The sequence below is a fragment of the Sphingomonas zeicaulis genome (genome assembly GCF_050433225.1).
In the GTDB taxonomy this organism is placed as follows: Bacteria; Pseudomonadota; Alphaproteobacteria; order Sphingomonadales; family Sphingomonadaceae; genus Sphingomonas_D; species Sphingomonas_D zeicaulis.
Genome location: NZ_JBNPXQ010000010.1, coordinates 115,344 through 167,995, shown reverse-complemented (window position 1 = coordinate 167,995; position 52,652 = coordinate 115,344). Strand labels below are relative to the sequence as shown.

Genomic DNA, 52,652 nt, shown 5'->3' with positions numbered 1-52,652 from the left:
GCAGGAGCCAGTGTGGCGCCCCGCTGCGGTGAAAGGGCATATATGGAGACGGTTCCCACCGGTCAACGCCTTTTTGCAATTTTGTTGCACAGACCCACAAAAGCTCAGCAATTTCGGCGTTTTAGGCCGCTTTGGGAATCGCAGGCCCGGCCAACCCGATGCGAATCGCGATGGCCTGACCAGAGCAGTGAACACCATCGTTGCAGCCCAAAACGCCGCCATTACTGGCCGCCCGCCGATTCACCGCACGACGAGCGCCATGATTCGCCTTGCCCACGCCGGTCGCTGCCCCCGTAGCCGCGCATCGGTTGACCTGGGCTGCCCTGGGGCAGCTTGTCGCCGTCCACAATATTCCTTATTATTGTTACAGGAGGCCGCTCATGAATAAGCCGATTACCCTCAACGTGCGCATCAGCGGACCGCTCGGCGATTTCGTGGCAGCCAATGTCGGTGAGACGGGCAGCTACGAGAATGTCAGCGAATATGTCCGCGATCTGATCCGTCGCGACAAGGCGCGGTTCGAGGAGGAGCAGTTCGGACGATTGAAGGCCGAATTGACGCGCGCCTTCGCTGCGCCCGAGAAGAGCTTCAGTGAACTGGATGCTGATTCCGTCATCGCGCGCGCGCGCCGGTCTTGAGCGGGCATCGCTTTCGCGTCTCGACGATCGCGAGCGGTCGCATCGACGAGATCTACGCCTACACGCGAAGCCGATGGGGCGAGGATCAGGCCGAAGCCTATATCCGCGGCCTATTCGATTGTTTCGACAGGATCGCGGCACGCGACATCATCTGGCGCGCGATCCCGGCCGAATTCGAGATCGATGGCCATTATGCCCGGTACCAGCACCATTATATCTACTGGCGCCTGCTGTCTGACGGGGCCGTCGGCATCGTGACGATCCTCCACGAACGCATGCATCAGCTCGACCGGTTTCGCGAGGATCGTGGCGCATAGAAAAAAAGGGCCTGCCGATAAGGCAGGCCCCAGGGAGGATCAGAAGCGAACCGCCACGCCGGCGCTGAACTTGCGCCCGCTGTAGGAACTGTAGAGCGGGTTCTCGCGCGCGGAGTCCATGTAGAAGCCGAGTTCCTGATTGGTCAGGTTCTGCGCTTCCACCGTCACCCGGATCTGCGGGGTGACCTGGTAGGAGGCGGTGGCATCGACGAAGAAAGCGGAGATATTGCCCTGCACGTCGCTGCCCGCGCGACCCGAAGGGACACGGAGCAGGAACTTGTCGCGGTAGGAGCCGCTGGCGCGGATGCTGAACTTGTCATCCTCATAATAGATCGTGCCGTTAAAGGCGTTCTTGGAGAGGTTGACGAGGTCGTTGCGCACCGTCGTCGTGCAGGTGGTGTTGGTGCAATAGGTGATCTTCGAATCCACATACGTGTAGTTCGCGAGCACGCCGAGATTCGACAGGAAGCCGGGCAGGAAATCAAGACCGAGCTGGCCGTTGAGTTCGATGCCCTTCAGCGGACCGCCCGGCGTGTTGGTCTTGTTGGATACGGTGAAGATCGTGTTCGCGTCATTGTCGGATCCCGCCAGCAGCGATAGCGGCAGCCCGGTTTCGCCGAAGGGGATGTTGCGCTGGAGCGTCTGGATGAAGGTGTCGATATCCTTATAGAAGGCGCCGACCGAGACGATGCCGCTGCGGCCGATATAATATTCGAGCGAGACGTCCGCCGTCTTGGCGCGGATCGGCTCAAGCAGGAAATTGCCGCTCGATACGGTGCGGGTGTTGAGCGCGATCGACACCGATCCCGGCAACAGGTCCGACAGTTCGGGGCGCGTCATCACCTTGGCGGCGGCGGCGCGCAGGATGAGATTGTCGGTGATGTCCGCCACCACCGTCGCCGAGGGCAGCCAATCCTCATAGCTGCGCGACAGCGTCAGCGGTGCACCGGCCAGCGCGCCCTGCCCGACCTGGTCGGTATGAACGTAGCGCACGCCGACATTGCCACGCAGCCGCACCGGCAGCGCAGCTGTATCGAACTCGATCATGCCATAGGCCGACTTGATCGTTTCCTTGAGGCTACCGTCGGTGGTCGTCTGAAACGCGTAGATCCCGCTCTCGCTCGAGAAGCCGAGCACCGAATCAAATTTGTCATAGTCCGGCGCTGCCCAGCCCGAGATCGTCGAACCGGGCAGCGAGCTGCCGAAGCCGGTGAGCGGCGAGGTGAGATCCGCCATCGACGTGCCCGCGGGGAGTAGCGGCGCAAGATTCTGCGTCACGCGGCTGCGGCTGAGCGTCTCATATTCGGACTGGCGATACTGCGCGCCGGCGCGCAGCTTGACGCCATCGAAGACATCCCAGCTCGCATTGAGTTCGGCAGTGGTGTTGTTGGTCTCATCGCGCCCGCGGGTCAGCGCCAGCGTGCCGCGCGTCGTGTTGTCGGCCAGCGGCGGCGCGAAGGTGTAGCTCGCCGGGTTGGTGACGTCGAAACCCCAGTTGATGTCGGGGATGCGCCCGCCATCGCGGAAATCGAAGGAGAACCCGTTCACATTGTTGTTGAAGATGCCGATCTGGGTGCGCATCGGCCGGTTGATGATCGTGCGCGACATGCCGACATAGCCATCGAGCTTCACACCGCCGAAATCGTGCGAGGCGCTGAGGTTGATCTGGCTAAAGGTGGTGGTGAATTTGGTCAGCGTGAGATCGTTGGTGATGTCGACGCCGTTGAACAGGCCATAGGTCAAGGTGCCATCGTCCGCGCGGACGGCATCGAGCACCGAGGTTTCGGCGCTGCCGTGCTGGCCGGCGTTGCGCGAGAAGGAGATGGCGGTGATCGTCTGGTCGCTGCGCGTCACGTCATAGCGCGAGAACAGACCGTCGAGCGCGACGCGGGTGCGATCGGACGGCTGCGCTTCCAGGGTCAGGGTGGCACCGAGACGCGAATAATCCTGGTCCGAACGGATCAGGCGCGGGCTGCGCGGGATGAAGGTGCCGGCATTATCGACCAGCGCATAATTGGCCGCATTGGTCGGCGTGTTCGGCAGCCGCGGATTGCCCGTCGAGCAATTGGCGGCATTGGAGCCGTTGGTCGCGCTGTTGCCGGGGCTTTGCGGTGTATAGCCGATCGGCGAGCAGAAGCGGTTGAGGCTGCCCTGGATGACGTCGATCGCCGAATAGCCTTCCTCGCGCGTATAGCGCCGGGTGTAGGCGATCGAGCCCGAAATGCCGAGCGTGCCATCGAGGAACTTCTTGGAGATCAGCCCGGTGAAGCGCGGGCTGACGCGCTCGCGCAGATCGTCATAGGTGCCCTGCGCGCTGGCCGACAAGGTGAAGTCTTCCTTCAGGTCGAGCGGCCGCGGCGTCTGCAGGTCGACGGTCGCGCCGAGCGAACCTTCCTCGACATCCGCCGAACTGGTCTTGCGCACCGACAGCGAGCTGAACAGCTCGGACGCGAAGGCACTGAAATCGAACGAGCGCGAGGAGACATAGCCGGAGCGGATATCCGACGATCCGGTCGAGCTCGCGCCTTCCATGCCGTTGAGGCGAACGCGGGTGAATTGCGCACCGAGCCCGCGCACCGAGATGGTGCGGCCCTCGCCGCCATCGCCGCGGGTGATGGCGACGCCGGGCAGGCGCTGCATCGATTCCGCGAGGTTCGAGTCGGGAAATTTGCCGATGTCCTCGGCCGTGATGGCATCGACGACCCCGACTTCTTGCCGCTTGATCGCCAGCGCGTTGGTGAGCGACTGGCGGAAACCCATGACCACGATGTCTTCGGCGGTCGACGGCGGGGCCTCTGGCGGCGCAGTCTCCGCCTCGCCTTGCGCGTCCTGCGGCGCGGCGTCGGCCTGTGCGAAGGCGGGCGTCGCCGCCATCAAAAAGCCCATGCTCAGCGCCAGCGCAGACACCATGCCGCGACGATTCGAAAGCAGTCGAAACGGATCTTCCATCGATACCTCCCCCAAATGCAGCTTTTCGCTTTCTAAGGTGGACAAACCTGTAAGACAGAATAACCTGTAAGACAAGATTGAAAGCTGCATCGGATGCAGCCTTTTTAGGGGAGAGGGACTTTGGAACGATCGCGGCGAGAGATTCTGAGGCACGTGCCGACCGCCGGGCTGCTGTGCGCGCTGCCGGCCTTCCCCAGCATCGCGGCGCCGCCCTCACAGAGATTCTTGATCACCCGCTATGGCGCGAAGGCAGACGGTGCCACCATCAACACGCAAGCGATTCAGAAGGCGATCGATGCCTGCGCCGAGGCGGGGGGTGGCACGGTGGTGGTGCCGGCCGGCACGTTCATCAGCGGATCGATCTTCCTCAAGCAGGGCACGCATCTCGAACTTGCTAAGGGCGCGGTGCTCAAGGGCTCCGACCGGCTGGAAGATTATCCGCTGGTGATGCGCCGCTTCTGCGAGGCCTATCCAGAACCGCTACGCATGGCGCTGGTCAACGCCAAGGGCATCAAGGGGCTGCGCATCACTGGTGCCGGCACGCTCGACGGCCATGGCGAGCCCTTCTGGCGCATGTTCTTCTCCGCCCCCAAAGAGAGGCTCGAGGGTCAGGAAGTCAAATATCCCTTCCCCCAGATCGCTTTCCTGCAGGATTGCGACGACCTGCTGGTGAGCGGCGTGGCGTTCAAGGATGCCGCCTTCTGGAACCTCCACCTCTATCGCTGCACGCGCACCGTGATCGAAAAATGCGGCTTCGACGTACCGCACACGATCCGCGCGCCAAGCAGCGACGCCATCGATCTCGACAGCTGCCAGGATATTACCGTGCGGCACTGTCGCTTCTCGGTGGACGATGACTGCATCGCGCTGAAGGGCACGCAGGGGCCGGGGGCGGCCGCCTATGCCGAGGCGCCGCCCACCGAGCGCATCCACATCCATGACTGCCAGTTCGAATATGGGCTCGGCTGCATCACCTTCGGCAGCAACGGCACGGTCATGCGCGATATCAAGGTGGAGCGGATCACCAATGTCGGCGATATCCCGACGATCCGGTTCAAGATCCGGCCGGATACGCCGGGGCAGGTCTATGAGCGGCTGCATGTCCGCGGCGTCCGCCTCGCGCCCGCGCCGACGCCCTATTCCTTCTGGCATCGCGGCGAGGTGTTCTACGGGCTGCCCAACCCCAAGACCTTCGGCGCCGACGATCCCGCGATCGGGCTGATCGTCAACGCCCGGCTGGTCCACGGCACCAAGGTACCGGCGCAGCCACCCGGCGGCGTGATCCGCAACATCCTGATCGAGGATGTGCGGGGCACGACGCGGGGCTTCGGCAATATTTCGTCCAATGCCACCACCGTGATTTCAGACTTCACACTGCGCGACATCGACGTGACTTTGCAGGATGCCAAGCGCAGCCAGTTGATCGCGCGCGGCGTGGAACGGCTGACGCTGGAGAATGTGAACGTGAACGGCGCGCCGGCGGCGGTGGTCAGCAGCTAGGCCACCGCTCCCAACGCGCCCTTCCCCAGGATCATGTCGCTCGCTTTCTCCGCGATCGCGATGGTGGGCTCGTTGGTGTTGCCCGAAACGATGCGCAGCATGATGCTGGCATCAACAACGCGCAACCCGGCCACCCCATGGACGCGCAGCTGCGGGTCGACCACTGCGGCGGCACCCGCCCCGTCGCGCAGGTGCCGACCGGATGGTACGAGGTGGTGCCTGCGGGCCTGGCATGCGCCAGAGTGTCGGCGTCGCTGGCCGCCTGCGCGCCCGGCGCCAGTTCATGATCGCCGAAAAACCAGCGCTGGCTGTTCGGCGATCCGTCGCCCCCGCACGGCCCGGCGACGATCATCTGCGCATGCGTTTCGACCCGCAGATTCACGCGCATCGCCGGATCGAGGTAGGCGACCGCCGCGGATCAGCGCCTGCCGTTGCGCACCGTCCGGCCGGCCGCAGCGCTGGCGGTGGAAACCGATGCCGAAACCACGCGCTTCACCTCCGAGCGCTTGACCCGTCCGTTGGCCGCTGCGCAGGCGTCCATCCTCGAACAGGGCCGCGCGGAAAGTCTGTTCCGCCCGATCGACCCGCTGCTCTTCTTTTTCTCGCTGGTCGGCGCGTGCGATCATCTGTTCGTCGCGCGCCATTCGCTGCGCTATGCGTTCGGCATCGACGATATCGATGATGCACTGCGCCGTGCCTATGCAGAGCACATCAGCGACATTGATGCGCGTGCTGCCGTAGCCGGAAGACTGATCCCCCGCCGCCTCGCCGGGCTCAAGCTGCCCAAGTCGATCGCCTTCATCGGCGCGCTGCCCAAGACCCCCTCCGGCAAGCTGACGCGCCGCGCGCTGCGTGAACTATTCGGCGGACCAGGATCGCGCGGTGAATTGACGAGGCGGCTCAGTTCGGATCGATCGAGGTCGGTGCGGCGATGCCGCGATCCAGTTCGGGAGGATGGCCAGCTTCGACGCCTGCGAAGAGCGACGCGCGGCGGAGCACCGTCTTCAACACGAAGCTGGAGTTTATACGCGACAGCATCGGAATGCGGGAGAGCGCGCTGAGCATGCTCTGGTAGTGATCCAGATCGGTGACGACGACGCGCAGCAGATAATCATGGTCTCCGGTCACCTCGAAACAGTCAGTAACCTCCTGCATTGCGCAGATGCTGTCCTCGAAGCTCAGCAGCGCCGCGCCAGACTGCCGATCGAGGCTGATCGAGATCAGCGCCTCGATTTGCCCTGCCAGCCTCCGCTCGTCCAGCAGCGCGGCATAGCCCAGGATATAACCTTCGTCTTCCAGCCGTCGCACGCGCCGCATCGTCGGTGTCAGCGACAGGCCGATCGCGTCGGCAAGATCGCGCCAACTGATACGGCCATCTCGTGAGAGCGTCCGAAGGATCCGCAGATCAAAGGAGTCGAGCTTTGCGGTCATAAGTGGAGATTCCCTCCCGCCGGACCAGCAATTCATAGCCTGGATGCGCGCGGTATCAAGGCGCCCGGCAGGGGGTCGAATCCATCAGCCGTGCCGCCCCGCTGTGCCGTGGTTCATTCTGCTGCAAATCACTCAATCCGTAGCGCAATATGACCATATTTTAGCATTCAAACATATTATTTTAGTGTTGCGTTAAATGTCAGTTCGGTTTCTCATTGGTTACAGGACGCGGCACGAGGCCGCATCCCTCGTGGGGGCAGGAAGGCGACGATGTCGGCAGGGGCAAGGGCCTCGCCGATGATCGGGCATGGTGCGGGGCGCCAGGTTCGTCCCGTTACAACAAGGGGGCGCTGACCAATTATGATCGATGTTTCGTTTCCGTTTCGCCGAGCAGGCATCCTGCTCGGAGTATCGTTGCTTAGCACGGCTACCGCGCTGCATGCGCAGACGACCGAGGCGCCACAATCCGAGGCCGTCGAGCAGGGCGGCGGTGATATCATCGTCACCGCGCTGAAGCGTGCGACGAGCATCCAGGAAACGCCGATTTCGATCTCCGCGGTGAGTTCGGAGTCGCTCGTGCGGCAGAACATCACCGACTCCAATTCGCTCGGTCGCGTCGCTCCCAGCCTCGTCATCAACGAGAGCTCAAACGGCGGCAGCCGCGTCATCATCCGCAACCTCTACGCGACCGGCGAACCGCTGGTCGGCCTCTATTATGACGAGGTTCCGCTGAGCGGCACCGGCGGCGTCTCCAACGACGCGGGCGGCACGCTGCCGGGCCTGCGCCTGTTCGACGTCGAGCGCGCCGAGGTGCTGCGCGGTCCGCAGGGCACGCTCTATGGCGCGAGCTCGATGGGCGGCACCATCCGCATCATCTTCGCCAAGCCCAAGCTGGATCGCTACGAAGGCGCGGTCGACGCGCAAGTGACGTTCATCGACGGCGCCGGCGGATCGCTGGGCTATCAGATGAACGGCATGGTCAACGTGCCGATCATCGAGGACAAGATCGGCGCGCGCGTGGTCGGCTTCTATGAGAAGGGCGCCGGCTTCATCGACAACAGCGTACTCGGCTTCAAGGACATCAACGGTACCGAGAGCTATGGCGGCCGATTGACGGTGCGGATCAAGCCGGTCGAGGATGTCACGCTCGACCTGCTCGGCGTGTACCAGAACCGTACCGGCGCCCGCTCGGACTGGAACTACTCCGAATATCTGCTGACCAACAAGCGTTACGATCAGTCGCTGCTGATCCGGCAGCCGCAGGAAGACGAACTGAAGCTCGCAGCCGCGACGCTGAACTGGGATGTCGGTTTCGCCACGCTGACCGCGACGGCATCCTATTCGGAACGCAACCTCAAATACAGCTTCGACTATACGAACTATTTCTCGCGCTATCAGAGCATCAACCAGACCGGCGGGCTGGTGCCGACCTATACCGGCGCGGGCACCGCCATTCCGGGCTACAGCCGCTATCTGGCGGATTGCCAGGCTGGCTACCTCGTCAACACGACCTGTAACGGCGCAGGCTACCAGAATCTGGTCAACAGCTATGGTATCCAGTCCACCTACCAGCCGCAGTCGAACAAGACCAACACCGAAGAAGTCCGGCTCGCCGACGATCGCTATGCGTTCAAGTGGACGGTGGGTTTCTACCACAGCTACCGCAAGAACTATACGCGCTCGATCCTCGAGCGGTCTGATCCGGTCACCGGCCTGCAGAACTATCCCAACGGCTTCGCGACCGGCAACACCTACATCGTCGGCACCAACTTCACCGGCCTCGACCGCACGATCGACGACCGGCTGGAACAGATCGCCGGCTTCGCCGAGGCGACGTGGGACATCACCGATGCGCTGAGCGTCACCGCGGGCGGCCGCTACTTCAAATATATGAAGGACACGACCTCGGCAGTGCTGGTGCCGAGCTACATCGCAGGCAACTCCCGCCAGGCCGAACTGACCACCAGCGGCGACGAGAATGGCACGCTGCTGAAGTTCGGTGCGAACTATAAGTTCAACCGTGACTTCATGCTCTATGCCACGGCGGCGCAGGGCTATCGCCCGGGCGGCGTGAACCAGACGCTCGGTCTGCCGAGCTATGCCGCGGTCTATTCTTCGGACTCCGTGTGGGCCTATGAAATCGGCGCCAAGACCTCCTGGTTTGACCGCAAGGTGGTCGTCAACATCGACGCGTTCCAGATGGACTGGGACGACATGCAGATCTCTGCGAGCTTCAACAACGCTTTCGGCTTCATCACCAACAGTTCCAGCCCCGCGCGCATCCGTGGCGTCGAACTCGATACCTCCTTCTTCCCGCTCGACGGGCTCTCGCTGCGGGTATCCGGCAGCTATATCGATGCCAAGCTGCGCGGCGACCAGTCGCTGCCGAGCGGCATCACCCAGTGCCCGATCCCGTTCATTCCCGGCACGACCGGATGTGCGACGATCGCTGCGGGCCGCGATGGCGATCGCATCCCCTATTCGCCGAAATGGACGATCCAGGGGTCTGCGGACTACCTCATCCCGCTCGAGGATGACCTGCAGATCATCACCCATGCCGACATCGCGTATCGCAGCAAGTCGCTGACCACCTATGATCTGGCACGCTACGCGGCGGCCTATCCCAATGGCCCGGCTGGCCTGCCGGGCGGCGAGGCGCTCTACACCCTGCCCGGCTTTGCCACGGTGGGCCTGCGCCTGGGCCTTGAGAAGGACGAGGGCCGCTGGGGCATCTACCTGTTCGCGAATAATGTGTTCAACAAGGTGGGCCTCACCGGGCTCACCAACGGCCAGGCGAGCGCGACGCAGCTTTCCTATCGCTACAACGGCACGCTAATCCGCCCGAATTTCGCGCAGGTGACGCAGCCGCGCGTCATTGGCGTGCAGGCGACTGTCAAGTTCCGCTGATCTCCAGATGATGCCGCCGGTGCCCATATGGGCACCGGCGGTCATCGCACGGCGGGCGCGGCGCGCCGGGCATCAAGACCAGACGAATTCAACCTTTCAAGGCAGAGGATTCTCGATGCGCGTCCGTCATTCGATCACGTCCGCGGCGCTTGCCGCGACCATGTTGTCGGCGCTGCCGGCCCGGGCGCAGTCCCAGAACCAGGCACCGACGCCAGCCACGCTCGGACCGGCGGGCGCGCCCGTCCCCTCTGGCCTGACGCCGCTGACCCAGCCGCAGGACGCCGAATATACGAAGCTGATCGCGCAGCATCTCGTCGACAAGCGCTTCACCACCGAGTTGGTCGATCATATGCCGGCGTCGGATACGGTGCCGTCGCCGCTCAAATTCTTCGGCCGCATTCCCGGCACCCCCGGCGAGCTCACCTATGCCGCCGACATCCACCGCTATTATCGCGAGCTCGCCCGCACCTCGAAACGGGTGAAGCTGATGACGCTCGGCACCACCGAGGAAGGGCGCGAGCAGGTCGTCCTCGCCATTGCCGACGAGGCGACGATCGCCAATCTCGATCAGTACAAGGCGCAACTCGCCGCGCTCGGCGATCCGCGCCGCACCGATGCCGCGAAGGCCGCCGAGATCATCAAGATCGCCAAGCCAATCTACTGGCTGACCTCCGGTCTCCACTCGTCCGAGACCGGCGGGCCCGAGACGCTGATCGAACTGGCCTTCCGCCTCGCTGTCGAGGAAACGCCGTTCATCAAGAATGTCCGCGAGAATGTGATCACCTTCATCACCCCGGTGGTCGAAGTCGACGGTCGCGAACGGCTGGTGGATACCTATTATTATGGCAAGAAGACCGGCAAGCCCAAGCCGCCCTTCATGTATTGGGGCCATTATGTCGCGCATGACAACAATCGCGACGGCATGGGACAGGCGCTGAAGCTCACCCAAAACGTGACCAAGGGCGTGCTCGACTGGCACCCGACCGTGCTGCACGACCTCCATGAATCGGTCGCCTATCTCTATGCGTCGACCGGCGGCGGCCCCTATAACCCACAGCTCGATCCGATCCAGCCGGGCGAATGGTGGCTGTTGGCCGAGACCGAAGTCACCGAACTGACCAAGCGCGGCGTGCCGGGCGTATGGACCGGCGGCTTTTATGACGGCTGGGTCCCCAATTATCTGTTCTGGGTGGCGCAGACCCACAACGGCTTCGGCCGCTTCTACGAGGTGCAGAGCTACGGCCCCGAGATCACCAAGGGCCTGAAGATGCCGGCGGCGACGACCAGCAAGGAATGGTATCGCCCCAACCCGCCGCTGCCCTCGGTCGACTGGGGGCCGCGCAACAACGTCAACATCCAGCAGTCGGCGATCCTGTTCGCGCTGAACAAGGTGGCGGACGATCGCGCGACCTATCTCGAAAACTACTGGATCAAGAACCGCAATGCGGTGGAGATCGGCCGGACCGGTGCGGTCAACGCCTATGTCGTCCCCGCCGCGCAGCACGCGCCGGACAACGCGATCGACATGCTCAACACGCTCGTCCGCCAGGGCGTCGAAATCAGCACGGCGACGCAGGCCTTCACTGCGGGCGGCGTGCAGGTGGCGGCCGGCGACTATGTGATCCGCGCCGACCAGCCCTACCGCACATTGCTCGACATGTATTTCAGCGTGCAGAACTATCCGGCGTCCAACCCGCGTCCCTATGACGATACCGGCTGGACGATGCACTATATGCGCAACGTCGAGATGAAGACGATCAAGGATCCGGCCGTCTTCTCGCAGGCGCTTGCGCCGATTGCGGGCGAGATCCCGCTCGCCGGCGGCGTGACCGGCACCGGCCCGGTGATCGTGTTCGATCATACCGGCGACAATGCGCTGGTGTCGCTGCGCTTCAAGCTGAAGGGCGTACGCATGCTGGCGGCGGACGCGCCGTTCGAGGCTAATGGCCGGCGTTATGCCGCGGGCAGCTTCATTCTGCCGAACGCCAATCGCGGTGCGGTCGATCAGCTCGCACGCAGCCTGGGTGTGAAGGGCGAGGCGCTGGCCGCCGCGCCCGCGGTCGCCAGCCATGTGCTGACCGCGCCGCGCATCGCCTATGTCCATTCCTGGCTGCGCACGCAGGACGAGGGCTGGTGGCGCCTGGCGCTCGACAAATATGGCATCCCCTACGATTATTTCGCCGACACCACGCTGAAGCAGCGGCCAAACCTGCGCGCCAAATATGATGTGCTGATCTATCCGACCGTGGCGGTCGCCGCGCGCGAGCAGTTCGTCGGCCTGCCGGTGAACGGCGCCGATCCGATACCCTACAAGAAGACCGCGCTGACCCCGAACCTGGGCAATCTCGATTCGGCCGACGATATTCGCGGCGGCCTCGGCGGCGAGGGTCTGGAGGCGTTGCGCAGCTTCGTCCAAGGCGGCGGCACGCTGCTTGCCGACGGTTCGACCGTCGAGATGCTCTCGGCGTTCGGCCTGACGCCGGGTGTTACCGTCACGACCCCGCCCGAACTCTACAACAAGGGTTCGGTCATGCGCGGCGTGATCGTCGATCAGAAGAGCCCGATCGTCTATGGCTACGCCCAGAAGGAAATGCCGGTCTACTTCTCGCAGGCGCCGGTTCTGAACATTTCGCGCGGCGAGAGCCGGGGCGGCGGCGCCATCGATCCGAATTCGGCGGGTGCGCGGCTGGCGCAGAACCTGACACCGAACGTCGCGTCCGCCCCGCTCTCGCCTTGGGCTCCGGGCGTGAGCGAGCCCGTCGCCGTTGCTCCGGTGGACCATGGCCCGACCCAGCAGCCCGCGTCGCGCGCCTTTGGTGCCGAGCCGACCCAGTTGCCGCGCGTCGTGATGTCCTTCCCCACCAAGTCGAGCGACATGCTGCTCAGCGGGCTGCTCTCGGGCGGCGATGCGCTCAGCGACAAGCCGCTGGTGGTCGACCTGCCGAGCGGCAAGGGCCATATGGTGCTGTTCGCGCTCAGGCCCTTCTGGCGATCGCAGACGCAGGGCAATTACATGCTCGGCTTCAACACCATCCTCAACTGGGACCATCTCGACGCCGGCGCACCGGCACCGAAGCCCTGATCGACCGCGGGCGACGCGGCGCGATAGCCCGCGTCGGCTGACGTCAGATCGACGAAAAGCGCGGCGCGGGCGCCGGCTGGATCACACCCTCGCGTTCCACGAAGGCACCGCGGGCGCGGTTGTGGGGATGGTCGGGGGCCTCGGCCATCGAGAGGACCGGGGCGAGGCAGGCATCCTCGCTGTCCATCAGCGCGCACCATTCATCGCGGGTGCGCGTGCGGAACAGCGCCGCAAGCCGCGCCTTGAGCGGTCCCCATGCGACAGGATCTTTCTGCGCGTCGAACGCCAGTTCGTGGGCGATGCCGGCGGCGCGGCGGAAGGCAGCGTAGAATTGCGGCTCGATCGCGCCGAGCGCCACATATTTTCCGTCCCCCGTTTCATGGCTGTGATTGAAATGCGCGGCGCTGTCGAGCAGGTTGGTGCCGCGCTCGTCGCGCCAGCCCATCGCCGTGCGGAAGCCCCAGATCATGTGTTGAGCACGATGTCTCTCCTTGTTCGGGGTCTCAGGCGCCGATGCGATAGTGGTGCAGCAGCTTGCCGTCGGCTGCCAGAGCCCGCAGCAAGGGCGACGGCGTTTCGCCCATCGGCTTCCAGCCGGTCGGCGATATGCGCGAGCCCGACCAGATCGAGCATCACCTGATCGATGTCCCATGGCGTCCGTCCCTGGAGGACCAGCGCCTGCGCCGCCGCCATGCGCGGTGCCATCATCCATTTGGCGAGGAAGCCGTCGCAGATGCGGCTCAGCCCGGCGACCTTGCCGATCCTGCGGCCGAGCGCCATTGCGGTAGCGACCGCCGCCGGCGGTCGCGGCGCCGCACTGGGCAGTGGAGCAGGGCGGCTGCGACTGGAGGTCGCGCGCCTGATGCCGGCGGCGCCGTGCCGCAGTTCGTGGCGCCGGCGGACGGCTATGTCTCCGGCGCGCCATGGCAGGCACTGGCACCGCTGCGCTATCTCAATGAGCGCGCCGGATCGATCTATGCCGGTTCCAACGAGAACCAGCGCAACACCCTCGCCAAGGCGGTGCTGGGGTTGTGATCAGCCGCCTCGGCGGCAACGCTATCGTGCGCCCGGCCTGGCTGCCTCATAGCCGCGTTCGATCAGGCGGCGGACGATCGAGCGCGGCGCCAGCGCGTCGGTGATGGTGGCAAGCGCCGCTTCCAGATCATGCGCGCGGCCGCACATGAAGATGTCGATCGCGGCATAGCCATGTTCGGGCCAGCTATGGATCGAGATGTGAGATTCTGCGAGCAACGCCACGCCGGTCACGCCCTGGCCGGGGCCGAAGCGATGGAGGTGGGTGCCAAGCAGGGTCGCCCCAGCGGCAACCGCGGCATCGGCCAGCGCCGCCTTGATCCGCGCGGCATCATCCAGCCCGGTGCAACCGTGGAGGTCCGCCAGCAGGTGGCGGCCGTCATAGGGCGGACAGGGCATCGGCTCGGTCATAACAAAGTCTCATGGGCGTGGCCGAGATGCGTCATTGCCCCCTCTGCCGCGCGGGTGCCGTGGTAATGCGCTTCCTCGAACAACGATAGGCCGCTGAGGTCCGAATGGGCGAGGAAATAGGGTGCCCGCGCGGCGGCACGCGCCGCGGGCGCGGTGCCCCAGGCAAAGCCCGGCACCGGCCGCGTCATCGCATGCCCCCAGCGCCACAGATCGATGCGGCGGATAGCGCCGGCGAGATCGGGGTTCATCAGCAGCAACTCGTCTTCCACGATCCGCTTCCAGTCCTCCTCCGGCCGATCAAGCAGCAGCCGGCGCGCGGCGGCGGGCGCCATTGTCGAAAGCGGCAGATAGACGGTGAGCACCGTCGCGGTCCGTCGCATATCGAGCGTCTGGTGGGTGGCAACGACATAGCCCAACGTCTCGCCGGTGGCCGAGACATTGTCCCACGCCAGCTTCGCGCCCGGGCCGCCGGGCATGCGATCGACGGTGACGTTCGCGATCAGCCAGGGGGCATAGGAAAAGCCGGCGGTCGACGGCGCCGCTTCCGGTGCGATGCGGTGCGCGATGAAGTGCGGCATGGCGAGGATCAGGGCGCGGGCACGGGTGCGGATCGTGCGGTTGGTGGCGACGTCAAAGCTGTCGATCACCACCCCCTCGCCCTCGCGCGCGGCGGCGAAGACGATGCGGCCCCGCGCGATGCGCGGCGCAAAGCGATCCGCCATCGCGCGCGCGAGGCGGGCGTTGCCCTCTGGCCACGTCAACAGATTGTCGCCCTGCCCGTCCGCCGCCCAGCCACGCCGTCCGGCGAAATAATGGATGCCCGCCCACGCGGAGACCTCCGCCGGTTCGCAGCCATAATCGTCGCGACAGCAATAGCGCAGATGGGCCCTGAGTACCGGTGAATGCCAGCCCTGCCGATCCAGCCAGTCGGTGAAGCGAATGCGGTCGAGCGCAAGCAGCTCGGGGTCGCGCGAACTATAGGCGATCGGGAGCGCGAAGGCGGGTTTGCCATCCGTGCCGATCCGCTGCGCAAAGCCATCCATCGCCGCCTGGAACGCGGCCAGATCAGCGCGATCACGCGCGGTAAGGCCTTGGCGGGGGATCAGCCCCTCCTGCCAGTGGCCCTGCCACAACAGCCTTTCCTGCGAGTCCGCGCAAAGCTGGTACGGATCGTAGAGCGGCGCGCCATCCTTCTCGCCGACGATTATGCCGAGGCGCCCGAGCAGGTGGCGCAGCGCCCGCGCCTCCCGATTGGCGACCGGCAGATAATGCGCACCGAGCGGATGGGCGGAAACGGCATTGGCACCGCCCCGGGCATTGCCGCCGATCTCATCCTCGAGTTCGAGCAGGCGGAAATCCATGAAGCCGGCCTCCGCAAGCGTCCAGCCCGCGGTGAGACCGGCGATGCCGCCGCCGGCGACGACGATGCCGACGCGCTCCTCTGACGCGGGCGCCGGAAAGTCGCCGTCGCGCAGGCGATGGCCGCGGTTGAGATCGGCGCCTGAGAGACCGCCCGGCAGGGCCGACCGGTGCCGGTGCCAGCCGAACGCGCCAATCCCTGCGGCAAGCGCACCGCTACCGATCATCAGCGCGCGACGGGTGAGCGCCCTCATCCGCGCCGATCACCCTTCATACACACCCCATTCGCTGGCGAATTCGCGGACCAGCACCTGATTGTCGAGCCGGTTCACCAGGGTTGGACGGCGCGCCATATCCGGCGGGAAGTCGAACAGGCGACGCTCGGTGGCAGGGGAAAGGAAGCGGTTGGCCGGAAGGATGCGCGCCTCGCCGGAGATCGGGCGGTGCGCGGCAAGGATGAAGCCCCATTCACCGAAGCTCGGCACATAGGCATGATAGGGGCGCGTCGTGAGGCCGGCGGCCTCGATCGTGGTCGCCACCGTCCAGAAGGCGCGCGGTGCAACCAGCGGCGAGGTGCTCTGCACGACGGCGACGCCCTCCGGCGCCAGCACGCGCTGGAGTTCGCGATAGAAGCTTTCGGTGTAGAGCTTGCCTACCGAGAAATCGACGGGATCGGGGAAGTCGACGATCACCACGTCCCACTGCTGCCGCGCGGCACGGATCCAGCGAAACGCATCGGCATTGATCACCGTCATCCGCGGATCGGCCAGCGACCCATCGTTCAGGCTGGTCAGCATCGCGCTTTCGCTGAACAGCCGGGTCATCGCCGGATCGAGATCGACCAGCGTCACCCGGCGGACATCGGCATGCCGGAGCACCTCACGTGCGGCGAGCCCGTCGCCGCCCCCGAGGATCAGCACGCGCTCCGGCGCTGCCACCCGCCCGATCGCAGGATGGACCAGCGCTTCGTGATACCGATATTCGTCGCGCGAGGAGAATTGCAGGTTGCCGTTTAGGAACAACCGCAGATCATCTCCCTGGCGAGTGAGGACGATGCGCTGAAAGGGCGTGGAATCCGCGTAGATCACCGGCTCTGCATAACCTGCGACCTCCGCCAGACGCTGGAGGCGTTCTGCGACGATGAAGCCGCTGGCCAGCAACAGCGCGGTGAGGATCGCCGCGACCTTCTCGGCGGCGAGGCCGCGCTTGTCGGGCAGCATGAACAGCACCGCCAGCGCGACACCGACGTTGAGGAGCCCGAACAGGAAGCCGGTGCGGATCATGCCGAGCATCGGCATCAGCACGAGCGGAAACAGCAAGGATGCGGCAAGCGCGCCGACATAGTCGAAGGTCAGCACATTGGAGACGGTCTCGCTGAAAGCGAAGCGGCCGCGCAGGATGCGCATCAGCAGCGGGATTTCCAGCCCGACGAAAAAACCGATGCCCAGCACCAGCGCGTAGAGTGCGAAGCGGAACTGATCGATCACCGGAAACAGCAGGAACAGCGTCGCCGCCGAACAGCCACCGATCAGCGCAACGAGGATCTCGACGCGCACGAACAGGCGCAATTCATCACGCTTCACATAGCGTGAACACCAACTGCCGATGCCCATCGCGAACAGATAGGCGCCGATGACGGTGGAGAATTGGGTGACGCTGTCACCCAGCAGATAGGATGCGATAGTGCCGGCGAGCAACTCGTAGACGAGGCCGCAGGTGGCCACCACGAACACCGAGGCCAGCAGCGCGCCGGCCATCGTATTGCCTTTCGGCGGATCTTCGGTCGTCACCCCCGTCGGTTATCCGTGGATCGCCGCCGCAACGATGATGGCAAGCCCGATCGCGACCGCGCCGGCGAACTGCGCGACCGCACGGTTCTGCTTGTGGTTGATCTCTTCCCAAAGTTTGCCTGGCGTCAGCAGATCCAGGATCACGAAGCCGACGACGAAGACGAGGATGCCGACGCCGGCATAGATCAATGTGTTGAGCACCGGGGCCAATGTCGTAACCATCGCTCAGTCTCCTATTTATGGGATGGGCCATAGACCCCGACCACCGGCGCTGCACGGCCGCCATCGGCGAAGGGCGAATAGCCGAAGATCGAGGCCAGCAGGAACAGCCCGACGATCGCCGCCGTCCACAGCCCGTAGAGAATGCTGCTCATTCGTCATCTCCCGACAAGATGCTGAAGCCTGACCCCTGATCGCTTTCGCCCTGCCGCGCGCCCTCGAAGCGCAGGTGGTGCCATGCCAGCCAGAACAGCGGCAGCACCAGCAGGATGAGGGCGAGGAAGAAGTTGGACCAGAAGCGTCCGCCGGGCTTGACGGTGACGGTGACATAGACCCGGTCGCTGCCGGCATAGGTCCAGCGCGTGGCATTGGCATCGACGACCAGATCATAGTCGCCAGCGGGCACACTGGCGATCTTGGTGGTCGCCCCGCGGCTGCCCTCGGTCCAGGCTCCATCGGAATCGCGCCCCGAATAGCGTTCGGCGACGCCATAGGCCTCGAACGCGCGCTGGGTCTTGCGGTCGACCAGACGATAGTCGAGGTCGACCCATGCATTTTCGAGGCGGGGTGCGGCGGCGCTGATCGTCACCGCCTGATAGGGCCGCCGCAGCGTGACCGGGCCGACCGTCCGGCTCATCGGCCCGCCGGCGGTCTGCAGATCGAGATCGAAGCTGCGCACGTCGCTCGATCCGCCGAACAGGATCAGGACCAGCAACAGCGCGACGAAGCCGGCGAACGCGGTGGCAAGGCCGAACTTCACTGCGCGGCCATAAGGAGAGATCTGGTGCGGCAGGGGCGGCGGACCGCCGGGGCGCCAGGGGCGTGGCGCGGTCAGCCCGAAGGCGCTGGCGGTCTTGCGCGGATCGAGCAGCTCGCCGACCGTCCAGTTGCGCTCCTGCTCATTGCCCTCGAACGAGAGCATCCAGCCGGGGCGGACATAGTCGGCGGTGTCCACCGTCTCACCGACCTTCACGCGCCAGTAGAATTCGCCCAGCACATAATCGACCTGCGCGCGACCGCCGCCGAAGAAAGGCGCATAGACATGGCCCTCGACCGCGCGGCTGCCGGCACCGTTGCCCGGATCCACCGTCAACATCCGTCCCAACGTCCAGCCGCGGCCGTCGGTCATCAGCCAGCGATAGCCGTGATAGGGGTTGAACAGCAGATATTCGTCCCACGGATAGCTGCCGCCCTCGGAGCGCCGGAGATAACCGATCGCTTCCCATTCGATGCCCTGCAGCGTGCCGCGCGTGCCCAGCGGGATGGCAAGACGCCGACTGGCCTCGTTGTAGCACTCGATAACCCGCACGTCGGGATTGGTCACGTCAAGTACGGAGCTGCAATATTGGCAGACCAACGTCGTGCTATAGCCTGCGGCGCGCAGCTCGATCGTGCCGCCGCAATTGGGGCAGGCCAACGGTTTGACCGGGGGCGCCGGTGCATCCGCCGCGATCGGAGGGGCAGCGCCGACCATTCAGGCGGCGAACCGCGGCATCGTCCAGCCGCCGATCTCGCGCAATCCTGTGACGCGCAATTCGCCGAGCGTGACATAGCGGCCGAGATAGAGGCCACGCTCGCGACCATCGGTCTGGAAGCTGGCGACTGCGCCGGTGGTCGTACGCAGGTCGACGCTGGTGATCGTCCAGCCGTCCGGCGTGGCGAAGGGCAGTTCGCCTTCGGCGGCGATGCACCGCGCCTGCTTGATGTCCGCCACGCGATAGCGTTCGCCGTCGAACGTCTCGGTCTCGCCGATCTCCGGCTGGCCGCCTTCCGCCATCCGCCGGATCATCATCGACTGGAAGTCGGACAGGCGACGCTTGCGGGTCAGCATGAACTGCCCCATCGCCTCGGCGAGCCAGCCATGGCTGCCATCGGCGAACAGCGCCAGCCATTCATTCCACGATCCGTCGCTCCACCCCCAGCGGATGCGGCCGATGATGTCGAAGGCGGCATCGTCAAAGCGGCCGGCGGTGCCGATGCGGATCGGGCTGACATCGAACGGCAGGACCGCCACCTCGCCCAGCGCGCGAAGTTCGTCACCGATACGCGTCACCGCGCTGCGGCAATAGTCGCACACGCGCACCGGCAGCGCGGGCGAGCGGAAGATAATCTCCGCGCCGCAATTCGGGCAAGGCACCGCGAGCATCGCGGGATCAGCGGATCCGGCCGAGCAGTTCCGCCTTCTTGGCGTCGAACTCCGCCTGGGTGATCGCGCCGATCGTCAGCAGCTTGTGCAGCTTCTCGACCAACGCGAACGGATCCTCCGACGGAGCGCCGCCGCTACCGCTCTGCGTGTTGCCGAGCGCGCCGGCCATCGCCTGGCCGATCGCAATGCCCGCCCCGGCACCTGCGCCGACACCCGCCATGCCGCCCGGCTGCGCCGCCGCCGTCTCGATAGCCTCAGCGGCCTGGAATTTCGCATAGCGATCGAGATCGCCCAGCACGCGCATCGAGCTCGACTTGTCGAGATGCTTCTGAACCTCTTCGGGCAGCGACAGGCTCTCGACGAAGAAGGTGGAGACAGCGAGACCCCATTGCTTGAACACCGGCTCCACCGCCGCCTTCAGCGCTTCCGACATCGCCGTCTGGTTCGCCGCAAGATCGAGGAAGGCGGTCTTGCCGCCGCCCAGCCCGGTCGCGAGCGCGGTGGCGATGGCGGCGCGAAGCTGAGGCTCAAGATCCGCCACCGTCAGCCGATCAAGCGTGCCGACCAGCCGCGAATAGAAGGGCGCGACATCGAGCACGCGGAAGGAGTAGCTGCCGAAGGCGCGGATGCGCAGCGGGCCGAATTCGGCGTCACGCACCGTCACCGGCTGCGCGGTGCCCCATTTCAGGCCGATCTGTTCCTTGTGGCTGAAGAAGACCACGTCGGACTTGAACGGCGATTTGAACCCCTTGTCCCAGTTCTGCAGCGCGGTGAGCAGCGGCAGCGTCGAGGTTTCCAGCGTGTACATGCCGGCGCCGAACATGTCGGCGATAGTGCCTTCGTTGAAGAAGGCCGCGGTCTGCCCCTCGCGGACTGTGAGTTGCGCGCCGTTCTGGATTTCGCGATCGCGCATCGGGAAGCGCCAGGCGAGCATGCCGGGTTCCTCCGTCCAATCGATGATATCCACCAATTGCTTCGAGAAGAAATCACGCAAACCCATCGGATACCGCCTCTCCCGCTGACGCGACACCCTAGCGGCAGATGTGTGCGTTGAAAACGGGGCCGGGACTACAGCCGGATCATCATGCGGGATTGGCTGAACCGGAAAGGGCCCGGCCGGCAGGAAGGATATTTCGCGCCCGCGTCTCTTTGATAGAAAAGGCGGACAAAGGCAGGCCGGGGGCATGCAGAGCGAATCGAGCAGGACGAGGACTGAGAGACTGCGCCGCGCCGCCATGGCGGAGTGGGTGGCGACCCATGTCCTGCCGTGCGAGTGGAAGGTGCGCGCCTGGCTGTCCCGCAGAACCTCGCCCGAAGATGTCGATGAGATCATCCAGGACGCCTATTGCCGCATCGCGAAGCTCGACGATGTCAGCCATATCGACCGGCCCGACGCCTATTTCTTCTCGATCGCGCGCAACCTGCTGGTTCGGCGGCTCCGGCGACAGCAGATCATTCACTTCGAGGTGATCGCCGAGGTCGATTCCTATCTCGACGATCAACCCTCGCGGCGGCAATCGACTTGGCGCTGTTTGAATGATGTTGCCCGCCAGGGTCAAGCCGCGCTGGTGAGGACGGCATCAGCGGCGTCCTGAAACGACGGGCGGCTCTCCGTCTCCGAAAAGCCGCCCGAAGTCATGCGTAAGTGACGTCAGAAACGCGCGCGGACGCGGGCGCCGATCGTGCGCGGACGCGCGGTGAAGATGCGCACGCCATCCTGCGACGGAATCACGCCCAGATATGGCGCCTCGTTGGTGAGATTGTCGCCGTAGATGGTGAACTCCACCCCGCCCTCGGTCCGCAGGCCGAACCGGGCGCCGATCAGCGTATAGTCCGGCAGATAGGTATCGAATTCGGTATCGCGGGTGAAGCTGCTGTAGCTGTCGCCATGATAGGTGATGTTGCCCGCGACGAAGCCGGTCAGCGTGCCGCCGAGCGACGTCTCGTAATTGGCGGTCGCCGCCGCCGACCAGCGCGGCGACAGCGGCACGCGATCGCCGTCGCTGCCGAAGGTGCCCGCAGCCACCACTTCGGGCGGCAGGTCTTCGGCAAGCTTGGCATCGACATAGGTGACGTTGCCGTTGAAGCTGAAGCCCTGCGGCAATGTGAGCGTGGTGTTGAACTCCACACCCTTAGTCACCGTCTTGCCGGCGTTGATCGTATAGCCGAACGCGCCCGCCGCGCTCGCCAGCAATTGCTGATTGGTCCAGTCGACGCGATAGCCGGAAAGATCGAAGAACAGCGCGCGATCGAACGCATAGCCCTTGATGCCGACCTCATAGCTCCACAGGCTGTCCGGATCATAGGTGCCCGGAAAGACCACACCGGCCTGCTCGGCGAGCGAGGTGGCGGTATTGACGCCGCCGATGCGGAAACCCGAAGCGGCGCGGCCATAGAGGCTGATGTCCGGCGTCGCTTCCCACAGCAGCGCGAAATTGTAGCTCGGTTCCTTGTTCACGCCCTCACGATCGCCGGTGACGCTGGGCGTCGTGACGATGCCGAACACGAAGTCCGGAAACACGGTCTGCAGGTTGGTGACGAGATCGCGCACCTCGGCGCGGAAATAGCGTCCCCCGACCGTGGCGGTCAGGCCCGGCACCACTTCCCAATCGGCCTGGGCGTAGAGCGCATATTGATCGATCGTGCGCTCGGTGAGCGTACCGAACTCATAGATGGATTTGCCGCGGCCGGGCTCCGCCAGCCCCTTGGCCTTGCACTCATCATAGGTGAAGCAGGCCGGGATGAAGTTCGGCGCCTGGATCGCGTTGGTCTGATAGTCGCTCTTGGTATGCTCGTAATAGGCGCCCGCGACGATCTGGAACGGCCCGTCGAACGCCGAGGAGAAGCGGAGCTCGCTGTTGATATCCTCGAAGTCGATCGTCGCGACGAAATTCAGCGGCGCATTGACGCCGAAGCTGATATTGGTCGGCGTCGAATCCTTGGTGTTGCGCACGTCCTGCTTGCTGTAGCTGCCACTGGCGATGATCGAGCCGAAGCCCAGATCATATTCCGCGGTCAGCGCGAACAGGCTGTAGCGATCCTTGTAGGTTTCCACAGTCGGCGAGGTGTTGAGATAGGGGCCCGCCGCCATCTGGAACGCCTGGCTGCCGTCCACGTCGATCGCCTGATGCGTGGCGAGCGCGCGCACCGACAGTTCGGGCGCCGGCTGCCACAGCATTTCGCCGCGCACGCCGCGCACGAACTGGTCGTTGCCGTTCTTGAACATCACGCCGTCGCGCGGGCGCTGGTCGATGAAGCCGCCGCCGCTTTCCAGCCAGCCGGTCACCCGCACGCCCAGCGTGTCGGTCACGATCGGCGCATTGATCGTGCCACTGGCCTCGGCAAACGGATTGCCGCCCTTGACCGCGGAGAGACCGAGTTCGGCCGAACCGCCCCACTGGTCGAGTTCGGGCTTGCGTGTCAGCACGCGCAACGTGCCGCTCATCGAGGCGGTGCCGAACAAGGTACCCTGCGGCCCCTTCAGCACTTCGACATGGTCGATGTCGTGCAGGCGGATACCCGGCTTGCCGTCACCCAGGATGTTGCCGCCGGTGCCCCCGAGCACGGCGGATTCGTTGAGGTAGAGCGCCGAGGTCGCGCCGACATCCGAATCGATGCCGCGCAGCACCACCTTGGTCTGGGCGGCGCCATAGCTCTGGATGTTCACCGACGGATCGAGCGCGCGAATGTCGGAAAGGCTGGTAACGTGGCTGCGCTCGAGCGTCTCACCCGAAAAGGCGGTGATCGCGAGCGCCGTATCCTTGACCGACGCGTCGCCGCGGCGGGTTCCGGTGACGATGATGTCGCCCCCGTCGGCCGCTTCCGCGGTCGTATCGGGTGCGGTGTCCTGCGCGGCCGCCGGGCTGGCGACCAGAAGCGCTGACAGGGCCGCCGACGCCATCAACGTAAAGACGCGCTGTCGGCCGCGGGCGCGGCTGAGAATCTGACCCATGTGGATTAACCCCTTGCTCGATGCATCTCCTTGGTTCTCCTGCTGGCCCGTCGTCGGCGACCTGTGCGATCAACCGACTCTCACCGTGCCGCCGCCGTACGTGCGGGGCTGGCTCCGATGTGACGGTGTGACTGTCATACAAAGTTCCGCGCTTGGCAAGCCTCAATGATGCGATTGACGGTTGTCAAAGTAATCGAGGTACGATTGTGTTACTGTATGACAACAATCAGGGCATCGCGACGCCGAAAGAGCGCTCTGCGAGCCCCGCAGCGATGACCGGAGCTTGCCCAGGATGTTCACCACACGCCCCGAGATCAGCGGCACCTTCGGTGTCGTCGCCTCGACTCACTGGATCGTCTCGCAGGTTGCGATGGGCGTCCTCGAACGCGGCGGCAACGCCTTCGACGCCGCAGTCGCCGGCGGCTTCACCTTGTGCGTGGTCGAGCCGCATCTGTGCGGCCCCGCCGGCGAGGTGCCGATCCTGTTTCATGATGCCGGCAACGGCAATGTGCAGGTGCTGTGCGGCCAGGGTGTCGCGCCCGCCGCTGCGACGACCGACGCGTTTCGCCGCGAAGGCCTCGACATGGTGCCGGGGTCCGGGCTGATCGCCGCGGTGGTGCCCGGCGCATTCGATGCGTGGATGCTGCTGCTACGCGACCATGGCACGATGGAGCTGGCCGAGGTGATGGCGCCAGCGATCGGCTATGCGCTGAATGGCCATCCGCTGCTCGCCGGCGCATCGCGCGCGATCGCCGATGTCGCCTATGCGCTGCTGACCGAATGGCCGAGCGGCGCGGACATCTGGCTGCCCGGGGGCGCCCCGCCCCAGCCCGGCGCCCTGTTCCGCAATCCCGTGCTCGCCGCGACCTGGCAAAGGCTGATCGCCGAGGCGGGCACCAGCGGCACGCGCGACGCGCGCATCGACCGCGCGCGGCAAGCGTGGAACCAGGGCTTCGTCGCCGAGGCGATCGACGCTTTCGCCCGCACCCCGCTGATGGACGCGAGCGGCCACCGCCACGCCGGCCTGCTGACCGGTGAGGATATGGCGCGCTGGTCCGCCGGCTATGAGCAACCGGTGACCACCGACTTCGCCGGCTGGACCTTGTGCAAGACCGACAGTTGGGGTCAGGGTCCGGTGCTGCTTCAGGCGCTTGCCATTCTCGACGCGGCGGGGATCGCCATGGTCGATCTCGGCGGCGCCGATTTCGTCCATCTCGTGCTGGAAGCGCTCAAGCTCGCCTTCGCTGATCGCGAGGCCTATTATGGCGACCCCGCCTTTGTCGACGTGCCGATGGCGGCGTTGCTCTCCGCCGACTATGCCACCGAACGCGCGGCGCTGATCGGCGGGCAGGCCAGCCACGCGATCCGTCCCGGCATCGTCTCCGGCTTCGAGGATCAGGTGCGCCGCGGCATGGCGCAGGTGCGCGTCGCCACTTCCGAAGCGGCGGGCATCGGCATCGGCGAGCCGACGATGATGCACCTCAAATCGACGCTGAAGCCCGGCGACACCGTGCACATCGACGTGATCGACCGCTGGGGAAACATGGTGACCGCCACCCCTTCGGGCGGCTGGCCGCAATCCTCCCCCACCGTCCCCGGCCTCGGCTTCGCGCTCAACACCCGCGCGCAGATGTTCTGGCTGGAGCCCGGTCTGCCCGGCAGCCTCGCCCCCGGCAAACGCCCGCGCACGACGCTGACGCCGACACTGGCGCTGCAGGATGGCCGGCCGGCGCTGGTCTGCGGCACGCCGGGCGGCGACCAGCAGGACCAGTGGCAACTCGTGCTGCTCCTGCGCCGGATTCTCGGCAAGATGAGGCTGCAGCAGGCGCTGGACCAGCCACTGTTCCACAGCCTCCACTTCCCCTCATCCTTCTACCCGCGCGAGGCGCTGCCCGGGGTGGCGGTGATCGAGGAGAATTACGACGCGGACATCATTGCGGACCTCACCCGCCGCGGGCACGACTTGCGCGAGGCGCCGGCCTGGTCGGCGGGCCGCCTCACCGTCGCCGAGCGCAGCGCGGATGGCGTGCTGCATGCAGCGGCGACGCCGCGGTTGATGCAAGCTTATGCCGTGGGACGATGACTGCCTGATCCCTGATGGCATCTAGCGGTGAGGGGCGTGATTGCACGTAGCAGCACGCGCTGGTAACATCGTCCCCGGTCGGTTTCGAGGATGAGGTCCATGCCCACCCCTTCCCGGCGCCAGCAGCGCGCCATCACCATTCGCTCCGATCGCGCTCTGGCCAGGCTTGCGCTGTTGACCCGGGACGGACGTAGCCAGGTGCAGGTCATCGAAGAGGCGCTCGATCTTATGCCGCTGCCGAAAAGCGAGCCTGACAAGCAGGATCGGCGCGCAAGGATCGAGGCGATTCTCGCCAAAGTCCCGAAGCGGGAATATCCCGGGATGGCTGAGCTCGACGCGGATCTTTATGATGATAGCGGATTGCCGCGATGATCGTCGACACCTCCGCGCTGATCGCGGTGCTGCTTGGCGAAGATGGACGAGAGAGCATTCTGGATGCGCTGGACGAGGAAACATGTTTCCTGCCCGCGCCGGCGCTGGCGGAATTTTGGGCCGTTTCCAGCGGCAGCCGGGTGGACGCGATACAACCGGCCCGGGAACTGGTGACCCTGTGGCGCGACGGCGGCCTGACCGTGCTGCCTTTCACTGCGGATCATGCCCAGCGGCTTCTGGAGGCGATTCCGCTCTATGGCAAAGGGAATGGGCGGGGCGGCTTGCTCAACCTGCTCGATCTGATGGTCTATGCCGTAGCGAAAGAGCGCGATGAACCGCTTCTTTGCACGGGCAAGGATTTCGCCGCGACCGATGTCGTGCTTCATCCTGCAAGTCGGCCATATTAGGCACGAAGCCTGACGCGCAAATGATGGGAAAGGATGGACCGATATGAGCGTGGATTTCTATGTTGCCATGCCTGCTGCAAATTGGCCGACCGCTGCCGCCGTCCAACAGTGCATAGCCAGTCACGCCTATCCCGTTCGGATAACGCGCTTTCCGGCGGTGGATGCCGGCGGGCCGGTCACCGACGGTGTTCTCGCGGTGATTGAGGGCAAGGACGTCTATTTGGAGGGCCAAATAGCGCCGGCATCGACAATGCCAGCGGACACGAAGGAGTGGAATGCTCAGTTGAGCAGCTCAGCTTCACCCGAGCAGATCAAGCCGAACAACGTCGTGATGTCGGTCCACGTCAGCTCTCCAGTCGAAATACGCGCCGCCAGCTATGTCATCTCGGCACTGATTCTCTGCTTCGATGGATTTGGCTTCGAACCGCAGGGAAACACCAGCGGACGCGCTGAATTCGCCCGGTCGCTCATAGCGGGTGCAGACGCGCTCAGGGGCATGTAAGAGAAAGCAGAAGAAGGAGCTCATCCACCCCTCTCCCGAGACGGCGGGCGACGGCTTGGAAGCAGCAATCGTACACGGGTTGGCGGCTATGAGGTCGTACCACTCCGGACAGGCCTTCTCTGCTCTTCCTGAAAGCGGGAGGGGATCGAGCCGCTATCCCAGATAGACGATGCCATTCTCGACGCTGACCGGGTAGGTTCGAAGCGCCTGCTTGCACGGCAGCGACTTCGCCTTGCCGGTGCGGATGTCGAAGCTGCCGCCGTGCAGCGGGCAGAAGATGATATGGCCGTCAAGCCGCCCTTCCGCCAGCGAGGCGATCGCATGCGTGCAGTCATCGTCGATCAACCGGAAGCTGCCTTCGTCGTTGATCAGCAGCACCGGATCCTCGCCTGCGGGTTCGAAACGCACCATTTGGCCCGGCGCCACCGCACCGGCCTCGCAAAGCGCAATCTTTTCGGCCATGTCATTCCCTAGTGAAGTATATCTTTGTATGATTGTCATACAGACATGAGCGAGTGGAGCCGAGATGTCCAGCCTTCAGTTGATTGATGCCGGCGGTACCATCGCCTCATTACCCGATGCCGCCGGCGTGCTGATCGGGCGCCAGGGGTCGGCGGGGCTGATCGACGCCCTGACGCCGGCTGCCCGCGAGGGCGTGCGTGAGGTCCAGCTTTATGCGGGGCTGAGCGAGGATATGGGCTTCGGCGACGCGATGCGGATCGTCCGCACCATTGCGGCGGCCGCGCAGGAAGGCGTGCAGGGCTTCGTTATCGCGCACGGTACCGACACGATGGAGGATGTCGCTTTCCTCAACGAACTCTTCCACGGCGGCACCGCGCCGGTGCTGTTCACCGGAGCGCAGCGCGCCGCCTCCGCGCCGGGCAGCGACGGCCCCGCCAATCTTCATGACGCCGTGGCGGTGGCGCGGGATCCCGCCGCGCGCGGCATCGGCACCGCGATCATCTTCGGCGGCCGCATCCTGCCGGCGCGCAGCGCCCGCAAGCTGGACAGCAGCGGCCCGGAGGCGTTTGGCCCGCACACCGCCGCGATCGGCCGCGTCGACGATCATGGCGTGCGGCTGACCGCGATGCCGCGCCGTGTGCCGGTGTTCGCGATCGAGGATCCGGAACCCGCGGTCGAGATCGCCGCACTCGGGCTGGGCAGCGGGCCCGCGCTGGTCGACGCCCTGGTCGACCGCGGCATGCGCGGGCTGGTGATCGAGGGGTTCGGCCGCGGCAATGTGCCAGCGCAACTCGTCCCCGCGATCGAGCGCGCCCGCGATGCCGGCGTGCTGGTGGGCATCGCGACCGGCTGCATCGGTGGTGGCACCGCGCCCGCCTATGATTCGGGCGCCCGCCTCGCCGCGTTGGGCGCGATCGGTGCGCATGATCTCAGCGCGCGCAAATTGCGCCTGCTGTTCGCAGTCGCGCTGGCCGGCGGGCGCGACGCCGCCGAGGCGGGGCGCCGCGCCACCGCCTGGCTACGCGCCTAGCGCGAACCGCTCCGCCCGGATCCGTTCGGGCGAAACGCCCTCGGCGCGCAGCACCGCGCGCGCGGCATCGACCATCGCCGGGGGGCCGCAGAGATGATAGCTGGCGCCGGCATCTGGATCGCCGGCGAGCAGCGCCACCGCGCTGCCTTCGCGCACATCGCCCGCGGCCCCCTCCATCAGCGCGATGCGCACCTCCAGATCCGGCACTTCGGTCTCGAGCGTTCGCAGTTCCTCATGCAGGAACAGATCCTCGCGCCGCGTGCAGCCGAAGCAGAGCAGCATCGGCATCAGCCCGGCATGCGCGCGGATCATCGCCAGCGACGGTGCGAGCCCGGTGCCGCCCGCAACGAACACCGCGCGCGCCGCCCGGTCATCGAGCGAAAAGCCGCCGAGCGGTCCCTGCAAGGTCATCAGCGCCCCCGGCACGGCGCCCTCGCCGTCCAGCCAGCCGCTCACCTGCCCAGCCGGCACATGGCGAATCAGCAGTTCGATCAGCGGCAGCGCCACCGGCGCCGAGGCGATCGAATAAGCGCGCGCCACCCGCAGCCCCGGCGGACGCAACCGCACATATTGGCCGGGCTGGAACCGGAACTCGTCGGGATCGTCGAGCCGGATGACGAGCCGTGAGACGGTCGCCGCCAGGCGATCGATCGCCACCAGCGTGCCGCGATGCCGGCCGGGCTCGGTCGGCCGCGGATCGAGCGGATATTCGAGCACGAACGCCGCATCCGATTCGAGCCGGGTGAGGCAGGTGGGATAGATGCCGGCCGCTGCCTCGTCCGCGGTCACGATCGCCGGTTCCACCACCTCGCGCGCGACCCGCCCATCCGTGCAGCGCGCGATGCAGGCGCCGCACTGGCCGCTCATGCAATCCGATCGCAGCGGCGCATCCGCCGCCATCGCCGCCTCGACCAGCGTCTGCCCCGGCGCCACCGCCAGATCGATCGAGGCGCCATCCTGAAAATGCAGCGACGCACGGAACATCCCGAAACTTCTCCCTCGACAAACAGGCATTATGTTTGTCATACAATCATATCGAGTACAGGGGAAGCCGATGGTTGATATCGCCGCAGACGAAGTCGTCAGCACCGTGGCCCGGGAGCTTGCCGATGCCTATGCCGGCGCGCCGATCGCGCCGGTGGCCGATCGCATCACCGACGTGGCGCAGGCCTATCGCGTGCAGCTGGCGCAGATCGAGGATCGCATCGCCGACGGGCGGCGCATCGTCGGCCGCAAGATCGGCCTCACCTCCCCCGCCGTCCAGCGCCAGCTCGGCGTCGGCGAGCCCGATTTCGGTCATCTGACCAACGAGATGGTGCATGGCGACAATGCCGAACTGGCGCATGCCGATCTGCGCCAGCCGCGCGTCGAGGCCGAGGTCGCGCTGATCCTCGGCAGCGATCTCGACATGCCCAACCCGACCATCGCCGATGTGATCGCGGCCACCGCCTATGTGATGCCGGCGCTGGAAGTGGTCGCCAGCCGCATCGCCGACTGGAAGATCGGCATCCTCGACACCGTCGCCGACAATGCCTCGGCAGGCGCGGTGGTCCTCGGCGGACCGGCACGTCGGCTCGACGGGCTGGATCTCACCGGCTGCGCGATGGCGATGCGGATCAACGACGCGATCGTTTCCGAAGGCCGCGGCGCCGATTGCCTCGGCAACCCGCTCAACGCCGCCGCGTGGCTGGCCGCGCGCAGCCAGGCGCTGGGACGGCCGCTGCGCGCCGGCGAACTGATCCTCACGGGCGCGCTCGGGCCGATGCGGCCGGTCGCCCCGGGAGACGCCGTGCGCGCCGAGATCGCCGGCCTCGGCACCGTCTCCGTCACTTTCCGCTGATTCAGATACCCGAAGGAAGAACGATGAACGAAGAGCCGCTGGTCAATCCCGAAGTCGTCAACATGATCGGGGACTGGAAGGGCTATGTGGAAGCCAAGATGGGCTTCCGCAACCATTGGTATCCGGTGCGCTTCTCCAAGGAGATCGACGAGGGCCAGATCGAGGTGGTCGAGCTGCTCGGCGAAAAGCTGCTGCTGAAGCGCATCGAGGGCAAGGTCTATGCGATGCGCGACCGCTGCCTGCATCGCGGCGTGCCGCTGTCCCGCAAGCCTGACTGCTATACCAAGGATACCATCACCTGCTGGTACCATGGCTATACCTACCGCTTCCAGACCGGCGAGCTGGTCAACATCCTGGCGGTGCCCGACAGCCGGCTGATCGGCCGGCGCAAGATCGTGACCTATCCGGTGCAGGAGGCGAAAGGGCTGATCTTCGTGTTCCTGGGCGACGAGAATGAGGTGCATGACCTGAAGAAGGACGTGCCGCCGGGCTTCCTCGACGAGGATCTGATGGTGCTGGGCAAGCATCGCGTGGTGAATTCGAACTGGCGGCTGGGTGCCGAGAACGGCTTCGACGCGCTGCACATCTTCATCCACAAGGATACCACGCTCCGCCACTATCGCACTTTCAACTTCCCGATCGGCCACACCCCCCTGCCCGGCGCCGTCCAGGTCGTCGAGGAAGAGGATGGCCCCAAGGGCGTGATGGACGATTTCGCGCAGCACACCCCGGTGTGGGACGGCGTGATCGACGGTGAGGTCGTGGTCAGCGGCCCGCGTTCCACGCAGGTGAAGGGCACCTCCGCCTCGGTCGGCACCTCGGTCTGGCTGCCGGGCGTGCTCAAGGTGGAAAGCTTTCCCACCGCCGGCCTGACCCAGTTCGAATGGTATGTGCCGCTCGACGGTGAACGCCACCTCTATGTCCAGACCATCGGCAAATCGTGCACCACGCATGACGAGCGCATCACCTTCGCCAACGAATTCGAGGCGATCTGGAAGCCGCACGGCCTCGACGGTTTCAACGGCGACGACATCTGGGCGCGCGAGGTGACCGAGCCCTTCTATGCCGACGATTTCGGCTGGGTGGACGAGATGCTGTGCGAGCCCGACGAAACCATCCTGCAGTGGCGCCGCCTCGCCAGCCGGCACGGCCGCGGCATCCAGCAGAAAACCGACCTGCGCTGAGGGGAGCCGCCATGGAGATCGCTTCGCATTTCATCGACGTCGACGGCGTCTGCACCCATTATCTCGAAGCCGGCGAGGGTCCGCCGCTGCTGCTGGTCCATGGAGGCGGCGCGGGCGCCGACAGCTGGGGCAACTGGAAGGATTGCTTCGCGCATTTCGCACCGCATTTCCGAGTGATCGCGCCCGACATGATCGGCTTCGGCAAGACCGACAAGCCCTCGCCTGAGACCTATGTCTATGACCAGCCTGGGCGCAACCGCCATCTCGCCGGCTTCATCGACGCGATGGACCTCGCGGGCGTCGCGATCGTCGGCAATTCGATGGGCGGCGCGAGCGCGATCGGCGTGGCGCTGGACCGGCCGGAGCTGCTCTCGAAGATCGTGCTGATGGGCAGCGCCGGCCTGCCGATCCCGCCCAAACCATCGCCGCACCTGCTCCATAACCTCCATTATGACTTTACGCGTGAGGGCATGCGCCGGGTGATCGGCGGCCTCACCGCTCCGGGCTTCGAGCCCAGCGAGGAGATGGTCGAGTATCGCTTCCAGCTTCTGGAGAATGACGAGGCGCGCGCCGCGCTCAACGCGATCAACGCCGAGACGCGCAAGGGCACGCTCAACTATGCCGAGGACCGGCTGGCGACGATCGCGCATCCGGTGCTGGTCGTGAACGGCAAGGACGACGGCGTGTCGATCCTGCCGCGCGCCTATCGCTTCCTCGAACTGCTGCCCAACAGCTGGGGCTATATCGTGCCGCATTGCGGGCATTGGGCGATGATCGAGGCGACCGACGATTTCTGTGGCGCGGTCAACCGCTTCCTCGGCGTTGATCCGGCATGACCGCACCGGCGGGGGTCCATGCGCTCATCGAGCATCTCGTCCGCCATCCCGAGGAGCGCGGGCTGGTGAGATCCGATCCGGGCGCGCTGTTCGCGCGCTTCGGCGTCGATCCGGCCGCGCAGGCGGTGCTGCGCGACGGATCGCGCGACGAGCTCTCGCGGATGGGCGTCCACGGCAATTACGTGATCAAATGGCTGATCTGGTCGGGAAGGCCCACTTTGCCCTTCTTTGCGATGAGCCATTTCTTCGATCGGAGATAATATGGGCAAGATCGTCGGCGCCTTCGCCATGTCACACCAGCTCGGATCGCCCGCGGGTGTCGAGGAACAGTCGGAACGCGTGTTCCAGGGCATGCGTGAGATCGGCCGCCGCATCCGTGCGCTCGATCCGGACGTGCTGGTGATCATCACCAGCGACCATCTCAACAATTTCTCGCTGACCACCCCCGCGCCGTTCGCGGTCGGCACCGCGGCGGAATTCCATCCGCTGGGCGACATGGGGCTGCCACGCGACCCGGTGCCGGGCGCGCCCGACTTCGCCGAGGGGCTGCTCGCCTTCGCCGGTGACCGGGGCGTGGCGATCAGCCGTGCGGATCCCATCCAGCCCGACCATGGCGTGATGATCCCGCTCGGCATCATCGATCCCGAGCGCCGCATCCCGGCGGTGCCTCTCTACGTCAACACCGTCTTCTACCCCGAACCCGGTCCCGCCAATTGCCGCCGGCTGGGCGCCATGCTCCGCGACTATGTCGCACAATTGCCGGAAGCCGCACGCGTCGTGCTGCTCGCCGGCGGCGGGCTTTCGCACTGGGTCGGCACGCCGCAGGAAGGCTCGATCAACGAGCCCTGGGACCAGGCGTTCATGGCCGATATGCTCGCGGGGGACCTCGACGCGCTGACGGCACGCGACAATGCGACGATCCTCGACGTCGCCGGCAATGGCGGGCTGGAAGTGAATGCATGGATCGTCCTTGCCGCGGCAGTCAACGGCGCGCGCGGCGAATGCCTGTTCTATGAGGCGATGCCGACCTGGGCGACCGGCATGGCCGGCGTCGAGATGCAGGTCGGCTGATCGGACTGCATCTTCCTCCCCGGCGCGCAGCATCGGGGAGGAAGATTCACTACGATAGATGCGCCTCGCGCTTCTCGAACAGCGCTTCATCGGCGAACCCGGCGACCTCCGGCCGCCCACGACCAAGCACGACCTGCAGGTAGCAGGGCTCATCCGTATCGTTCTGATAGCCGTGGATGACTCCCGCCGGGCAGGAGATCAGTTCCCAGGGCCCCAGTTCGCGTGACAGGCGGTTGCCGGCCTCATCCTCTACAAACACCGTGCAGCGCCCCTGGAGGATGAAGAATACTTCCTCCACCTCATGCGTGTGGGATGCGTTGCCCTGCCCCGGCGGCACCAGCATGATCGACAAGGTGAAATTGCCGGCGGGCACGACACCGGCATCGTCATGCTTGCCCGAGGCGCCGGCGCCGATGAAGCGATGCTGGGCGCGGCGATAGCCTTCGATGCTGGCGTCGGAAAAGGCGTTCCAGTCGGGCACGCGATCCTCGAACCGCGCGACATAGCGGTCCATGATCTGCTCCAGGCTCCAGTTGGCGATCTCGGCCGGGCGGGCGTGGCGGGCGACGTTCATCTTCTTATCCCTATTCAATGGCGTTGGCGGCGGCAAAGCTGTCGATCATGCAGCTTCGGCGGATGAAGGCGTCGTGCAGGTCCGGCGTTTCAGACGCGTGGCGGATCTCGGCGAGCTTGGCGGCGCGGACGACAGGATCTTTCTCCCCCAGGGTCTGCTTGTTGGCGATGCTCTGCGCCTGCACGCCATCCACCTGCCCCTTGCGGCGCTGGCGGGTGTAGCGATCGAGCAGCGGCCGCGCCTCGGCGCCGCGCAGCAGGATGTCGCCCAGCTTGGCGGCAAGGTTCATCGCATCATGGATGCCACCGTTCATGCCCATGCCGCCGACCGGATTGTTGACGTGCGCGGCATCGCCGGCGAGCAGCACGCGGCCCTTGTTAAACGTTTCCGCGATGCGCTGGTGAACGCTGTACAGCGCGACGGTAACGATCTCGTAATCGCCGGGCTTCGGGCAGAATTTCTGCAGCCGCGCCTCCATCGCCTCGGGCGAAAGCAGGTCTTCGTCCGTCTGTTCGGGAAGCGTCGGGCTCACCGCGCGCCACATCCCCGACCCATCTTCACCCCGCGCCTTGAACAGGTTCATCCACTCATCAGGGTCGGAGAAATAGTTGCGGTTGCTGATCTTCGGCCCGAGCGTGGTGAAATCGTGTCGCGTGTCGATCTTGATGAAGCGTTCGGGCCACGTGAAGCCCTCGAACGCGATGTCGGAAAGCTTGCGCACGGTGCTGCGGCCGCCGTCGCAGCCGACGAGATAGGCGGCTTCCAGCCGGTCGGCGGAGCCGTCGGCGCGCTCGACGACCGCGGCGACACCATCCTCATCCTGCTCGATACTGACCAGCCGGGTGCTGCGTTCGATCTGCGCGCCGTCATCGGCCTTCAGCATCGCCTCGACCGTATCGGCGATCTTGTACTGCTCCCACTGCAGCACATAGGGGTGCAGGGGCGGCTGCTGCATTTCCGGCAGCGCGAAGCGGCCAACGCGCTCGCCGGTGACGCGATCGAGATAATGGAACACGGGCGAGACGAGCCCCTGCTCCAGCCCCGCCTCGAGCAGCCCCAGTTCCTCCAGGATCGCGATCGTCGGCGGGTGGCACGATGCCGCGCGGCAATCGCGTTCCGGCGCCGCAAGCTGGTCGATCAGCAGGATCGGCACACCCTGCTGACGAAGCGCAAGCGCCAGGACCGATCCCACCGGTCCCGCGCCAATGATCAAGACGCGGTCACGCGTCGCTTTGTCCTGTCCCATGGGCAGGACGATATGCATGGCAAGTTTGTATGACAATCATAAAATCATACAAAGTTGCTCATGCCGGATCGGCTGCTTCCTTTTCGCCGGTCGCGCTGAGCCGCGCGACCAGCGCTTCGCGCGCATTGCGGATATGCCGCCCCAGCGCCGTGGCGGCGGCATCGGCGTCCCCCTTGATCACCGCATCGACGATCGCGCTCCATTCGGCGACGCCCTTTTCGACGCGCTCGGGCGCTGACATCGACGTGAGGCGCAGATAGGAGACGCGCTTCAGCAACTGGCGACCGCTGTCGCTGATGATCCGGCTGCCTGAGCCGTCGAGGATCTCCTCGTAGAAGGCGCCCGCCATTTCGGAGAGCGCGGGCAGATTGCCCTTGCCCGCATATTTCTCGATCGCGCGGTAGGCGGACTGGAGCCGCTTCACGACCTTGGGATCGTTGCGCTCGACGAGGCGGCGGATCGCCGTGGTCTCGATCAGCTCGCGCAGCGTGTAGATGTCAGCCGCATCCTCGGCGCTCAGCACCGAGACCATGATCGTGCGGCGCGGGCCGGGCTCGATTAGCCCTTCCGACTGAAGCTGGCGCAGCGCTTCACGGACCGAGGTGCGGCTGACGCCAAGCGCCTCGCACAGTTCGCGTTCGACCAGCCGCGCGCCCGGCAGATAAAGCCCGGTCGCGATCGCGGTGCGGATCTTGTCGACGGCATGTTCGCGCACGAGCGTCGGGTTTGCGACGATGCGCAGATCTTCGATGTTCACGTCTCTCGCTCCTTGTTGCGAACGCATAACAGCAACAGGCGCGCGGAGATAGGGTTCCCTGTCACACAATCATATGGGAAACCGCGCGGATCACCCCCCGACCAGCGCGGAAACCGGCCATGCCCCGCCCAGCCGGGCGCATTGCAGCAGGCTGTATCCGGTCAGCGCCGACGTCTTGGGATTGCTCGGCGATGCCAGCGCCAGGATCTCGAAGCGGAAGCGCCCGAACGCCCCCTCGGCTTCGATCACGCCCAGCGGATCGGCCACCGCGCGGCTGGAAACCAGTCGCACGCGTGTGCGATCGATGCCGATCCCAGCGAATCCGACCGCGACCGCGACATTGGCGTTCTTGGGATAGCTCGCCGCCGCTTCGCGCGCGCTGCCCTCGAAGAAGATCTGCTCCTCCGCCGGCGCATCGAGATCGACCAGCGCCTCCGCCGGGGTGCCGCGCCAGGCATGGGGCGGCTTGTAGGATGTGTAGGTGACGCGATCGATGCCGGCGAGCGCCGCCGCGACCAGCCCGTCCAGCCCGGCGATGGCGCCGGCGGGCAGCAGCAGAAGCCCCCCGCCCCGGGCCTCGGCGGCAAGCAGTTCCGCGGCCAGTTCGGCATCCGCCAGCGCGCCGATCGACGAGACGATGCAATCGATGCCCGCCTCCAGCAGCGCCGGCACATAGTCGCGCACCGCCTGGTGGCCGGCGCATTCGATCACCACCACCGGGCGCGCCGCGATCAGTTGCTCCACCGTCTCGACCGCAGCCGGCGCCGCACGGCCGCCGCGCACCAGCGTGCCGGCAAGGCGATCCCCCTCCCTCAGTCGGCCCAGCGCCTGCGCGATTTCCTGCCCGATCGCCCCGAATCCGATCATGCCGATCTTTGCGCCAGCGCCCATTTCGCAATTCCTATTGTATGACAGTCATACATATCTTACCCTCCGCCCCTCGATTTGCAACGCCCGAGGGGAAGCCGTGAGCAAACAGAAAATGAAGGCCGCGATCATCGGATCGGGCAACATCGGCACCGATCTGATGATCAAGATCATGCGCCAGTCGGACGTGCTGGAGATGGCGGCGATGGTCGGCATAGACCCGGCGTCGGACGGCCTCGCCCGCGCCGCTCGGATGGGTATCGCCACCACGCATGAGGGCATATCGGGGCTCGAAGCACTCACGGTGTGGCCTGAGATTGGCGTCGTCTTCGACGCCACCTCCGCTGGCGCGCATGCCGGGCACAGCGCGGTGGTGACGGGTGCTGGCAAGGTGATGATCGACCTCACGCCGGCCGCGATCGGGCCCTATGTCATCCCCGTCGTCAATGGCGACGCGCATCTCGAGGCGGGCAACGTCAACATGGTGACCTGCGGCGGACAGGCGACGATTCCGATCGTCGCGGCGGTCGCCTCAGTCGCGACGGTACATTATGCCGAGATCGTCGCCTCGATCGCCTCGCGCTCGGCTGGCCCCGGCACGCGCGCCAATATCGACGAGTTCACCGAAACCACGTCGCGCGGTATCGAACAGGTCGGCGGTGCCGCGAAGGGCAAGGCGATCATCATCCTCAACCCGGCCGAACCGCCGATGATGATGCGCGATACCGTGTTCACGTTGTCGAGCGGCGCGGACGAGGCGGCAATCACCGCGGCGGTCGAGACGATGGTCGAGCGCGTCCGTGCCTATGTGCCCGGCTACAGGCTGAAGCAGCGGGTGCAGTTCGAGCGCTTCGGCTCGAACAACCCGGTCGCCATTCCCGGCCTCGGCACGTTCCAGGGGATCAAGACCACGGTGTTCCTCGAGGTCGAAGGCGCGGCGCATTATCTTCCCGCTTATGCGGGCAATCTCGACATCATGACCTCGGCGGCCCTGGCCACCGCGGAGAAGATCGCCGCGCGGCGGCTCGTGCAGGAGGCGGCATGATGGACCGGAAGCTGTATCTGCAAGACGTGACTCTACGCGATGGCATGCACGCGATCCGCCATGGCTATGGCATTGATCATGTCCGCGCGATCGCCCGCGCGCTCGACGAGGCGAAGGTCGATGCGATCGAGGTGTCGCATGGCGACGGGCTTAACGGCTCCTCGTTCAACTATGGCTTCGGCGCGCACACCGACTGGGAATGGATCGAAGCCGTCGCAGACGTGCTCGACCATGCCGTGCTCACCACCTTGCTGATCCCCGGCATCGGCACGATCGAGGATCTGAAGCACGCCCATGCGCTCGGCGTCCGCTCGGTGCGCGTTGCCACGCACTGCACCGAGGCGGATATCTCCCGCCAGCACATCATGGCGGCCCGCGACCTCGGCATGGACGTCGCCGGCTTCCTGATGATGAGCCACATGATCGCGCCCGACGCGCTCGCCGCGCAGGCGAAGCAGATGGAAGATTATGGCGCGCACTGCGTCTATGTCACCGACAGCGGCGGCGCGCTCGACATGGACGGCTATCGCGAGCGGCTGCAAGCCTATGACCGCGTGCTCAAGCCCGAAACCGAACGCGGCATACATGCGCATCACAACCTGTCGCTCGGCGTCGCCAATTCGATTGTCGGCGTGCAGGCCGGCGCGATCCGCATCGATGCCAGCCTTGCCGGCATGGGTGCGGGTGCGGGCAATGCACCGCTCGAAGTGTTCGTCGCCGCCGCCGCCCGCAAGGGCTGGAACCATGGCACCGACCTGTTCAAGCTGATGGACGCGGCCGAAACCTTGGTGCGGCCGCTACAGGACCGGCCGGTGCGCGTCGATCGCGAGACGTTGAGCCTCGGCTATGCCGGCGTCTATTCCAGCTTCCTGCGCCATGCAGAAAAAGCCGCGGCCGACCATGGCCTCGACACCCGCCAGATCCTCGTCGAACTCGGCCGGCGCAGGATGGTCGGCGGCCAGGAGGATATGATCGTCGACGTCGCGCTCGATCTGGTCCGGGCACGCGGCGCGGCCTGAGCGCAACGAACCGATATCAGGCGCGCCGTGAGCCGTGGCGCGCCTGATGCGCTCAGTGCATTCGGTGTGTCTCATTTTCCGAGCAAATTTGGACATCGCGCGTTCCTTGCTAACGGGCTGATTTCGGGGCGAATTTCACCTTTCCGAGGAGCTTTTCATAGCCGATCCGGCGCCTGAAAAACACGGGAAAAGGGCGATTTGTAAGCAAATAGCCATAGCTTGGGGTCAAACCGCCATTACCGTCAGGCACTTAGCTGCATCAAACTATGCAAACTCGTTCTGATGGATGTTGCTGCCGCGCGCGAGTTCCATTCCGAGGATCAGAAAGTTGGTCGAAAGCCGCTTCCGGACTGCGCCACCTCTGGATTTATATGCCGGCCGAGGGTTTGCTGAGGGTCGGGATATTGCCGGCAATCGAAGGCTGAAATGGAGCCGCTCTGTTCCGCAACTCGGCTTCCCAAGCTGCACTCCCGATCGCCCTCTTCCCCGCCAACTTTCTTACCCTGCCGGAGATTGCGCCACACCGTTTTGAGGGGACAAAAGGAGCCCCTCGTCAGTGTTCGCGGAGGACATCGTCGCGGGCGGCGCCGTGCGGCGCCCGCCCGATTTTTGGCATGAGCGACCCTGTCTCATCCGGTACCTCCGCCACGCCATTTCGAGTGGGCCCGAAGCACAGTTTCCGCCGCCAGAATTCAACCGTGAAGGCGCGCCAGCTCGGCCCAGCGCGACAGCGGCGGGAGGCTCTGAAAGCCAGTATCGCGCTCAATGCCGAGCCCGAACGGCAGCCTCACGCTGGCGATCTCCCGCGGCGAGATGTAGCCGAGTTCCGGGCAGCCGAAGCCGAGGTCGGCGAGCCCGAAAAGCGTGTCGTCATCGTCGGCCAGCTCACTCGCCAGCCACGTTGCCGCGCCCAGCGGATTGAAGAGTTTGAGCGTTGGCCGTGGATCGGGTTCGGGACGTGCGTTGTCCTCTGCAGAGCGACGAAAACCATGGTTGGCACGGGGCCTATGGCGGATATCAAGGGGGAGAACGATCATACCACTGCCCTCCCCTCTCCCGCCGCCCCTATATGGTGCGCCAGCAGGAGATCGGCCGCCTTGTTGGCAACGCTCGCGGCACGAAAGTTTCCCCGGTTGTCCTCGCGCAGCAGGTCCAGCCAGCAGGCGAGATAGTCGGTGTGGCGGACAGTCGGAACGATGCCGAGCGCGGCACATAGGAAGGCGGAACCCATCTCCGCGACCAGTTCCTCGCGGGCATATAGCTTGCTGCCGAACCCGCCCGAAAAGTCACGAGCAAGGCGCGACGCGTGGCCCGTCCAATGAGTGAGTTCGTGCAGGCAGGTCCGATAATAGTTGATCTGCTCGAAGAAGGCCGGCTGCGGCGGCACCTGCACGAAATCGGCCGAAGGAACATAGAATGCCTTGTCACCGCCGACCCGGAAATCCGCACCCGAAGCCGCGATCAGCGCCTCCGCAACCGGTACGATCTCACGCTCGGGAAGCGGGGCCGGATCCGCTGCCAGTTCCGGGCGCAAGCCATCGCACTGCGCGACATTGAAGACGGTGAAGCGCTTGAGAAACGGTACCGCCCGCGCCTCCCCATCCTCGCGGGTGGCGGGTGGCGCCTTCCGCCTCGCTCTTCGGAATGAAGCGATCGGCATAGAAGACGATGACACCGCGCTCGCCCTTGCGAACGGCCCCCCCTGCTTCCAGCGCCTGCCGAAAGGTGAGCCAGCCTTGCGAGGGATGGCCCTGCTCGATCGCGGCACCCCACAGCAGCAGCACGTTGACACCACTGTAGCAGCGGCCGGTATGTGCGTTGCGCGGCAGACCGTGGGCCGCGGCACCGGCGCTTCCCCAAGGCTGCGCCCAAGGAAAACGCCCTGCCTCAAGCTCGCGTACAATCTTCGCGGTCACCTCGTCATAGAGGCTGATACGAGACGGCTGGGGTTGCGGAACTTTGGCGTGATCGCGGGTGTGACGACGTGATTTCGAACGCATGTCCTGACCTCCTCTCCGCCCTCACCAACAGGCCTTCCCCGGATGCGGGGGTGGGCGGCGAAGAGGGACCGGAAAGGCCCGCCCCAAACGGCGGCCCGCACCCAATGCGTCAGCCGCCGGGGCGCAACTGAGTGGACCAGCCGCAAGGCTTGCGGGCCGCAGTGGCGGGCCTAGGAGGGAGCGACGCCCGCGCTCGCCAGACGGGAAAGGCCACCAGCAAAACGCCGCAGCAACGCCGTGGCTGCGCAACCGGCAGAGCCGGCTCATCCGCCAGCGATCGTCACCTCTGGCCGAGACCCGCCATGGGCTCGGTGCGCAGGCTTGCCGGAGCATAGAGCGCCGCGCCGGAGGCGCGCGGCACCAGATTTGAACCCTGTGAACTGGATCGCTTGGAGTTGAAGTTTTTCGCCGTGATGAGCCGCACACTATCCGAGCGGCAATCGGACCTTCATATCGCCTCCACGCAACGCAGCCTCGGCGCCACGAGTACTTCGTCAAGGCGCTGCGCGGGATCCTGTCCGGCCTAAGCGATCAAAGCCAGAAGCGCGTCAGCGCCTTCATCGCACTCGCGCGACATCGACTTCCTCCATCGGGTCTGTCGCAAGAGCCGCATGAGCGCGGCCCTCAGGTCACGCTTAGCGAGCAATGGCCTGTTACACCGCCTCCTTCGGACTGCGCTGCGCAGGCCGCTGCGCCTATGTGCATGAACCGCCGTCTCCAATCCGCGCTTGCGGAAATCACGGCGTGACGCTCAGAAGGCTCACAGAATCCAGGGGTAAATCACAGTCCTCCTTCAACTGCTTTTTTAAGCCTTTCGCCTGCATCGGCTGAGACTTGCTGAACCATACGCACGCCCGTCGCAGGATTGGTCTGATGGAAGCAGAAAGCCTTCCCTCTCAAGGGTCCCGATATCAAGTCAGCGAACATCAACTCGCGCTGACGGTTCTCAGCAGTCGCAAAGGGCGCGATTAGGTCAACCAGCCAAGTCTGCTGACCCGAGTTCCATTCCTCGAGCGTGAGCCGGTTCTCAGCCTCGATCATACCACTCACGAGTTTCTGTTCAGCAGCAGGGCCGCAGTGGGCCCAGAGGGCCAATCCAATCGGGCGATCACCCTCCCGAAAGAGGTAGAACTGCTCGGTGAGCAGCGCCGGCATCACAAGCCATTCCAGATCGCCAATCGCCAGAGCACGGTGGAGAGGCGACTGCGATAAAAGCCATGTCATTTCGCCGAGAATGTGACTGACTGTCGGACGATGGGACGGGATGGCAGTTGCGGTGTCGGTTTCGGAAATGATCATAACTGGAGCCCTATAACCTTTTAATACATTCGCGTCATTGACCGGAGCAAGCGTTGGCCAGATCGTGGCGAACTTGCCAGTGCTCGCTCCTATCTTTCAGGCAAAATAGTCGTAGCGGGAGAGTTCGGAATCTAACCTTCGTTCGATACCGTCCTCACCACCACGACCACCCAATGCTGCAATTGCCTGCGTCATCAGCGCCAATCGATGATCAGCAGATGCAGCCTGATCGCCGGGGCCATCCGTTACCGGACGCTGCTCGATCGCCGCCTTCAGCGTTGCCAGCAATCGATCATTCCTCGTGCTGGTGGGTGCCGCAGTCCCGGGACGATAGGCGAGAGCGGTGTCGCCAAGCGTTCCGGTCGAGCCATCCGTACGCGTAAAGATGCCGGTAGCCAGCACGGCGTTGGCGCCAACCTTCACCATCTGGTTTACCGCCTGCCCCGCCAGTCCGATGGACGCGATTCCGTGATCGGCCAGCGTCTTCAGTTCACCGTCGTCTGTTACGCCGTTGGAATTGGAATCGAGCCAGACTTTCAGCTCTCCAAACCGCGTGTCTTTCACATCGAGCCTGCCGTCCTTGTTGCCATCCAGCACTGCGAGCGCGTCAAGATCACTCCTTGCATCCGCCTTCTCTGAGAGAAAGCTGAGTTCCGAAGCACCGGTAATCTTCCCGTCGCCGTTACGATCGATAACGAGGAAGCCGTCGCCCTTTCCAGTCCAGCCGGTATCGTCGTTGATACCATCCCCATTCATGTCGAACGCGGCTTTGGCCTTCTTGATCGACTTCAGTTCCAATCCGTCGCCATCCAGATCAAGCGTGATCGGCGCTAGCACGCCAAAGCTTGCATTTTTAAACGACAGAATCGTCGAGGCGCCCACAAGACCGGCTCGCTCGTCAATCGTTCCCTCGGCCTTCTTCGGCGTGACGTAGAGACCGCCGCCCATAGCGGCCAAGCGATATTTGGAAGCCTTGCGATCAAAAGTGCGACTGGCGATGGCTAGCTTGGGCAACGCATCCTGCGATACCCCGGCGGGTGGCGATACGCCGTCAGTGTTCGCCACGGTTCCCGCCGCAGCTCCAGCAGCATTCAGCGGCAAATAGGAAAGCCCCACATCAAGCGCATCAATTGCGCTACCATCTGCTTTGATGAAGCGCGTCCTGTTGTAGATCCGGTTGCCTCCGACGATCTCCACCGCGCCGCCGGCACTTCCAATCAAGTCGATCGCTGACACGCCGAGATCGGCCAAGGCCAACAGCTCGCCAACCTCGGTCGCACCATTGCTGTTGTTGTCGAACCACAGCTTGAAGTTGCCAAAGGCCGCATCCGCACCGCTCAGCCTGCCATCGCCGTTCGAGTCGAAACCCCGCAGGCCTTCCAGATCGGTTTTAGCTCCCAGCTTATCGCCGACGAAGGAGATCTCCCCGATTCCGTCCACCTTCCCGTTGCCGTTACGATCAAGCGCCAGGAAGGCGTCGCCCTGATCGAGCCAGCTGGTCCGATCCGCCACCCCGTCGCCATTCATGTCGAACCGGGTCGTGCTCGCTCCCAAGCTTACGAACTGCGTGTCGTCTCCGTCCCAATTGACAATGATCGGCGGTGCCAAGGCGCCGAGATCGACGTCGCCGTAACCGAGGAGTAGTGAATTCGCGGTCCTTGCTTCGCCATTGACCATGCCGAGCGCGATTTCTCCATAGACCAAGCTCTCACCCGCAGCGGCGTTGAAGCTAGCGAACGGGCCTGGTAGCGTGATCCGCGCGATACCAGCCGCAAGCAAGGTTCGCAGTTCCCCTGCCTGGCTGATGCCGTCCTGGTCGAGATCCTGCCAAACCCGAAAATCGCTAAACCGCGAGTCCGAGACATCAATCACACCATCGCCATTGCTATCGTACATTTGCAGCGGAGAAAGGCTCTCACTATCGCCAAGCGAAAGTTCGCGACCGGATGAGATCGTCCCATCTTCGTTTAGATCGATAGCAAGCATCGCATCGCCGGCACCGACCCAACCCGTCGTCCGCAACGCGCCGTTACCTACCATGTCAAAGGCGACCGCGCTGTGGCGGAGATCGCTCAGCGCCACCCCCCCACCGTCGAGATCAATTCCAATAACGCTCCGATGGTCGCCCAGAATCCGCGTAACGCTTCCGCCCTCCGCAATGTAGCTTAGGAAGACATCTCCAACGCTCCCGGCGGTGCCGTCTGCCCGAATAAACTCAGCATAGCCATGGATCCGATTATCTATCGGACTCCCATTTTGGCTCTGATCCACCAGGGCGACGGTGAGATTAATTGCCGCAATGCCGTGCTCGCTAAGGGCCTTGAGTTCGGCGATCTGGCTAAATCCATCCTGATTGATGTCCCGCCAAACCCTGAATTCACCGAACCTAGCGTCACCGACGTCGAGGAACCCGTTGGCATTGCTGTCGAAGGCGCGAAGCCCTTCCAAATCGGACACCGCGCCAGGAAGCGCGGACGTAAATGAAATCTCGTTCCCACGGTCGATCATGCCGTTGCCATCCAGGTCAAGTGCCAGCAAGCCGTCCTCTGCACTGACCCATCCCGTGACATCGCGGGCCCCGTCCCCGTCCATATCGAACCGAATGCCGTTGTCGACGATGGACGTCAGGCTGATCCCATCGCCGTTCAAATCCAGAACAACGGGAGCGAAGTCCGATATCCACTGAGCGTCTTCAGATCGAACCTCAGCATATCCGCTCAATCCTGCTTGATCATAGGCCCTTATCTGGAAGCTCCACCCCCCTACGCCGATATAATCCGAATCCAATGCCGCATGGAACGAAGCATTGCCATTGGCCGTAAGCAGCACCGGCGGTGAGGTTAGAGCGCCGCTATCTGATACAAAATCCTCAATAGCGTACTGCAAAGGTCCTCCCCAATATCCGGCGTCCTCATCGTAGCCATACACCGAACCACTGTACGTGTATCGGTACGGATAATCAGATCCTGGGAAATTTCTTTTAATGTTTATGACTGATCCGACTGAAATTATCGGCGCTTCATTCACGTTAACCACGTTCACCGCAAAGTTTGCCGCAACGTGATTTCCCGCGCCCTCACGCCCCCCATCCCAAACATTCATCGTCAAGTTGAACGCCTTGGGACTATTAGGATCCTCGTAGTCAAGAGGGCGCTGAAGTGCCAACTGGCCTGTCTGGCTATTCACGAGAAAGTAATCGCTGTAATCTCCCGTCAACTTGTAGAACGCGGCGTTATAGCTGGCGTTGCCGTCAGGATCGGCGGCCGTGACAGGCCGCCAAGACCACATCATCACATTGTCGGGTTGCTCCGCGATAGTCAAAGTAGGATTGTGCAACGTTAACGTGGGCGCTTCGTTCTCATCTTTGATATTAATTTTGACTGCAACGGACCTCGCCCGCGATGTGGCGTCGGAAATTCCGTCAGTCACGATCACGATATGCGTATAATCCGGAGCCGCTTCGAAGTTCACGCCTGACCGCAGGGTGATTGCACCGGTGTCCGCGTTGATCTGAAAGAGACCATCAGCTGAAATGCTCGACGCCTTTATATTTCCACCAAGATCGGCGGAGCTCAGGACAATCCCGCCTGCTGAATTTTGAAAGTAGAACTTCTTCCTACCGTAGCTGGCATTGAGAGTGTCTGGATCGCTCGCAGACACAGTTCCCACGGGACTATTCGCCGAAGACCATTCGGATATCGCACCAAATGTATAGCTAGTCCTGTCAAAAAATGGTTGCTCGTTCACATCGACGACAGGCAGATAGAAAGATTTTGTGACACTGAGTCCGCCATTGTCGGTTGCTCTAACAGTGATAGCATTCCCGGATACCACCGCGGTCTCGAAATTGATTTGCGTTGGATCGGTGGTCAGCACGGATATGACGCCTGAAAGCGCATCAACAGCAAACCTGTTGCCGGGATTGGCAAGAAGTTCATAGATGAAAGTGCCGCCATCAGGGTCTAGCGTCGAAAGGGCAACGCTCTGCGGACTGCCGTAAACCGAGCCCTCCCTGATGGATCCCGACACGCTGATATCGGTAGGCGCCGCATTGACGGCTACTGCGAGCATGGTGGCCGCCGTTTCGGCGATGTTCCCGTTGCTCGTTTCGACAGCTCGGGCCTTGATATTGAGACTGAGGTCGGTGAACCAACTCGGGGGACCAACCAACTCCAGCCCTTCAATATCGCCCCCCTCAACGGTCCAGATCTGACTCGCGGAATTATAGCTGCCTTTGTTGAGCGTTATTCCAACGGGAATGCCACTAATGAGCAGCGTTTGATTCTCAGAGCCGTCCCTATCCGGGAAGCTGACACTCAGGTGGAGTGGGATCGTGTCGCCATCATGGAAAGTGCCTGCGCCTCCAGACCCAGCTGTGGCAGACTCGATGACCGGCATGTCGGCCTTCGCATCGACGGACACATCGAAGGAACGCTCCTCGCTGTAGCGTCCACCGGCATCCGCCGCCCAGACCTTCACATGCGCGGAGCCGAAGAAATTGAGAGTTGGGGTCAGTGTCACGACCCTTTGCCCCTGGGCATTGGGAGCCCCGAAGCTAACGGCCACACGGCTTCCGTCAGTGATCTGCTCACCAGTTGCCGGATCATAGATCTTCACGATCATGGTCAGGCTGTTGGGATCAGACGACACCGTCCCGTCATGTGTGTCGGTGACCGTTACGGTAAACTGCGTAGTGGCATCCTCAGCTAAAGAAATGTCAGCAATCTCCGAGAGAACAGGCGCAGGGTTCTCGCCCCAATAGCTGTTCCAGGCCTCCCGGTAGCCAACATCCGTCATCAGCAGATCATGACCGGCCCTGTCCGAGGGCTTGGTCTCGTCCGCCATAAGGTTAACCAGCCCTTCAGCGTTGATGACGCGGCTCACACCCGCTTCGATAAAATCAATTTTGTAATTTGTTTGCTCACTAAGCGTAGAATTAACATACCAATCCTTGATTCGCGTGGACGTGGATGTGCCGATAACTGAAATCAGCAGGTCATTGCCGCTTTTTTGAAACCAAAGTTCAGAGTCCGCGATCGTGTCTTGGAAGCCGAGAACGTCATTGTCGGCGACATTTGTATGGTAGTTATTGATGGTGTCTGCGCCGGAGCTTCGGGTAATCACGTAGGTATCGTTTCCGGATCCCCCCGTCATGATGTCATTGCCGGCTCCGCCAATCAGGATATCATTCCCGTCGCCACCCTGAAGGATGTCATTGCCGGCCCCTCCATCAATCTGATCATCGCCAGCGTTGCCGTGGAGCTCGTCGTTGCCCTCGATCCCGTAAAGGTGATTGTTGCCGGAATCACCGCGCAGAACATCCGCAAACCTGGTGCCCCTCACACCTTCAATACCGCTAAAGCTGTCGCCTGCCGCGGTAGCGGTGTTGGTCGCCATGTTGCCGAGATCGACTGTCACACCTTCTGCGGCAACGCTGGAAGATGAAATGCGGCTATAGTCCGCCAGATCGAATCCGGCACCACCATTCAACTGGTCAGCGCCTGCGCCTCCAGAAAGCGTGTCGTCGCCGTCGCCTCCACTTAAGACATCGTCTCCGGCCTCTCCATAGATCGTGTCATTGCCAGCGTCGCCGGCGACGCTGTCGTTCCCGGCACCGGCATTGACGACATCATTCTCGCTGCCGCCGCTGATCGTATCAAAGCCTCCGCCTCCCAGAAGGGTATCGGCGCCCGATCCGCCAATGATGATATCGTCACCGTCCTCCCCGGAAAGGCGATCATCTCCATTGCCACCATCGAGAAGATCGTTCCCGGCGCGACCCGCAATGATGTCGTTTCCGTCAAAGCCCTTGATGTCATCGGCACCCGCAGCTCCATAGATGGTATCGCTGCCAGACGTTCCCTTTCTCTCATCGACCAGATCCCGGACCGCGATCTGAAGGGTTTTCTCGAACGACAGCCCTGCTCCGTTGCGGTCGGTCGCTCTTACAACCACCTCGAGCATCGGCGTGCGCTCATAATCGATCGGCACGCTGGACTTCAACTTTAGTAAGTTGCCAACGATCTGAAAGCGCCAGTCGGCTGTCGTAAACTTTATCTGCCCAAAATCACTGTCCTCTGGTCGGTCTACATCCAGTGCCGCGAGAGTGCCGATGACAATGCCATTAGGATCCCGAATATTCTCGGAGGGATCCTTGTGATCCTCCGGCACGCCATCCTGCACACCCGCATCGAGGGTCAGGATGATGTCAGTCGGGGCGTCGTTTATCGGCAAAATTCTAACCTTGACCGTCTTATCTGCCTGATTGCCGTTGGCGTCGGTCACGGTCAGCACAAAGCTGTCCTCGCCAAAGACGTTGGCATTTGGCTGGTAAGAGAAGCTTCCAGTCGCAGCGTTCAGCGTGACCACCCCCTTCTCAGGGGCGGTGCGCATGGTGTAACCCGCGATATTGCCGTCGTGATCTATCGCGCCGAACGCCAGCGATGGGGTCGATTCATCCTCGTTGATAGTCAACTCAAGATCCGACACCCTCGGCTTCGCATCGCCGCCTTCCCACCACAATGCCGCTTGGCCACCGGTCACTTCGGACATTCGCGCCGCTGGTGCGTCGATGGCGAGCGCCGACATCTGGTCGACCAACGGCTGGGCATGCGAAAGGTACAGTGCATGAGTAGTGGTTGCGATTGAGCGCATCAACCCCGGCGACGTTGTCGCGTAGTAGTTCTGGATCGTAATCCGACTATTGCCACCGATAACGCCAATCACCAGGTCATTGCTGCCAACCGAACGAGACAGCCAGAGATCTCGATAATCGACCGACGCGTCGAACAGAATCGAGTTCGTGCCAATGGCATCGACTATCGTGTCCGCTCCGCTGTTCAGCGAAAACAAATATGAATCGTTGCCGGAAGCTCCCCGCAAATTATCATTGCCGTTACCTCCGATGGCGACATCGTCACCAGCGCCACCGTCGAGGGTATCGTTGCCATCATTACCAGAAAGTTGATCATTATCAGCGCCGCCGAGCAAATGGTCGTTACCGCTTCCTCCAATCAACTGGTCGTTGCCCGCCTGTCCGTCTGCGGTACCGCCGCCGGCACCGGTGTCGATCAGATCGTTTCCGTTGCCGCCGTAGAGGATATCCGCACCGTCATCGCCGGATATGTTGTCAGCACCGTCACCACCGTACAGCGTATCATTTCCCGCACCACCGATTAGTACGTCATCGCCAGCGTTGCCGTGGAGCGTATCATTACCATCGAGCCCGAACAGTTGGTTATTGGCGGCATCGCCAGTCAGGAGATCGGCACCAACGACCGAGCCGACCACATTCTCGATCGACACAAGGATGTCGCCATCGACCTGGGCGGTTGTAACATTGAGATCGACGTTAACCGCAGCTGCCGACGATGCATACCGGACCGTGTCCGTACCGCCCCCGCCGTCGAGACGGTCCGCTCCCGCACCACCTTCGAGCACATCGTTACCGTCGCCTCCTGTCAGCACATCATCGCCGGCGCCACCGGAGATGATGTCATCCCCGGATAGCCCCCCAAGAGAGTCGCCTGCACCCGTTCCGATCACAAGATCGTCGACTCCGTTGGCGCCACTCACGCCCACTTTCAGCTGAGTGAGATCGCCAGCGAGACCATCGGCGAATTGAAGCGTCTCGATCCGCCTGTTGGTGACCGCCTGGTTCCGCAGCGTTACCGAACTGGCTGCACCGCCCGCGGAGATAATGAGGTCGCTGCCGGCCCAGGCGAATGAAAGGTCGGCAAGGCTTATGCCATGGCCAAGCTCGAGCGTGTCGTCTCCCGCATCGACGGTCGAATCGACACGCAACCGCACGACTTTGGTGCCATCGACGCGCACGCTATCGCCAATCCAGCCATCGGGCGCCCACGCCGTCGGCTGCGGTGGCGTTGCCTGCGGAGTCTCGTACAGGTAAAGATCAGAACTGTAGACAATCTCATTGTCTGAAACGCGTTTGACCTGAAGCTGATACTTATATCGCGTTGCACCTGCGATGGACACGGCGCCGAGGCCGGTCCAGGTTGCGGCATATCCGGTTTTCAACGCTCCATTCGCGACGACCTCTTCGAAGCTATAGTTTCCATCAGTGATGATGTCGTTGCCATTTCCTGCCTCATAGACGTAGGTGTCGTCCCCTTTACCTCCATACAACCGGTCATTCGCGTCCCCAGTTCCGCCCCAGAGCACATTGTCGCCATCATCCCCTCCGAGAGCGTCGTTGCCAGCGCTCCCGCTCAAGCTCTCTATCGCGACATAGGTATCGCCCGCGGCATCCCCGGCGCGGATTGACGCGTCCTGAAGGAAGGCTGCGATCTGAGTGCCTGTAGATGTAACCTGCATCCCGGCAAAGGAAACCGTGTCGTTGCCACTGCCGCCCACGATGACATCGGCTCCGGCACCCCCATCGAGGGTATCATCGCCCTCGCCACCGTAGAGAATGTCTGCATCGGCGCCACCGTTGATAACGTCCTGTCCGGCATTCCCGTTCAGGATATCTGCACCGGCAGCGCCGTTGATCGTGTCATCGCCAGCGCCGCCCGTGATCCAATCCTTCCCATCGTTACCGGAAAGAACGTCGTTGCGGTCACTGCCCTGCACCGACATTCGGATGCTGGTCGTGTTAAGCGTGCCGGTGGCCGCAAACACAAAGCCCTCAATCGGCGCGGTTACCGACGCGCCATAGCTGAACCAGTCCTTCAGTGTCAGTTGATCGAGCATGTTTGCGAATACGAGGTCGGCGCCATTCTCCGAACCGATACCAATAAGCAGGTCATTACCGACCTTCTGCAGCGCCAGATCCTGAATGTTAATTCCGAGGCCGAACTCAAGGATGTCGGAATCACCCATGCCCGAGCTCGCGCTGCCCCCGTCCTTGCCAACGCGTCCAGCAACGTCCGGGATAAGGCGGAAGAGCGTAGCAGCCTTCGTCTGCGTGTTGTAATCATAATTGAAATAGCCGGACCAGTTGGCCCCGTCGAAGATCACTTCACCGTTCTTCGTAACTCGGTTGGTACTCTGGTTCCACACATAGCCGAGCGACGCGTTCCAGCCGCCGCCGCTCGTATGTACAATCTCCCATGTCCCGGCGTAATCGTCGATAATGATGTCACGGCCATCACCGCGAGCAATTTTGAATACGTCATTACCCTGTCCACCAGCCAGGAAATCATTTCCGCGGCCACCGGAAATCAGGTCGTTGCCATCACCCCCGTTAATATCATCATCGCCGCCGTCACCAGATATGACGTCGTCACCACGTCCACCCAGAATGGTGTCGTCGCCCGAGCCCCCGATCAGCGTGTCGCGCTGATCGCCGCCCCCGAGTTTGTCATCTCCAGAACCACCCAGACCGATATCGTCGCCGCCGAACAGCTCGAGATAGTCTCCACCGCTACCGCCTACGGCGAAATCACTCCCATCGGTACCGATGATCGAATCCGGCTCATTCGTGCCGACCGTGAAGGACACGAAATCTCCGATGCGGATGGCCTGCCCATCAGCAAATTCGAGCCACTCGATACGTTTTGTGCTGTCGAACCATCCCGTCAGCGTCAGTCGGTCCGTCGTGAACGCCTCATCGTGAGTAAGTTGAATAATGAGGTCCATCCCGGAGCGGGACAGCGAAAGATGCTCGATCCCGATGCCGGCACCGAACACCACTCGATCATCACCGTTATACGGCGCGCCGTTCTCCGAATAAATACCTTGCGCAGACCAGTCCTGGAGCGACGGGCTACTATCCTTCGCACGCACACTCGCCCACAGAGTATCAACCGGCGATACGGCGTTGCCGGCATCGTCGGCGACGTCCGCCCCGTCCCCTCGCCGGAACAGGTACTGGTCGCCACCAGTGCCACCTCGCAGGATGTCGCCGATCCTGTCCTCACCGAGCGGGTCAACGAAGTCGGCGCCACCTGCAAGGATATCGTCGCCATCGCCGCCGATCAGTGTATCGGCACCGGCGCCGCCTTCCAGCCAGTCAGAGCCTTCGCCGCCGAACAAGTGGTCGTCGCCGTCACCTCCGTGCAGGAAGTTGCCATCTCCGCCAAGTGGAACGATGCCATCCTCGGTCTTGCCGCCAGCATGAATTTCATCATCTCCACCGTCGCCAATCAGCCAATCATCAAGAACGCCTCCATAAATGAGATCGTCTCCCGCGCCGCCAAAAACATTATCACCGTTATTGCTTGCATGAACTATGTCATTGCCGTCCGCGGCATCGACAGTAGCCACCTCATCGATGGTCCTCGCAATACTGTCAGACGTAGAAATGGTGAATGCGCCAGAGACGTTCGGCGCGCTACTGCGGGCGACGCTCAGCAACCCACCGA

Annotated in this window: 41 protein-coding genes and 3 pseudogenes (1 of these 44 only partly in view); 20 read left to right on the top strand and 24 right to left on the bottom strand. The window is 63.8% G+C overall.

Features of this window, described 5'->3' with window-relative positions:
- The first annotated feature begins 380 nt into the window (after positions 1–380).
- Entirely contained in the window at positions 381–638 is a 258-nt protein-coding gene (locus tag FHS96_RS25725; RefSeq protein WP_429598641.1) for a ribbon-helix-helix domain-containing protein, read from the top strand.
- Positions 635–955, top strand: a complete 321-nt coding sequence (locus FHS96_RS25720) for a type II toxin-antitoxin system RelE/ParE family toxin (RefSeq protein WP_429598639.1) — start codon at positions 635–637, stop codon at positions 953–955. The genes FHS96_RS25725 and FHS96_RS25720 overlap by 4 nt, the downstream gene beginning before the upstream one ends.
- Before the next feature lie 39 nt (positions 956–994).
- On the opposite strand, the gene FHS96_RS25715 is transcribed toward FHS96_RS25720, so the two are convergent.
- A complete protein-coding gene (locus tag FHS96_RS25715) occupies positions 995–3,904 on the bottom strand; it encodes a TonB-dependent receptor (protein WP_429598637.1) in 2,910 nt (969 codons plus the stop codon).
- 153 nt (positions 3,905–4,057) lie between these two features.
- Here FHS96_RS25715 and FHS96_RS25710 point away from each other — a divergent pair, with 153 nt between their 5' ends.
- Positions 4,058–5,404, top strand: a complete 1,347-nt coding sequence (locus FHS96_RS25710; protein ID WP_429598635.1) for a glycoside hydrolase family 28 protein — start codon at positions 4,058–4,060, stop codon at positions 5,402–5,404.
- On the opposite strand, the pseudogene FHS96_RS25705 reads toward FHS96_RS25710, so the two are convergent.
- Positions 5,401–5,687, bottom strand: a pseudogene (locus tag FHS96_RS25705) (GMC oxidoreductase); the annotation flags it as partial. The gene FHS96_RS25710 and the pseudogene FHS96_RS25705 sit on opposite strands and share 4 nt — an antisense overlap.
- Before the next feature lie 181 nt (positions 5,688–5,868).
- Between FHS96_RS25705 and FHS96_RS25700 the strand changes: the two are divergent.
- A pseudogene (locus FHS96_RS25700) lies at positions 5,869–6,081 on the top strand (TetR family transcriptional regulator); the annotation flags it as partial.
- A gap of 223 nt (positions 6,082–6,304) precedes the next feature.
- Here the strand turns inward: FHS96_RS25700 and FHS96_RS25695 are convergent.
- Complete coding sequence (locus tag FHS96_RS25695) at positions 6,305–6,835, bottom strand: Lrp/AsnC family transcriptional regulator (protein ID WP_429598633.1); 531 nt, start codon at positions 6,833–6,835, stop codon at positions 6,305–6,307.
- Positions 6,836–7,249: 414 nt separating this feature from the next.
- Here FHS96_RS25695 and FHS96_RS25690 point away from each other — a divergent pair, with 414 nt between their 5' ends.
- Complete coding sequence (locus FHS96_RS25690; RefSeq protein ID WP_429598631.1) at positions 7,250–9,742, top strand: TonB-dependent receptor; 2,493 nt, start codon at positions 7,250–7,252, stop codon at positions 9,740–9,742.
- Positions 9,743–9,857: 115 nt separating this feature from the next.
- The gene (locus tag FHS96_RS25685; protein WP_429598629.1) at positions 9,858–12,824 is read left to right on the top strand and encodes a M14 family zinc carboxypeptidase; all 2,967 of its coding nucleotides are present in this window, start codon (positions 9,858–9,860) and stop codon (positions 12,822–12,824) included.
- A 43-nt stretch (positions 12,825–12,867) separates the two neighbouring features.
- Here FHS96_RS25685 and FHS96_RS25680 read toward each other — a convergent pair whose 3' ends face one another.
- On the bottom strand, positions 12,868–13,293 hold the full coding sequence (locus tag FHS96_RS25680) for a CoA transferase (protein WP_429598627.1): 426 nt from the start codon (positions 13,291–13,293) through the stop codon (positions 12,868–12,870).
- Positions 13,290–13,604 carry a 3-hydroxyacyl-CoA dehydrogenase family protein gene (locus tag FHS96_RS25675; protein ID WP_429598625.1) on the bottom strand — a complete coding sequence of 105 codons (315 nt, stop codon included), beginning with the start codon at positions 13,602–13,604 and terminating at the stop codon, positions 13,290–13,292. Before FHS96_RS25675 ends, FHS96_RS25680 begins: the two co-directional genes overlap by 4 nt.
- A 96-nt stretch (positions 13,605–13,700) precedes the next feature.
- Here FHS96_RS25675 and FHS96_RS25670 point away from each other — a divergent pair, with 96 nt between their 5' ends.
- Positions 13,701–13,859, top strand: a complete 159-nt coding sequence (locus FHS96_RS25670; protein WP_429598623.1) for a hypothetical protein — start codon at positions 13,701–13,703, stop codon at positions 13,857–13,859.
- 21 nt (positions 13,860–13,880) lie between these two features.
- Here the strand turns inward: FHS96_RS25670 and speD are convergent, their stop codons facing one another.
- From speD to FHS96_RS25630, 8 genes are read right to left on the bottom strand one after another with little or no spacing between them, the layout of a single operon-like run.
- Positions 13,881–14,267 carry an adenosylmethionine decarboxylase gene (speD, locus tag FHS96_RS25665; protein WP_429598621.1) on the bottom strand — a complete coding sequence of 129 codons (387 nt, stop codon included), beginning with the start codon at positions 14,265–14,267 and terminating at the stop codon, positions 13,881–13,883.
- Positions 14,264–15,880: an FAD-dependent oxidoreductase gene (locus FHS96_RS25660; RefSeq protein WP_429598619.1), complete on the bottom strand. Its 1,617-nt coding sequence runs from the start codon at positions 15,878–15,880 to the stop codon at positions 14,264–14,266. Before FHS96_RS25660 ends, speD begins: the two co-directional genes overlap by 4 nt.
- Before the next feature lie 9 nt (positions 15,881–15,889).
- Positions 15,890–17,383: a polyamine aminopropyltransferase gene (locus FHS96_RS25655; RefSeq protein WP_429598647.1), complete on the bottom strand. Its 1,494-nt coding sequence runs from the start codon at positions 17,381–17,383 to the stop codon at positions 15,890–15,892.
- A gap of 42 nt (positions 17,384–17,425) precedes the next feature.
- Entirely contained in the window at positions 17,426–17,638 is a 213-nt protein-coding gene (locus FHS96_RS25650; RefSeq protein WP_429598617.1) for a DUF350 domain-containing protein, read from the bottom strand.
- Positions 17,639–17,649: 11 nt separating this feature from the next.
- Complete coding sequence (locus FHS96_RS25645) at positions 17,650–17,790, bottom strand: hypothetical protein (protein ID WP_429598615.1); 141 nt, start codon at positions 17,788–17,790, stop codon at positions 17,650–17,652.
- Positions 17,787–19,109 (bottom strand): DUF4178 domain-containing protein, encoded by a 1,323-nt coding sequence (locus FHS96_RS25640; RefSeq protein ID WP_429598613.1) that lies wholly within the window; start codon positions 19,107–19,109, stop codon positions 17,787–17,789. Before FHS96_RS25640 ends, FHS96_RS25645 begins: the two co-directional genes overlap by 4 nt.
- On the bottom strand, positions 19,110–19,781 hold the full coding sequence (locus tag FHS96_RS25635; protein WP_429598611.1) for a DUF4178 domain-containing protein: 672 nt from the start codon (positions 19,779–19,781) through the stop codon (positions 19,110–19,112).
- Positions 19,782–19,788: 7 nt separating this feature from the next.
- On the bottom strand, positions 19,789–20,781 hold the full coding sequence (locus FHS96_RS25630) for an SPFH domain-containing protein (protein ID WP_429598609.1): 993 nt from the start codon (positions 20,779–20,781) through the stop codon (positions 19,789–19,791).
- 247 nt (positions 20,782–21,028) lie between these two features.
- On the opposite strand from FHS96_RS25630, the gene FHS96_RS25625 reads away from it, so the two are divergent.
- Entirely contained in the window at positions 21,029–21,376 is a 348-nt protein-coding gene (locus tag FHS96_RS25625; RefSeq protein WP_429598607.1) for a sigma factor, read from the top strand.
- A 56-nt stretch (positions 21,377–21,432) separates the two neighbouring features.
- Here FHS96_RS25625 and FHS96_RS25620 read toward each other — a convergent pair whose 3' ends face one another.
- Positions 21,433–23,733, bottom strand: a complete 2,301-nt coding sequence (locus FHS96_RS25620) for a TonB-dependent receptor (protein ID WP_429598605.1) — start codon at positions 23,731–23,733, stop codon at positions 21,433–21,435.
- Positions 23,734–24,025: 292 nt separating this feature from the next.
- Between FHS96_RS25620 and FHS96_RS25615 the strand changes: the two genes are divergently transcribed.
- The 4 genes from FHS96_RS25615 to FHS96_RS25600 all read left to right on the top strand — a co-directional run bounded on the left by FHS96_RS25615 (position 24,026) and on the right by FHS96_RS25600 (position 27,097).
- Entirely contained in the window at positions 24,026–25,816 is a 1,791-nt protein-coding gene (locus FHS96_RS25615) for a gamma-glutamyltransferase family protein (RefSeq protein ID WP_429598603.1), read from the top strand.
- A gap of 99 nt (positions 25,817–25,915) precedes the next feature.
- Positions 25,916–26,188: a hypothetical protein gene (locus FHS96_RS25610; protein WP_429598601.1), complete on the top strand. Its 273-nt coding sequence runs from the start codon at positions 25,916–25,918 to the stop codon at positions 26,186–26,188.
- Positions 26,185–26,595 (top strand): type II toxin-antitoxin system VapC family toxin, encoded by a 411-nt coding sequence (locus FHS96_RS25605; protein WP_429598599.1) that lies wholly within the window; start codon positions 26,185–26,187, stop codon positions 26,593–26,595. Before FHS96_RS25610 ends, FHS96_RS25605 begins: the two co-directional genes overlap by 4 nt.
- 43 nt (positions 26,596–26,638) lie before the next feature.
- Positions 26,639–27,097 carry a hypothetical protein gene (locus FHS96_RS25600; RefSeq protein WP_429598597.1) on the top strand — a complete coding sequence of 153 codons (459 nt, stop codon included), beginning with the start codon at positions 26,639–26,641 and terminating at the stop codon, positions 27,095–27,097.
- 153 nt (positions 27,098–27,250) lie between these two features.
- Here the strand turns inward: FHS96_RS25600 and FHS96_RS25595 are convergent, their stop codons facing one another.
- Complete coding sequence (locus tag FHS96_RS25595) at positions 27,251–27,559, bottom strand: non-heme iron oxygenase ferredoxin subunit (protein WP_429598595.1); 309 nt, start codon at positions 27,557–27,559, stop codon at positions 27,251–27,253.
- Between the two features lie 64 nt (positions 27,560–27,623).
- Here FHS96_RS25595 and FHS96_RS25590 point away from each other — a divergent pair, with 64 nt between their 5' ends.
- Entirely contained in the window at positions 27,624–28,589 is a 966-nt protein-coding gene (locus FHS96_RS25590; protein ID WP_429598593.1) for an asparaginase, read from the top strand.
- Here the strand turns inward: FHS96_RS25590 and FHS96_RS25585 are convergent.
- The gene (locus tag FHS96_RS25585) at positions 28,578–29,573 is read right to left on the bottom strand and encodes an FAD-binding oxidoreductase (protein ID WP_429598591.1); all 996 of its coding nucleotides are present in this window, start codon (positions 29,571–29,573) and stop codon (positions 28,578–28,580) included. The two genes, FHS96_RS25590 and FHS96_RS25585, sit on opposite strands and share 12 nt — an antisense overlap.
- A gap of 70 nt (positions 29,574–29,643) precedes the next feature.
- On the opposite strand from FHS96_RS25585, the gene FHS96_RS25580 reads away from it, so the two are divergent.
- The 5 genes from FHS96_RS25580 to FHS96_RS25560 are packed head-to-tail and all read left to right on the top strand — an operon-like array spanning position 29,644 to position 33,520.
- Complete coding sequence (locus tag FHS96_RS25580; protein ID WP_429598589.1) at positions 29,644–30,429, top strand: 2-keto-4-pentenoate hydratase; 786 nt, start codon at positions 29,644–29,646, stop codon at positions 30,427–30,429.
- 23 nt (positions 30,430–30,452) lie between these two features.
- Entirely contained in the window at positions 30,453–31,613 is a 1,161-nt protein-coding gene (locus FHS96_RS25575; protein ID WP_429598587.1) for a Rieske 2Fe-2S domain-containing protein, read from the top strand.
- An 11-nt stretch (positions 31,614–31,624) separates the two neighbouring features.
- Complete coding sequence (locus FHS96_RS25570; protein WP_429598585.1) at positions 31,625–32,449, top strand: alpha/beta fold hydrolase; 825 nt, start codon at positions 31,625–31,627, stop codon at positions 32,447–32,449.
- Entirely contained in the window at positions 32,446–32,709 is a 264-nt protein-coding gene (locus tag FHS96_RS25565) for a hypothetical protein (RefSeq protein WP_429598583.1), read from the top strand. The genes FHS96_RS25570 and FHS96_RS25565 overlap by 4 nt, the downstream gene beginning before the upstream one ends.
- Position 32,710: 1 nt before the next feature.
- Entirely contained in the window at positions 32,711–33,520 is an 810-nt protein-coding gene (locus tag FHS96_RS25560; protein WP_429598581.1) for a DODA-type extradiol aromatic ring-opening family dioxygenase, read from the top strand.
- Positions 33,521–33,569: 49 nt separating this feature from the next.
- Here the strand turns inward: FHS96_RS25560 and FHS96_RS25555 are convergent, their stop codons facing one another.
- The 4 genes from FHS96_RS25555 to FHS96_RS25540 all read right to left on the bottom strand — a co-directional run bounded on the left by FHS96_RS25555 (position 33,570) and on the right by FHS96_RS25540 (position 36,964).
- On the bottom strand, positions 33,570–34,094 hold the full coding sequence (locus tag FHS96_RS25555) for a cupin domain-containing protein (RefSeq protein WP_429598579.1): 525 nt from the start codon (positions 34,092–34,094) through the stop codon (positions 33,570–33,572).
- Between the two features lie 10 nt (positions 34,095–34,104).
- Complete coding sequence (locus FHS96_RS25550; protein WP_429598577.1) at positions 34,105–35,340, bottom strand: FAD-dependent oxidoreductase; 1,236 nt, start codon at positions 35,338–35,340, stop codon at positions 34,105–34,107.
- A 58-nt stretch (positions 35,341–35,398) separates the two neighbouring features.
- Positions 35,399–36,097 (bottom strand): GntR family transcriptional regulator, encoded by a 699-nt coding sequence (locus tag FHS96_RS25545; protein ID WP_429598575.1) that lies wholly within the window; start codon positions 36,095–36,097, stop codon positions 35,399–35,401.
- 90 nt (positions 36,098–36,187) lie between these two features.
- Positions 36,188–36,964, bottom strand: a complete 777-nt coding sequence (locus FHS96_RS25540) for an aspartate dehydrogenase (protein WP_429598573.1) — start codon at positions 36,962–36,964, stop codon at positions 36,188–36,190.
- 115 nt (positions 36,965–37,079) lie between these two features.
- On the opposite strand from FHS96_RS25540, the gene FHS96_RS25535 reads away from it, so the two are divergent.
- Positions 37,080–38,009: an acetaldehyde dehydrogenase (acetylating) gene (locus tag FHS96_RS25535; protein ID WP_429598645.1), complete on the top strand. Its 930-nt coding sequence runs from the start codon at positions 37,080–37,082 to the stop codon at positions 38,007–38,009.
- On the top strand, positions 38,009–39,028 hold the full coding sequence (gene dmpG, locus FHS96_RS25530) for a 4-hydroxy-2-oxovalerate aldolase (protein WP_429598571.1): 1,020 nt from the start codon (positions 38,009–38,011) through the stop codon (positions 39,026–39,028). The genes FHS96_RS25535 and dmpG overlap by 1 nt, the downstream gene beginning before the upstream one ends.
- A 692-nt stretch (positions 39,029–39,720) precedes the next feature.
- Here dmpG and FHS96_RS25525 read toward each other — a convergent pair.
- The 4 genes and pseudogenes from FHS96_RS25525 to FHS96_RS25510 all read right to left on the bottom strand — a co-directional run.
- On the bottom strand, positions 39,721–40,065 hold the full coding sequence (locus FHS96_RS25525) for a DUF2958 domain-containing protein (protein ID WP_429598569.1): 345 nt from the start codon (positions 40,063–40,065) through the stop codon (positions 39,721–39,723).
- Positions 40,062–41,028 (bottom strand): annotated as a pseudogene (locus FHS96_RS25520) (ArdC family protein). The gene FHS96_RS25525 and the pseudogene FHS96_RS25520 overlap by 4 nt, the downstream one beginning before the upstream one ends.
- A 780-nt stretch (positions 41,029–41,808) precedes the next feature.
- Entirely contained in the window at positions 41,809–42,327 is a 519-nt protein-coding gene (locus tag FHS96_RS25515) for a toxin-activating lysine-acyltransferase (protein ID WP_429598567.1), read from the bottom strand.
- Positions 42,328–42,423: 96 nt separating this feature from the next.
- Positions 42,424–52,652 carry the 3' portion of a cadherin domain-containing protein gene (locus tag FHS96_RS25510; RefSeq protein ID WP_429598565.1) on the bottom strand. It continues 3,352 nt past the right edge of the window, so 10,229 of the gene's 13,581 nt are visible here — the last part of the coding sequence; the start codon falls outside the window, past its right edge; it ends in the stop codon at positions 42,424–42,426.

Excerpts from the sequence above, each read along its gene's own strand:
- FHS96_RS25725 (WP_429598641.1), top strand. The coding sequence starts at position 381 with ATGAATAAGCCGATTACCCTCAACGTGCGCATCAGCGGACCGCTCGGC.
- FHS96_RS25715 (WP_429598637.1), bottom strand. The coding sequence starts at position 3,904 with ATGGAAGATCCGTTTCGACTGCTTTCGAATCGTCGCGGCATGGTGTCT.
- FHS96_RS25695 (WP_429598633.1), bottom strand. The coding sequence starts at position 6,835 with ATGACCGCAAAGCTCGACTCCTTTGATCTGCGGATCCTTCGGACGCTC.
- FHS96_RS25685 (WP_429598629.1), top strand. The coding sequence starts at position 9,858 with ATGCGCGTCCGTCATTCGATCACGTCCGCGGCGCTTGCCGCGACCATG.
- FHS96_RS25680 (WP_429598627.1), bottom strand. The coding sequence starts at position 13,293 with ATGATCTGGGGCTTCCGCACGGCGATGGGCTGGCGCGACGAGCGCGGC.
- FHS96_RS25675 (WP_429598625.1), bottom strand. The coding sequence starts at position 13,604 with ATGGCGCTCGGCCGCAGGATCGGCAAGGTCGCCGGGCTGAGCCGCATC.
- speD (WP_429598621.1), bottom strand. The coding sequence starts at position 14,267 with ATGACCGAGCCGATGCCCTGTCCGCCCTATGACGGCCGCCACCTGCTG.
- FHS96_RS25660 (WP_429598619.1), bottom strand. The coding sequence starts at position 15,880 with ATGAGGGCGCTCACCCGTCGCGCGCTGATGATCGGTAGCGGTGCGCTT.
- FHS96_RS25655 (WP_429598647.1), bottom strand. The coding sequence starts at position 17,383 with ATGGCCGGCGCGCTGCTGGCCTCGGTGTTCGTGGTGGCCACCTGCGGC.
- FHS96_RS25650 (WP_429598617.1), bottom strand. The coding sequence starts at position 17,638 with ATGGTTACGACATTGGCCCCGGTGCTCAACACATTGATCTATGCCGGC.
- FHS96_RS25645 (WP_429598615.1), bottom strand. The coding sequence starts at position 17,790 with ATGAGCAGCATTCTCTACGGGCTGTGGACGGCGGCGATCGTCGGGCTG.
- FHS96_RS25640 (WP_429598613.1), bottom strand. The coding sequence starts at position 19,109 with ATGGTCGGCGCTGCCCCTCCGATCGCGGCGGATGCACCGGCGCCCCCG.
- FHS96_RS25635 (WP_429598611.1), bottom strand. The coding sequence starts at position 19,781 with ATGCTCGCGGTGCCTTGCCCGAATTGCGGCGCGGAGATTATCTTCCGC.
- FHS96_RS25630 (WP_429598609.1), bottom strand. The coding sequence starts at position 20,781 with ATGGGTTTGCGTGATTTCTTCTCGAAGCAATTGGTGGATATCATCGAT.
- FHS96_RS25620 (WP_429598605.1), bottom strand. The coding sequence starts at position 23,733 with ATGGGTCAGATTCTCAGCCGCGCCCGCGGCCGACAGCGCGTCTTTACG.
- FHS96_RS25615 (WP_429598603.1), top strand. The coding sequence starts at position 24,026 with ATGTTCACCACACGCCCCGAGATCAGCGGCACCTTCGGTGTCGTCGCC.
- FHS96_RS25610 (WP_429598601.1), top strand. The coding sequence starts at position 25,916 with ATGCCCACCCCTTCCCGGCGCCAGCAGCGCGCCATCACCATTCGCTCC.
- FHS96_RS25605 (WP_429598599.1), top strand. The coding sequence starts at position 26,185 with ATGATCGTCGACACCTCCGCGCTGATCGCGGTGCTGCTTGGCGAAGAT.
- FHS96_RS25600 (WP_429598597.1), top strand. The coding sequence starts at position 26,639 with ATGAGCGTGGATTTCTATGTTGCCATGCCTGCTGCAAATTGGCCGACC.
- FHS96_RS25595 (WP_429598595.1), bottom strand. The coding sequence starts at position 27,559 with ATGGCCGAAAAGATTGCGCTTTGCGAGGCCGGTGCGGTGGCGCCGGGC.
- FHS96_RS25590 (WP_429598593.1), top strand. The coding sequence starts at position 27,624 with ATGTCCAGCCTTCAGTTGATTGATGCCGGCGGTACCATCGCCTCATTA.
- FHS96_RS25585 (WP_429598591.1), bottom strand. The coding sequence starts at position 29,573 with ATGTTCCGTGCGTCGCTGCATTTTCAGGATGGCGCCTCGATCGATCTG.
- FHS96_RS25580 (WP_429598589.1), top strand. The coding sequence starts at position 29,644 with ATGGTTGATATCGCCGCAGACGAAGTCGTCAGCACCGTGGCCCGGGAG.
- FHS96_RS25575 (WP_429598587.1), top strand. The coding sequence starts at position 30,453 with ATGAACGAAGAGCCGCTGGTCAATCCCGAAGTCGTCAACATGATCGGG.
- FHS96_RS25570 (WP_429598585.1), top strand. The coding sequence starts at position 31,625 with ATGGAGATCGCTTCGCATTTCATCGACGTCGACGGCGTCTGCACCCAT.
- FHS96_RS25565 (WP_429598583.1), top strand. The coding sequence starts at position 32,446 with ATGACCGCACCGGCGGGGGTCCATGCGCTCATCGAGCATCTCGTCCGC.
- FHS96_RS25560 (WP_429598581.1), top strand. The coding sequence starts at position 32,711 with ATGGGCAAGATCGTCGGCGCCTTCGCCATGTCACACCAGCTCGGATCG.
- FHS96_RS25555 (WP_429598579.1), bottom strand. The coding sequence starts at position 34,094 with ATGAACGTCGCCCGCCACGCCCGCCCGGCCGAGATCGCCAACTGGAGC.
- FHS96_RS25550 (WP_429598577.1), bottom strand. The coding sequence starts at position 35,340 with ATGGGACAGGACAAAGCGACGCGTGACCGCGTCTTGATCATTGGCGCG.
- FHS96_RS25540 (WP_429598573.1), bottom strand. The coding sequence starts at position 36,964 with ATGATCGGATTCGGGGCGATCGGGCAGGAAATCGCGCAGGCGCTGGGC.
- FHS96_RS25535 (WP_429598645.1), top strand. The coding sequence starts at position 37,080 with ATGAAGGCCGCGATCATCGGATCGGGCAACATCGGCACCGATCTGATG.
- dmpG (WP_429598571.1), top strand. The coding sequence starts at position 38,009 with ATGGACCGGAAGCTGTATCTGCAAGACGTGACTCTACGCGATGGCATG.
- FHS96_RS25525 (WP_429598569.1), bottom strand. The coding sequence starts at position 40,065 with ATGATCGTTCTCCCCCTTGATATCCGCCATAGGCCCCGTGCCAACCAT.
- FHS96_RS25515 (WP_429598567.1), bottom strand. The coding sequence starts at position 42,327 with ATGATCATTTCCGAAACCGACACCGCAACTGCCATCCCGTCCCATCGT.